This is a genomic window from Kineothrix sp. MSJ-39 (assembly GCF_018917935.1).
Taxonomy (GTDB): domain Bacteria; phylum Bacillota; class Clostridia; order Lachnospirales; family Lachnospiraceae; genus CAG-194.
Map to the genome: position 1 here is coordinate 1 of NZ_JAHLPN010000006.1, position 57,671 is coordinate 57,671.

The 57,671-nt window shown below is 44.1% G+C and carries 57 protein-coding genes and 1 other RNA gene (1 of these 58 running past the window's edge); 7 read left to right on the forward strand and 51 right to left on the reverse strand.

The features are described from left to right. Positions 1-378 precede the first annotated feature (378 nt). The 14 genes from KQI22_RS05360 to gap all read right to left on the reverse strand — a co-directional run bounded on the left by KQI22_RS05360 (position 379) and on the right by gap (position 15,768). Positions 379-1,077, reverse strand: a complete 699-nt coding sequence (locus tag KQI22_RS05360; RefSeq protein ID WP_216551048.1) for a hypothetical protein — start codon at positions 1,075-1,077, stop codon at positions 379-381. Positions 1,078-1,168: 91 nt separating this feature from the next. Beyond that, the gene (locus tag KQI22_RS05365) at positions 1,169-2,647 is read right to left on the reverse strand and encodes a sensor histidine kinase (protein ID WP_216551049.1); all 1,479 of its coding nucleotides are present in this window, start codon (positions 2,645-2,647) and stop codon (positions 1,169-1,171) included. Between the two features lie 24 nt (positions 2,648-2,671). Continuing rightward, a complete protein-coding gene (locus tag KQI22_RS05370) occupies positions 2,672-3,358 on the reverse strand; it encodes a response regulator transcription factor (RefSeq protein ID WP_216551050.1) in 687 nt (228 codons plus the stop codon). 77 nt (positions 3,359-3,435) lie between these two features. Continuing rightward, positions 3,436-4,020, reverse strand: coding sequence for a hypothetical protein (locus KQI22_RS05375; RefSeq protein ID WP_216551051.1), 585 nt, complete (start codon positions 4,018-4,020; stop codon positions 3,436-3,438). Positions 4,021-4,109: 89 nt separating this feature from the next. Further along, positions 4,110-4,450, reverse strand: a transfer-messenger RNA (tmRNA) gene (gene ssrA, locus KQI22_RS05380). After that, entirely contained in the window at positions 4,451-4,915 is a 465-nt protein-coding gene (gene smpB / locus KQI22_RS05385) for an SsrA-binding protein SmpB (protein ID WP_022003342.1), read from the reverse strand. 44 nt (positions 4,916-4,959) lie between these two features. Continuing rightward, a complete protein-coding gene (rnr, locus tag KQI22_RS05390; RefSeq protein WP_216551052.1) occupies positions 4,960-7,086 on the reverse strand; it encodes a ribonuclease R in 2,127 nt (708 codons plus the stop codon). Positions 7,087-7,167: 81 nt separating this feature from the next. Continuing rightward, positions 7,168-7,407, reverse strand: a complete 240-nt coding sequence (gene secG / locus KQI22_RS05395) for a preprotein translocase subunit SecG (RefSeq protein WP_216551053.1) — start codon at positions 7,405-7,407, stop codon at positions 7,168-7,170. A gap of 70 nt (positions 7,408-7,477) precedes the next feature. Further along, a complete protein-coding gene (locus tag KQI22_RS05400) occupies positions 7,478-9,181 on the reverse strand; it encodes a methyl-accepting chemotaxis protein (RefSeq protein WP_216551054.1) in 1,704 nt (567 codons plus the stop codon). A 256-nt stretch (positions 9,182-9,437) separates the two neighbouring features. Beyond that, on the reverse strand, positions 9,438-10,982 hold the full coding sequence (gpmI, locus tag KQI22_RS05405) for a 2,3-bisphosphoglycerate-independent phosphoglycerate mutase (RefSeq protein WP_216551056.1): 1,545 nt from the start codon (positions 10,980-10,982) through the stop codon (positions 9,438-9,440). 132 nt (positions 10,983-11,114) lie between these two features. Further along, complete coding sequence (locus tag KQI22_RS05410; protein ID WP_216551058.1) at positions 11,115-12,374, reverse strand: fibronectin type III domain-containing protein; 1,260 nt, start codon at positions 12,372-12,374, stop codon at positions 11,115-11,117. Positions 12,375-12,614: 240 nt separating this feature from the next. Next, positions 12,615-13,361, reverse strand: a complete 747-nt coding sequence (gene tpiA / locus KQI22_RS05415) for a triose-phosphate isomerase (protein ID WP_022003336.1) — start codon at positions 13,359-13,361, stop codon at positions 12,615-12,617. 26 nt (positions 13,362-13,387) lie between these two features. Then, positions 13,388-14,623 carry a phosphoglycerate kinase gene (locus tag KQI22_RS05420; RefSeq protein ID WP_216551060.1) on the reverse strand — a complete coding sequence of 412 codons (1,236 nt, stop codon included), beginning with the start codon at positions 14,621-14,623 and terminating at the stop codon, positions 13,388-13,390. Between the two features lie 119 nt (positions 14,624-14,742). Continuing rightward, a complete protein-coding gene (gap, locus tag KQI22_RS05425) occupies positions 14,743-15,768 on the reverse strand; it encodes a type I glyceraldehyde-3-phosphate dehydrogenase (protein WP_216551062.1) in 1,026 nt (341 codons plus the stop codon). Between the two features lie 276 nt (positions 15,769-16,044). On the opposite strand from gap, the gene KQI22_RS05430 reads away from it, so the two are divergent. Then, positions 16,045-16,875 (forward strand): histidinol-phosphatase HisJ family protein, encoded by an 831-nt coding sequence (locus tag KQI22_RS05430; RefSeq protein ID WP_216551063.1) that lies wholly within the window; start codon positions 16,045-16,047, stop codon positions 16,873-16,875. Here the strand turns inward: KQI22_RS05430 and mnmA are convergent. From mnmA to nifS, 3 genes are all read right to left on the reverse strand, one after another. Further along, positions 16,853-17,944 (reverse strand): tRNA 2-thiouridine(34) synthase MnmA, encoded by a 1,092-nt coding sequence (mnmA, locus tag KQI22_RS05435; protein ID WP_216551064.1) that lies wholly within the window; start codon positions 17,942-17,944, stop codon positions 16,853-16,855. The two genes, KQI22_RS05430 and mnmA, sit on opposite strands and share 23 nt — an antisense overlap. 51 nt (positions 17,945-17,995) lie before the next feature. Then, the gene (gene nifU, locus KQI22_RS05440; protein WP_216551065.1) at positions 17,996-18,433 is read right to left on the reverse strand and encodes a Fe-S cluster assembly scaffold protein NifU; all 438 of its coding nucleotides are present in this window, start codon (positions 18,431-18,433) and stop codon (positions 17,996-17,998) included. 88 nt (positions 18,434-18,521) lie between these two features. Beyond that, entirely contained in the window at positions 18,522-19,703 is a 1,182-nt protein-coding gene (gene nifS, locus KQI22_RS05445) for a cysteine desulfurase NifS (protein ID WP_216551066.1), read from the reverse strand. A 91-nt stretch (positions 19,704-19,794) separates the two neighbouring features. Here nifS and KQI22_RS05450 point away from each other — a divergent pair, with 91 nt between their 5' ends. Both KQI22_RS05450 and KQI22_RS05455 read left to right on the forward strand, forming a co-directional pair. Continuing rightward, a complete protein-coding gene (locus tag KQI22_RS05450; protein ID WP_253293522.1) occupies positions 19,795-21,153 on the forward strand; it encodes a polysaccharide biosynthesis protein in 1,359 nt (452 codons plus the stop codon). A 72-nt stretch (positions 21,154-21,225) separates the two neighbouring features. After that, positions 21,226-22,257, forward strand: coding sequence for a 3-deoxy-7-phosphoheptulonate synthase (locus tag KQI22_RS05455; RefSeq protein ID WP_216551067.1), 1,032 nt, complete (start codon positions 21,226-21,228; stop codon positions 22,255-22,257). Between the two features lie 125 nt (positions 22,258-22,382). On the opposite strand, the gene KQI22_RS13945 is transcribed toward KQI22_RS05455, so the two are convergent. From KQI22_RS13945 to KQI22_RS05515, 13 genes are all read right to left on the reverse strand, one after another. Further along, positions 22,383-22,517 (reverse strand): hypothetical protein, encoded by a 135-nt coding sequence (locus KQI22_RS13945; RefSeq protein ID WP_256447406.1) that lies wholly within the window; start codon positions 22,515-22,517, stop codon positions 22,383-22,385. A 128-nt stretch (positions 22,518-22,645) separates the two neighbouring features. Then, a complete protein-coding gene (locus KQI22_RS05460; protein ID WP_216551068.1) occupies positions 22,646-22,816 on the reverse strand; it encodes a hypothetical protein in 171 nt (56 codons plus the stop codon). 26 nt (positions 22,817-22,842) lie between these two features. Continuing rightward, positions 22,843-24,015 (reverse strand): glycosyltransferase family protein, encoded by a 1,173-nt coding sequence (locus tag KQI22_RS05465; protein ID WP_216551070.1) that lies wholly within the window; start codon positions 24,013-24,015, stop codon positions 22,843-22,845. Position 24,016: 1 nt separating this feature from the next. After that, complete coding sequence (locus KQI22_RS05470) at positions 24,017-24,667, reverse strand: potassium channel family protein (protein ID WP_216551071.1); 651 nt, start codon at positions 24,665-24,667, stop codon at positions 24,017-24,019. A gap of 71 nt (positions 24,668-24,738) precedes the next feature. Beyond that, on the reverse strand, positions 24,739-25,947 hold the full coding sequence (coaBC, locus tag KQI22_RS05475; RefSeq protein ID WP_216551072.1) for a bifunctional phosphopantothenoylcysteine decarboxylase/phosphopantothenate--cysteine ligase CoaBC: 1,209 nt from the start codon (positions 25,945-25,947) through the stop codon (positions 24,739-24,741). A 3-nt stretch (positions 25,948-25,950) separates the two neighbouring features. Further along, entirely contained in the window at positions 25,951-28,074 is a 2,124-nt protein-coding gene (locus tag KQI22_RS05480; RefSeq protein WP_216551073.1) for a DUF6449 domain-containing protein, read from the reverse strand. Beyond that, complete coding sequence (locus KQI22_RS05485) at positions 28,046-28,951, reverse strand: ABC transporter ATP-binding protein (RefSeq protein ID WP_216551074.1); 906 nt, start codon at positions 28,949-28,951, stop codon at positions 28,046-28,048. The genes KQI22_RS05480 and KQI22_RS05485 overlap by 29 nt, the downstream gene beginning before the upstream one ends. Beyond that, on the reverse strand, positions 28,938-29,315 hold the full coding sequence (locus KQI22_RS05490) for a GntR family transcriptional regulator (protein ID WP_216551075.1): 378 nt from the start codon (positions 29,313-29,315) through the stop codon (positions 28,938-28,940). The genes KQI22_RS05485 and KQI22_RS05490 overlap by 14 nt, the downstream gene beginning before the upstream one ends. Positions 29,316-29,530: 215 nt before the next feature. After that, entirely contained in the window at positions 29,531-30,796 is a 1,266-nt protein-coding gene (gene argJ, locus KQI22_RS05495; RefSeq protein WP_330623270.1) for a bifunctional glutamate N-acetyltransferase/amino-acid acetyltransferase ArgJ, read from the reverse strand. Positions 30,797-30,824: 28 nt separating this feature from the next. After that, a complete protein-coding gene (locus tag KQI22_RS05500) occupies positions 30,825-32,765 on the reverse strand; it encodes an LTA synthase family protein (protein ID WP_216551077.1) in 1,941 nt (646 codons plus the stop codon). A gap of 256 nt (positions 32,766-33,021) precedes the next feature. Beyond that, positions 33,022-34,527 (reverse strand): S1C family serine protease, encoded by a 1,506-nt coding sequence (locus KQI22_RS05505; protein ID WP_253293523.1) that lies wholly within the window; start codon positions 34,525-34,527, stop codon positions 33,022-33,024. Between the two features lie 113 nt (positions 34,528-34,640). Then, positions 34,641-35,168, reverse strand: a complete 528-nt coding sequence (locus KQI22_RS05510; protein WP_216551080.1) for a phosphohydrolase — start codon at positions 35,166-35,168, stop codon at positions 34,641-34,643. Next, positions 35,165-35,905 carry a helix-turn-helix domain-containing protein gene (locus tag KQI22_RS05515; protein ID WP_216551082.1) on the reverse strand — a complete coding sequence of 247 codons (741 nt, stop codon included), beginning with the start codon at positions 35,903-35,905 and terminating at the stop codon, positions 35,165-35,167. Before KQI22_RS05515 ends, KQI22_RS05510 begins: the two co-directional genes overlap by 4 nt. Positions 35,906-36,065: 160 nt before the next feature. Between KQI22_RS05515 and KQI22_RS05520 the strand changes: the two genes are divergently transcribed. Then, on the forward strand, positions 36,066-38,270 hold the full coding sequence (locus tag KQI22_RS05520; protein ID WP_216551084.1) for a beta-glucosidase: 2,205 nt from the start codon (positions 36,066-36,068) through the stop codon (positions 38,268-38,270). 7 nt (positions 38,271-38,277) lie between these two features. Here KQI22_RS05520 and trpA read toward each other — a convergent pair whose 3' ends face one another. The 8 genes from trpA to KQI22_RS05560 form a co-directional block, all read right to left on the reverse strand. Then, positions 38,278-39,057 carry a tryptophan synthase subunit alpha gene (gene trpA, locus KQI22_RS05525; RefSeq protein WP_216551085.1) on the reverse strand — a complete coding sequence of 260 codons (780 nt, stop codon included), beginning with the start codon at positions 39,055-39,057 and terminating at the stop codon, positions 38,278-38,280. Next, complete coding sequence (trpB, locus tag KQI22_RS05530; protein WP_216551086.1) at positions 39,050-40,234, reverse strand: tryptophan synthase subunit beta; 1,185 nt, start codon at positions 40,232-40,234, stop codon at positions 39,050-39,052. The genes trpA and trpB overlap by 8 nt, the downstream gene beginning before the upstream one ends. After that, positions 40,231-40,878, reverse strand: a complete 648-nt coding sequence (locus tag KQI22_RS05535) for a phosphoribosylanthranilate isomerase (protein WP_216551087.1) — start codon at positions 40,876-40,878, stop codon at positions 40,231-40,233. Before KQI22_RS05535 ends, trpB begins: the two co-directional genes overlap by 4 nt. Continuing rightward, on the reverse strand, positions 40,875-41,654 hold the full coding sequence (gene trpC, locus KQI22_RS05540) for an indole-3-glycerol phosphate synthase TrpC (protein ID WP_216551088.1): 780 nt from the start codon (positions 41,652-41,654) through the stop codon (positions 40,875-40,877). The genes KQI22_RS05535 and trpC overlap by 4 nt, the downstream gene beginning before the upstream one ends. Positions 41,655-41,753: 99 nt before the next feature. Then, complete coding sequence (gene trpD, locus KQI22_RS05545) at positions 41,754-42,761, reverse strand: anthranilate phosphoribosyltransferase (RefSeq protein ID WP_216551089.1); 1,008 nt, start codon at positions 42,759-42,761, stop codon at positions 41,754-41,756. A gap of 126 nt (positions 42,762-42,887) precedes the next feature. After that, a complete protein-coding gene (locus tag KQI22_RS05550) occupies positions 42,888-43,472 on the reverse strand; it encodes an anthranilate synthase component II (protein WP_216551091.1) in 585 nt (194 codons plus the stop codon). A gap of 1 nt (position 43,473) precedes the next feature. Beyond that, positions 43,474-44,946, reverse strand: coding sequence for an anthranilate synthase component I (gene trpE / locus KQI22_RS05555; RefSeq protein WP_216551093.1), 1,473 nt, complete (start codon positions 44,944-44,946; stop codon positions 43,474-43,476). Positions 44,947-45,426: 480 nt separating this feature from the next. Next, a complete protein-coding gene (locus KQI22_RS05560) occupies positions 45,427-46,122 on the reverse strand; it encodes a CAP domain-containing protein (protein WP_216551095.1) in 696 nt (231 codons plus the stop codon). 148 nt (positions 46,123-46,270) lie between these two features. On the opposite strand from KQI22_RS05560, the gene sigG reads away from it, so the two are divergent. Then, the gene (gene sigG, locus KQI22_RS05565; protein WP_216551096.1) at positions 46,271-47,050 is read left to right on the forward strand and encodes an RNA polymerase sporulation sigma factor SigG; all 780 of its coding nucleotides are present in this window, start codon (positions 46,271-46,273) and stop codon (positions 47,048-47,050) included. 31 nt (positions 47,051-47,081) lie between these two features. Here sigG and truA read toward each other — a convergent pair whose 3' ends face one another. The 4 genes from truA to KQI22_RS05585 form a co-directional block, all read right to left on the reverse strand. Further along, positions 47,082-47,822 carry a tRNA pseudouridine(38-40) synthase TruA gene (gene truA / locus KQI22_RS05570; RefSeq protein ID WP_216551097.1) on the reverse strand — a complete coding sequence of 247 codons (741 nt, stop codon included), beginning with the start codon at positions 47,820-47,822 and terminating at the stop codon, positions 47,082-47,084. Positions 47,823-47,839: 17 nt separating this feature from the next. Beyond that, a complete protein-coding gene (locus KQI22_RS05575) occupies positions 47,840-48,649 on the reverse strand; it encodes a PD-(D/E)XK nuclease family transposase (RefSeq protein ID WP_216551098.1) in 810 nt (269 codons plus the stop codon). Between the two features lie 18 nt (positions 48,650-48,667). Then, positions 48,668-48,820 (reverse strand): hypothetical protein, encoded by a 153-nt coding sequence (locus KQI22_RS05580; RefSeq protein ID WP_216551099.1) that lies wholly within the window; start codon positions 48,818-48,820, stop codon positions 48,668-48,670. A gap of 199 nt (positions 48,821-49,019) precedes the next feature. Then, on the reverse strand, positions 49,020-49,307 hold the full coding sequence (locus KQI22_RS05585; RefSeq protein ID WP_216551101.1) for a hypothetical protein: 288 nt from the start codon (positions 49,305-49,307) through the stop codon (positions 49,020-49,022). Between the two features lie 282 nt (positions 49,308-49,589). On the opposite strand from KQI22_RS05585, the gene KQI22_RS05590 reads away from it, so the two are divergent. Together KQI22_RS05590 and KQI22_RS05595 are read left to right on the forward strand one after the other, a co-directional pair. After that, a complete protein-coding gene (locus tag KQI22_RS05590) occupies positions 49,590-50,933 on the forward strand; it encodes a DUF4317 domain-containing protein (RefSeq protein ID WP_216551103.1) in 1,344 nt (447 codons plus the stop codon). Positions 50,934-50,951: 18 nt separating this feature from the next. After that, positions 50,952-51,704 (forward strand): GDSL-type esterase/lipase family protein, encoded by a 753-nt coding sequence (locus KQI22_RS05595; protein ID WP_216551105.1) that lies wholly within the window; start codon positions 50,952-50,954, stop codon positions 51,702-51,704. A 112-nt stretch (positions 51,705-51,816) separates the two neighbouring features. Here KQI22_RS05595 and KQI22_RS05600 read toward each other — a convergent pair whose 3' ends face one another. From KQI22_RS05600 to sigE, 9 genes are all read right to left on the reverse strand, one after another. Beyond that, a complete protein-coding gene (locus tag KQI22_RS05600) occupies positions 51,817-52,233 on the reverse strand; it encodes a hypothetical protein (protein ID WP_216551107.1) in 417 nt (138 codons plus the stop codon). Next, positions 52,230-52,991 (reverse strand): YoaP domain-containing protein, encoded by a 762-nt coding sequence (locus tag KQI22_RS05605; RefSeq protein ID WP_216551109.1) that lies wholly within the window; start codon positions 52,989-52,991, stop codon positions 52,230-52,232. Before KQI22_RS05605 ends, KQI22_RS05600 begins: the two co-directional genes overlap by 4 nt. A 50-nt stretch (positions 52,992-53,041) precedes the next feature. Continuing rightward, complete coding sequence (locus KQI22_RS13805; RefSeq protein WP_253293524.1) at positions 53,042-53,356, reverse strand: hypothetical protein; 315 nt, start codon at positions 53,354-53,356, stop codon at positions 53,042-53,044. A 52-nt stretch (positions 53,357-53,408) separates the two neighbouring features. Further along, positions 53,409-54,020, reverse strand: coding sequence for a helix-turn-helix domain-containing protein (locus KQI22_RS05615; RefSeq protein WP_216551111.1), 612 nt, complete (start codon positions 54,018-54,020; stop codon positions 53,409-53,411). Positions 54,021-54,058: 38 nt separating this feature from the next. Beyond that, complete coding sequence (locus tag KQI22_RS05620) at positions 54,059-54,718, reverse strand: phosphatase PAP2 family protein (protein WP_216551114.1); 660 nt, start codon at positions 54,716-54,718, stop codon at positions 54,059-54,061. 167 nt (positions 54,719-54,885) lie between these two features. After that, a complete protein-coding gene (locus KQI22_RS05625; RefSeq protein ID WP_216551115.1) occupies positions 54,886-55,338 on the reverse strand; it encodes a hypothetical protein in 453 nt (150 codons plus the stop codon). Beyond that, positions 55,335-55,982: a TetR/AcrR family transcriptional regulator gene (locus KQI22_RS05630; RefSeq protein ID WP_216551117.1), complete on the reverse strand. Its 648-nt coding sequence runs from the start codon at positions 55,980-55,982 to the stop codon at positions 55,335-55,337. The genes KQI22_RS05625 and KQI22_RS05630 overlap by 4 nt, the downstream gene beginning before the upstream one ends. A gap of 319 nt (positions 55,983-56,301) precedes the next feature. Next, positions 56,302-57,132: a tetratricopeptide repeat protein gene (locus tag KQI22_RS05635; protein ID WP_216551119.1), complete on the reverse strand. Its 831-nt coding sequence runs from the start codon at positions 57,130-57,132 to the stop codon at positions 56,302-56,304. Positions 57,133-57,217: 85 nt separating this feature from the next. Continuing rightward, positions 57,218-57,671: the 3' portion of an RNA polymerase sporulation sigma factor SigE gene (gene sigE, locus KQI22_RS05640; protein WP_216551121.1), read on the reverse strand. 275 nt of this gene lie beyond the right edge of the window; only the last 454 of its 729 coding nucleotides appear in the window; its start codon lies beyond the right edge, outside the window — the gene reads right to left on this strand; it ends in the stop codon at positions 57,218-57,220.

Below are 57,671 nucleotides of genomic sequence, written 5' to 3' on the forward strand. Positions count from 1 at the left end.
ATCCTGAGCCAGGATCAAACTCTCATGTTTAAGTTTTGATCTTTGGTCAAAATTAACTCTAGCTAAGTTTAACCGTTAATTTACTTTGTTTAGGTTTTGTTCTCTGAACAATTCTTTTTTAGAATTTTCAGGGTTGCATTGCTGTTTATTTGTCAAGGTTCTGTGTTGTATCTCTCGACGCAACTCTGATATAATATCATGCGTTTTGCCGTTTGTCAACACCTTTTTTATTTTCTTTTGTCGTTTTTTGTGATTCACTGTCGTGTCTCACAAGCGACTTGCTTATAATAGCACCATGCCTCTGGCATGTCAACCTATTTTTTGGAATTTTTTTTACTTTTTTGTCGAATTATTTTTCCAAGCTTTTCCTACGTTTTTTCAAGGTGTAAGTGTCACTTCATCACTGTCTGACCGGATGACCAGATCAACACTTGTAATCTGCTGTGCTGTTTCTTCCGAAACCTCCGCCAGAAGAACCGTCTGCATTGTTTCGCCGGGATCGATCATGATATCCATAGCGGAAAAATCATTATCCAACATAGTAAGCATAACCTGATGCCTGTCTGTACCGTTCAGCATAACCCGGTATTTGATATTCTGCTTATGCAGGGTATCAAATTCCACCTGTTCCTGTCCCGGATTTGTAACAGCCACCTGCAGGACAAGTAACTTCTTGCCTGTTCCTGCCTCCATAGAGAAATACAGATCTTCCCCGCCCTGCTCCGGATAGCTGTCGCATATCTCATAACCGGTATACGCGACCGTGAGCGGCTCTATCTGCAATAACTGCGTCGCAGAGACCTGTGCAGTTTCTTTATTTTCCATACCGGACTCCGGCGCCGTATCTGCCTCCATATCATTATCAGACACGCCCAGTGTCGGTTCCGGCGTCACAGCTGCCGCATCTGCCAGTGTAGGCTCTTCCTTCGGCTTGGAAGTATCCACCAGCCTTGTCCCCGATTCATTTAAATGTTCCAGTAAAGTGCCTGCCGCATACTGTGCCACAAGCCCCTCCTGCTCCTGTGTCATATCCGGAATGCTGTTGCCGCACGCCGTCATACATAATGTACTTGCCAAAAGGCATAGTACGATCTTATTTTTCTTTTTCATGTTCCTACCCCGGCATTTAATCTCCTGAACTTACCGTTCCATGCCATTTATTGTAGCATCATTTGCACTCTAATTCAAACCAAAATTCCACGCCGTCCTCATGGTTGCGGACACCATAGCTCTGATGCAGAGACTCCATGATCGCCTTTACAATGGACAGACCTACCCCGCTTCCACCGTATGCTCTTGTTCTTGCCTTATCCACTTTATAGAATTTCTCCCAGATATGCGGCAGAGAATCCTCTGGGATCGGTATTCCCGTATTAAATACAGAAACCCTTGCGATCCCATTTTCATTTGTGAGCGTAATGCGGATCTGTTTTCTGTCATCTAAATGATTCAGGGCATTCGTAAAGTAATTCATGAATACTTCTTCTATTTTAAATTCATCGCCCCAGACAAAGACCGGTTCTTCCTGTTCAAAGGTGATCTGTGCCTCATTTTGCTGGATCAGAATCGATGCAGATTGGATATAATTCCGGATCAGTTCTACAATGTCAAACCGCTCCATCGTCACAACGTCATTCCCAAATTCCAGCTGATTGAGTGTCAGGAGTTTCTTTACCATCACATTCATCTTTTCCGCTTCGTCCATGATAACGTCACAGTAAAAATCGCGACTTTCCGGATCTTCATTGATATCTTCCTTCAATCCTTCTGCATAACCAAGGATCAGTGCGATCGGGGTCTTCAGCTCGTGGGAAACATTGGCCAGAAATTCCTTCCGCATTTCATCAATCTGTTCTTTTTTTGCAATATCCTTCTGCAGTTCGTTATTCGCCGTCTTTAATTCGGAGATCGTCTCTTCCAGCCGGTCGGACATCTGATTCATATTATTTCCCAAAAGCCCGATCTCGTTTTTGTCTTTTCCGGTATATTTTGCATTAAAATCAAGATCTGACATCCGTTTGGAAATAGAAGCAAGCTGCAGGATCGGATCTGTGATCTTTCTGCTGACCCACCAGATAATAAACCCGCTGAGGATAATAGAAAGCAGTCCTACATATGCCATAAACCGGTTAGAGATCTTAACACTGTCGTGAATGCCTTCCAGCGCCGAGCGGATGATAAAAGGATTGCCATTATCAAGGACGCCCCACATTTCAATATAATTGATGCCTGTCCGATAGTCCTTGCTGTTCTGTATGGTATAAGAATCTGTCTGCTGCAGGACTTCATCCTGCCCTGTTTCATCCTGATTGTTGACGCCAAAAATATGCTCCATCAGTTCATGTGTCAGTGCTGTTGTTTCATGTACAGAAGATGTTACAATATCAGAATCCGCATTTACGATCAAAATGCTGATATTGTAAATACCGCAAAGCTTCTGTACTTCAATCTTAAATGTATCCGAGTTGGTATTTCCCTTACTGGTCGCCTCATTGATATTATGGTAAGCCGTAAGCAGCACATGTTGTTTATTGTTTATATAATATCTTTCCAGCAAGGTACTGTTCAAAAACCAGCACAGCAAAATCGTTCCTGTCATAAGTGCAATAAAGATCATTGCAAATTGATTCTTAATCGAATGTTTCATACAAACCCGTTCTCTTTCTGCCTGTTATGCCTGCGTATCTACATCAAATTTATAACCCATGCCCCAGATTGTTTTAATATAATTGCCCTGTTCTCCCATTTTACTGCGCAATTTCTTCACATGGGTATCGATCGTACGGGCATCTCCAAAGTAATCATAATTCCATACGTGATTCAAGATCACTTCTCTGGACAGGGCAATTCCCCTGTTTTCCATAAAATATGCCAGAAGCTCAAATTCTTTATAGCTCAGTTCAACCGGATTACCTCCGATCGTCACAATGTGCGCAGCCTTATCCAGCACAATATCACCCACTGTCATCACATCATCCTTTGATGTCCCCTTTGTGCGTCTTAAAACAGCCTCCACGCGCGCAACGAGGATCTTCGGGCTGAACGGTTTTGCAATGTATTCATCCACACCAAGCTGGAATCCCTGCAATTCATCCCGTTCATCCGTTCTGGCAGTCAGCATGATGATCGGCACTTTGGAATATGCTCTGATCTCTTTACATACCTGCCAGCCATCCATCTTAGGCATCATGACATCCAGAATAATCAGCGCAATGGAATTGTCCGCAAAGAAAATATCCAAAGCCTTTTCCCCATCCTCTGCCTCTAATACTTCATAGTTACTTCTGACTAAAAAATCTTTTACAAGCTTTCGCATTCTGCTTTCATCGTCCACGACCAAAATCTTTATTTTTTCCATAGTCCCGTCCTCTTTTCCCATATTCTTATTTGTAGCCTACAACAACTTTATGACGAAAATGTGAATCTCTTCCTGATTTATTCCGCAATTCCAAGCTGCGCCTCTTTTTCTCTGACTACCGCTTCTCTTTCCTTCAGATCCTGCTCCCAGGAGGCATATTGATCTACGATCTTTGACCTGTAATTGATGATCGTCGGATTTTTCCCGGTCATACTGATCGCAAAGAGTGCGATTACCAAAACTGCAAGCATAACAACAATCCCTTTCAGCTTCCTGCAGCGCTGCTGCAATCCTGCTTCTTTTTCCCGCTGCACATCCAGCCTGCTTTTCCAGATTGCATCTCTTTTCTGCAATTTTTCTTCCAGCGGATCATCCTGCTTTTCCTGTATGCTCTGCAGCGGGCAGGCGATCTGTTTTTCCGCCGCCAGATCTTCATAGCCGTTTTTCTGCAGCAGCTCACGCAGTTTCAGCAGATATGCCATGCCAACAGGCGTCTGAAAAATATTGCCTTCTACCGCTTTCCGGTACATCACTGCAACATTTGCCATATTCTTTTCATCCAGTTTTTCCTGCAGCAGCTTGACCTTCTTCCACTCTTTTTCTGCCTGCATCGCCAGATCCCGGTCATAAAATACAATATTATCTACAATAAAGGTTTCCATCTGTTTTCTTCCTTTTGTATCTGTTTGCGGTTATTATAGCATAAAAATAACGACACCGTATATCACTTTAGTAACATACGGTGTCGTTTTGATGGAGACGACGGGAGTCGAACCCGTGTCCAAAAGCCTATTCCCTGTCCTTCTACTATCATAGTCAGTTATTTGGGATTCCCGCCATCTGCCGGGAACTGACACCTGACAGACTTTGGTAGCTTCATGATACGCCCATATACGCAAAGCTTAGTATATGTCGTTTCCTACATAGTCGATGCCTGGGTCTTAATGTGTAGGTGCACTAAGTCAGACAGCTGCCATTAGGCAGCAAATGCTAAATTATCTTCAGCGTTTAATTTTAGTTTTGCGATTTAACGCCATCGCCTTCGGATAGCTTCTCCAGCTGCAAGACCCCTGTCGAAACCATTACGTCCCCTTAGAGGTTTTTGATCTTGAACTGCCGCTCTGTTTCGCGGCGCAGATCCTTCTTGGCAATATCCTGTCTCTTATCATAGAGCTTCTTACCTCTGGCAACGCCAACTTCTACCTTGACTCTGCCATTTTTAAAGTAGACCTGAAGCGGCACAAGTGTATAGCCTTTTTCTGCCATTTTACCTGCCAGTTTTCCGATCTCAGCTTTATGAAGCAGCAGCTTTTTCACACGGAGCGGATCCTTGTTAAAAATATTGCCCTTTTCATACGGACTGACATTCATACCGTAAATAAACGCTTCGCCGTTTTCAATCCTGACAAATGCTTCTTTGATACTGCACTTGCCCATACGGAGCGACTTTACCTCTGTTCCGTGAAGAGCAATGCCCGCTTCATACTTCTCATCGATAAAAAAATCATGATATGCTTTTTTATTATTGGCAACTAATTTCATTGCCTCCTTTGACATGCTCTCACTTCCTCTCTGTCCGTTTTTAAAGTATAGCTCATTTTTCATTCTTTGTGAAGTCCAAAATCAATCGTCTTTTTCTGCAGATCCACATCTTTGACATAAACATGGATCCGGTCTCCCAGACGATAGGAGTTGCCCGTATGTCTGCCTACCATTTCGCAGGCAGTTTCATCATACACATAGTAATCGCCCGGTATATCCGCTGCCCTGATGAGCCCTTCTACCGTATTTTCCAGTTCCACATAAATACCATATGCCATAATGCCGGAAATAACACCGTCATATTCCTCTCCCATATGTGCTGTCATATATTCGGCTTTCTTGAGCTTATCGGTCTCCCGCTCCGCTTCATCTGCCCTTCTTTCCATTTCCGAAGCATGCTTGCATACCTGCGGCAAAATGTCCTTGTAATGCAGGATCCTCTCTTCCTTCAGCCTGCCCCGAAGGTACTCTTTGATGATACGATGGATCTGCAGATCCGGATACCGGCGGATCGGCGAAGTAAAATGGCAATAATATTTACATGCCAGTCCGAAATGTCCTGTGCAGACATCCTGGTACTGCGCCCGCTTCATACTGCGCAGGATCAGCCTGCTCAACATATCTTCTTCCTTGGTTCCTTCAATTCTTGTCAACAGTTTCTGCAGCTCTTTCGGATGGATTTCATCCCTTGTACCTTTCAGGGAATAACCGAAATTATTCAGAAATGTCGTCAGCTTCTGTATTTTCTCAGGGTCAGGTTTATCATGTGTCCGGTAAACAAAAGGCACTTCCAGCCAGAAAAAGTGCTGTGCCACCGTTTCATTTGCCAGCAGCATAAAATCCTCGATCAGCTTAGTTGCCACATTTCGTTCATGTGGCAGGATATCTACAGGATGCCCGCTTTCATCCAGTTTAATCTCACATTCCTGAAAATCAAAATCCACTGCACCGCGGTTTCTTCTTTTCCTGCGAACGATCTCCGACAGCTTCTGCATCTGCTCAAGCATTGGCACAAGTGCCTCACAGGCTTCGATCTCCTGCGCATCATGATCTTCCAGTATCTTTCTGACACCTGTATAGCTCAATCTCTTATCCACACAGATGACTGTTTCCGCGATCTTATAGTCTACTACAGTTCCGGTCTCATCGATTGTCATAAGGCAGCTCAGTGCCAGCCTGTCCTCTCCCGCATTTAAGGAACAGATGCCATTGGACAGGGTATGGGGCAGCATTGGGATCACTCTGTCAACGAGATATACACTTGTCCCTCTTTCCTTGGCTTCCCAGTCCAGTGCCGAATTTTCCTGCACATAATTGGTCACATCCGCAATATGCACACCCAGCCGGTACATTCCGTTTTCCATCGTCAGCGATACTGCATCATCCAGATCCTTGGCATCCTCTCCGTCGATCGTGACCATCTGTACATTTCTCAGATCCAGTCTGCCTGCACGGTCTGCTTCCGAAACCGGATTTGACACACGCTGTGCCTGATCCAGCACGCGTTTTTCAAACTCGGTCGGAATACCGAACGCCTTTACGATCGAAAGGATATCTACGCCCGGATCATCACGATGTCCAAGGATCTCGATGATCTTTCCTTCCGGATTTCTGCGTTCTCCGCCGTAATCACAGATTTCACAGACTACTTTATGACCGTCTACCGCGCCATGAATCGCGCCTGCCGGAATAAAAATATCTGTCGGGATCTTCGTATCATCCGGGATCACAAAGCCAAAACTTTTACTTTTTTCAAATGTACCTACCACCTGTGTGATCTCATGCTCCAGTACAGAAACGATCTCCGCCTCCTGTCTTCTGCCCCTTGAGGGTGGCAGTAACCTGAAGCTGACCTTGTCCTGATGAAAGGCTGAATGCACATATTCCTCCGGGACATAATAGTCTTCTTCCTGTCCTTCCACCTCAATAAAACCGAATCCTTTTTCATTGGCAATAAACCGTCCTTCCAGGATCGGATTTTCCGGTGCTTTATACTTTCCGCGTTTGGTGATCTCGATCGCATGCTCTTTTAAAAGTTCTTCCAGTGCCTGCTTTAGCTGCGGTCTGTCCTCAGGCTCCACCTGCAGAAAGATCGCCAGTTCCTTTTCCTTCATGGGCACATAAAGCGCATCGCGTACCAGATCGTATATGATCTTTTTTCTTTCTTCATAACTTTTTTTTGCCATTTTATTCCTCACTATTCAAAGCATCAGCTGATAAAAAAGAAAAGCACTCTTGAAAAGAGTGCTTTTGTAATCATAAACCTTTTAAAATTTGTTTATATTCAAAACAACTGCCAAAACCATGAACAATACTGCCATCACTCGCGTGATCTTCACAAGCGCACCTTCCATGGAACGACCTTTATTCTTACCCCAATAGCTTTCAGCAGCTCCGCTGATAGCTCCAAGACCTGCACTCTTTCCTTCCTGCATTAACACTATAATTGTTAAACCGATACAATCGATGATAAATAACACTGTTAAAATAATTCTGATAACGCTCATTTATAAACCTCCTACCGTCACAAACATTATTATCCTAGCATACCTATCATCAAATTACAAGCCTTTTCTTTTAAATTTGGAAAACAGACATGCTCTGTTCCATCGTATATGAAATATTCTTAAGGCTGACAGCCTCTTCTGACAGCTGATCAGAAATTGCTTTTACTTCTGTTACGGAAGCTGACGTTTCCTCTGTGGATGCTGCATTCTCCTGTGCGATCGCTGACAGATTCTGTACAATATCAATCACACCGCTTCTTTCCTTATCAAGCCGCTTTGTCTTATCGTCAATCGCTGACATACCGGCTATAGACTGCTCTACATTTTTCTGAATCTCATCAAATGCCTGTTTTGTATTATCTACATGCTCACTCTGCTTCTTAAAGATTTCTTTTACATCTTCCATAATGGAAACTGCTTTCTGGGAATCCTCCATCAGAACACGGATAATCTCGCTGATCTCTTTTGCAGATTCATTAGACTGTTCTGCCAGCTTCTGGATCTGTGCAGCTACCACTGCAAAGCCTCGTCCCTGTTCCCCTGCTCTGGCTGCTTCTATTGATGCGTTTAATGAAAGCAGATTCGTTTCCTCAGCGATCTCTGTGATCATACTTGCAGCCTCATGGATCTTGCCTGCAGATGCGTTTGTCGTATCTGTCTGTTCTGCAATTACATGAATATACTGCATCGCCTGATCATTTACCTGTTCCAGTTGTTCGAGTGCCTGCGTTGCACCTTGTCCGGACTGCTGCATACGCATTGCATATTTCATCAGATCATCTACCTGATCTGCCGTCTGCTCTACCATATCGCCCATATTGACAACTTTTTCTGTTGCAAGCTGTGTATCGCCCGCCTGGGAAGATGCACCATCTGCAATCTCTCCCACTGCACTGTCAAGCTGCTGCATCGTTGTTGCAGTCTCGGAAGCACTGTCATGCACATGATTAGATGCCTCCAGAAGAAGCTCGCTCTGCTCGCGCACCTCTCTGACTACACCTGCAACTTCAATCCGTAAATGTTCCAGCGCCCGGCTCATTGCACCGATTTCATCTTTTCTTGCAAAAAGCTTCTGCCCTGTCTCATGGTCAGAGAAATTCATAGAGGACAATCTGTTTGTAAAGTTTGTCATTCTGACAATTGGCTTTACAATTACGCCGGAAAAGATAATGCCAATGATCAGACCGATGATAACCGTTCCGGCTAAAGATATTGCTCCCATTCTGTTCATTTTTGTAACCGGTGCAAGTACTTCTTTTTCATTGGCGGAAACGATCAGCATGAACTTCTGATATGTACTGACATACAAAGCTGCATACTTGACTTCTCCTCTATAATCATAAGTCCGGACACCACTCTTAACATCTTTTCCATCCTTGACATCCTGTACCGCCTGTTTGACCACTTCATTTTCTACAGGCTTCCCAATCTTGCTGCCATCCGGATGATATACCATTGTGCCATTCTCATCTACTACATACACATAGCTGGATTCCACACCTTCAATGCCGACTCCATCTAACTTCTGCGACAATGCATCAGTCTTCAAAACATAGGTTGCATCTCCGTCTGCTTTCTTGACTTCTCCGTCCAGGACACCTCCATATGCCATAGCCAGATCTTCAATATAGTGTTGAGATAACTCGGTTAATTCCCTCTCCGCCGTTGGTGCATAGCTCCAAATCAAAAGTATCCCCGTTGCCAGTGTAATAATGAGGAAAGAGAGAACTAATCTAACCTTAATAGAATTCTGTGCTTTTACTTTTTGATTCATATTAACCACCCCTATTAAATTGTTTTATAAAATTTATTTTACCATTCCCATTTTCCGGCTTCAACCATCCTGACAGATCTTTCTTTTTTTATGTTCAAAAGTGGTTTATTTTTATGCATTTTCGGTCATTTTTGTCGTGATCTGTCACTTCTTTTCGCGTTGTTTTCCCTATAGAAAAACAGGTTCTGCCGCAGTTATGATCCGCAGACAGAACCTATCCTTTATTTGCTTATTTTATTTCCTGTTCCCGATACTATTATTTCTTGAGCAGTAAAGATTTTCCTGTCATTTCTGCCGGTTTTGTCATACCCATTGTCTCAATCAGAGTCGGTACGATATCAGCCAGACATCCACCTTCTCTCAAAGTATATGCAGGATCATAGTTTACCAGGATAAATGGTACCGGATTTGTTGTATGTGCTGTAAACGGTGCACCTGTCTCGTAGTCTACAAGCTGCTCGCAGTTACCGTGGTCTGCGCAGATAAACATAGTTCCGTTGACGCTCAGAAGTGCATCTACTGCTTTTCCTACACATTCATCTACAGTCTCTACAGCCTTAATTGCTGCTGCTTCCACGCCGGTATGTCCTACCATATCCGGGTTAGCAAAGTTGATGATAATCACATCATATTTTTCAGATTTAATTGCAGCACACAGCTTATCACATACTTCGTAGGCGCTCATTTCCGGCTTCAAGTCGTATGTTGCGACATCCTTAGGAGAATTTACCAAAATTCTGTCTTCTCCTTTATTTGGCTCTTCTACACCACCGTTAAAGAAGAAGGTAACATGTGCATATTTTTCTGTTTCAGCAATTCTTGCCTGCGTCATATCATTTGCAGCAAGCCATTCGCCGAATGTATTTGTCACTGCGATCTTGTGGAATGCAACATCTTTATTTGGGATTGTCGGATCATAGTCAGAGAAACATACATATGTCACATCCAGACGTTTTCCTCTCTCAAATCCCTTAAACTCATCATCACAGAAAGCATGTGTGATCTCTCTTGCACGGTCAGGTCTGAAGTTGATGAATACAATGCTGTCTTTATCCTGAATTGTTGCTACAGGTTTACCGTTTTCTACAACGACTGTCGGTTTTACAAATTCATCTGTCTCATCCCTGTCATAAGAAGCCTGAATGCCTGCTGTTGCGCTGTCTGCTGTCAAGCCCTCGCCCTTTGTAAGCGCTTTATAAGCCAGCTCTACTCTGTCATAGTTGTTATCTCTGTCCATTGCATAGTAACGTCCGCATACAGATGCGACCTTACCAACGCCAAGTTTCTTCATTTCTGCTTCAAGCTGCTCTACATAGCCTTTTCCTGATGCAGGCGGTGTATCACGTCCGTCTAGGAAGCAATGTACATAAACCTTTTTCAGATCAAATTTCTTTGCCATTTCCAGTACGCCATATAAGTGTGTAATATGGCTGTGTACGCCACCGTCTGATACCAGTCCGTAAATGTGCAATGCACTGTCATTTGCCTTGCAGTTTTCCATAGCTTTTACAAGCGCCGGATTTTCAAAGAACGTACCGTCCTGAATTTCTTTCGTAATTCTGGTCAGTTCCTGATATACAATACGTCCTGCGCCCATGTTCAGATGTCCGACTTCTGAGTTACCCATCTGACCTTCCGGCAGACCAACTGCCATTCCGGATGCATTACCTTTTACAAACGGATAGTCCTTCATCAGTCTGTCCATAACCGGTGTGTTTGCCTCAGCTACCGCATTATGGTCTTTTCTTTCATTTAAACCGTATCCGTCTAAGATCATCAATACTGTTGTTTTTTTGCTCATGATTTATCTCCTTTTTCTTTATTCCGTTTCCATCTTGCGAAATTAGTATACACGTTCCGCGCCTGTTTTTCAAGATTACAGAACGAAAAAGACAGGATATACAGCTGTATATCCTGCCTTCATTCATTTACATTAATCTGTTGTAACAGAATCACTATATTTCTGGATGTATACATAAATATCATTCTGCTCATCCAGTTTTGTGGAATTTCTCTTCTTTCCGCCAATGGAAATACTGTTGGCTTTTACATAGAAGTAATAATCTTTATATGTACTTAACTTCTTTACAGTGTAAGAGGCTTTCTTTGTTGTGGCAACTTTTTTGAATTTGCCGCCTTCTTTTGTTGCTCTGTATACTGTATAGTTCTTAGCGCCCGGTACCTTTGTCCAGCTCAGCTTTACTGCTGTATCAGAAACCTTGGTTGCAGAAACATTTGCCTGCGGGATGGCATATGCCAGATCAGACCATGCACCATACTGTTTCTCACCGTTCATAAATGTATAAGTACGGATACGATACTGGAATGGTGTATTCTTCACTGCTTTTAAGATAAATGTCTTGGATTTTGCGCGTCTGCCATAAATATTGTATATCTTTGCCAGCTTATTATCTGCTTTATAGATTTCAATCTGATAACCATTTTCATATTTTGCTGTATTGTTCCACTGAAGTGTCACAATATTGGATTTAACATCCCATGACGCAAGCTTCAGTCCCGTCACTGCAGGTGCTGTTGTCAGCACACGTGGATTTTCAACACAATTTTCAGAAGCGTAAAATGATGTTGTCACCTGTCTGATCGGGTATACTGCAAGATAATATGCAGAATCTGCTGTAAGGCCTGTCAGTTTTACAGAAGTTGTCTTAACAACCTGAATATCCTTTGCTGTTGCCTGTGTAGCACCAAAGCGGATCAGATATCCTGTTGCGCCCGTGCTTGCTGCCCATGAAATTGTTGCTGATGTGTTGTCTGCAGCAACCTGTGTCATTGTTGCCGGTGCTTTCGGTGCTGTTGCAACCGTCGCTACGACTGCCTCACTGTACTTTGTACCATCAAATGCTCTGATCTTGACATAATATGTACTTCCTGCCGTCCAGTTTGTGCCAGCAAGATTTACAAATGTATCCTTACCACCATTTCCTGTCAAAGATTCTCCTGTATATGTCTTATTATCTGATGAATAAGAATATACATATGCAGTTGCACCGGATACTGCTGACCACGCAACTCTTACTGCTGTTTCAGTAGAAACTGTCTGCTTTGCATCTTTCGGTGCTGCCAGAACTGTTACTGCCGCATCAGCCTTTACTGATGGAAACAGCATCAGTGACATCGCCAGAACAGCTGCAAATGCCACCATAGCTTTCTTGATTTTGATCATTTTGTTCATCTAAAATCCCTCCTTGTCTATTTGAACATTACATCCTGTCCATGTCTATATTTTACTCTAAAACAGCAAATATAAAAAGAGAATTTCGTCGAAAGATTCTTAATCTTTTCTTAAGCGGCTAATGCCCCATCTGATGTTTCAAACAACAGGAAAAGCTATCCGGGCTGCACATTGCAGACCAGATAGCCTTTCAGAATTTACATTATTTCAGTCACTTAATCATCTTATGAGCAGACGGGATTAAGCGTTTACAATCTTACCGAAATCCGGCTTTAATGCAGCGCCACCGATTAAGCCGCCATCAATGTCATCTTTGGAAAGAAGCTCAGCTGCGTTGCCTGCATTCATAGATCCGCCGTACTGGATACGAACAGCTTCTGCTGTATCTGTATCGTACATTTCAGCGATAACCTCACGAATCATCTTACATACTTCCTGTGCCTGATCAGCAGTAGCTGTTTCACCTGTACCGATAGCCCAGATTGGCTCGTAAGCGATAACCAGTTCTTTTACCTGATCTGCTGTTACGTCTGTCAGATCCCATTTGATCTGTCTTGCGATCCACTCTTTGTATGTGCCTGCTTTACGAAGTGCAAGAGACTCACCACAGCAAAGGATTGGCTTCAGACCTGCTGCGAAAGCTTTCTTTACTTTCTGGTTGATCAGGATATCGTTCTCACCGAAGATATCTCTTCTCTCGGAGTGACCGATGATGATGTATTCAACACCGGCATCTTTTAACATAGGAGCGGAAATTTCTCCTGTGAAAGCACCCTTGTCTTCGATGTAGAAGTTCTCAGCACCAAGTTTTACGTTGGAACCTTTGATAGCTTCTGCTACTGGTACGATATCAATTGCAGGTACACAGTAAACAACATCTACTGCATCGTTTACTACGAGATCCTTTAATGTGTTAACTAATTCTACTGCCTGGCTTGGAGTCATGTTCATTTTCCAGTTGCCGGCGATAATTCTTCTTCTTGCCATTTTTATATTCTCCTTAAATATTTTAATTATTCTTTGTCATCTGCAGCGTATACGCCCGGAAGCTCTTTACCCTCTAAGAATTCCAGAGAAGCTCCACCACCTGTTGAGATGTGGCTCATCTTATCTGCAAAGCCTAACTGATTTACTGCTGCTGCGGAATCACCACCACCGATGATTGTTGTAGCATCTGTTTCAGCTAATGCTTTAGCAACTGCGATTGTACCTTTTGCAAGTGTAGGGTTTTCGAATACACCCATCGGTCCGTTCCAAACAACTGTCTTAGCAGATTTTACTGCATCTGCATAAAGTTCTGCTGTCTTTGTACCGATATCAAGACCTTCCATATCAGCAGGGATCTTGTCAGCGTCTACAACCTGAACTTCGATCTCAGCATCGATTGGGTTAGGGAATTCTTTTGCTACTGTTGTATCGATAGGAAGAAGAAGCTTCTTACCAGCCTTCTCAGCCTTCTCCATCATTTCTTTACAATATTCGATCTTCTCATCATCTACTAATGATTTACCGATTTCATATCCTTTTGCTTTTAAGAATGTGAATGCCATACCACCACCGATGATCAGTGTGTCACACTTCTCGATCAGGTTGTTGATAACGTTCAGCTTATCTGCAACCTTAGCACCACCGAGGATTGCTACGAATGGTCTTACAGGATTTTCTACTGCATTGCCAAGGAAGTCGATTTCCTTCTGCATCAGATAACCAACTGCGTTTACGCCGCCTTTTTCAGAAATATACTTTGTAACAACTGCTACAGAAGCATGTGCTCTGTGTGCAGAACCGAATGCGTCACATACATAGATGTCAGCAAGATCAGCAAGTTCTTTTGCGAATGCTTCGCCGGCTTCCTGTGGCTTTGTTTCTTCTTTTCCACGGAAACGTGTATTCTGCAGAAGAACTACATCGCCATCCTGCATAGCTGCTACTGCATCTGTAGCTGCCTGTCCTGTTACATTGTAATCTGCTACGAATGTAACTTTCTTGCCAAGTTTTTCAGATAATCTTTCAGCAACCGGTGCTAAAGACTCGCCTTCGTTAGGACCGTTTTTTACTTTGCCAAGGTGAGAGCAAAGAATAACCTTTGCGCCATCATTGATCAGTTTGTTGATTGTAGGAAGAGCTGCTACGATACGTGTTTCATCTGTGATCTTTCCATCTTTTAAAGGTACATTGAAGTCACATCTTACGAGTACTCTTTTTCCTTTTGCGTCAATGTCATCGACTGTTTTTTTGTTTAATGCCATTTTTAATTGCCTCCCATTTTGATTTTACAGAAAATTCCGCAGAATCTTCTATGATATAAAAAAGGGTCCGGTCCATAAGACCGGACCCTTTAAGGTCTTTACTGCTCGTCCACTAAATCTTATAATTCAGCGAAGTATTTGATTGTACGAACCATCTGAGATGTGTAAGAGTTCTCATTGTCATACCAAGAAACAACTTCTACCTGAGTCTTTCCATCTGGTAATGGAGAAACCATTGTCTGAGTTGCATCGAATAAAGAACCAAATCTCATACCAACGATATCTGAAGAAACGATTTCTTCTTCGTTGTATCCGAATGACTCTGTAGCCTGAGCTTTCATAGCTGCGTTAACTTCTTCTTTTGTTACAGCCTTGTCAACTACTGCGAATAACAGTGTTGTAGATCCTGTAGGGGTAGGAACACGCTGAGCAGCGCCGATTAACTTACCGTTTAATTCAGGAATAACTAAGCCGATTGCTTTAGCAGCACCTGTTGAGTTAGGAACGATATTAACAGCACCTGCACGAGATCTTCTTAAATCGCCTTTTCTCTGTGGTCCGTCAAGAATCATCTGATCACCTGTGTAAGCATGGATTGTGCACATGATACCAGATTCGATCGGAGCTAAGTCGTTTAATGCTTTAGCCATAGGAGCTAAGCAGTTTGTTGTACAAGAAGCTGCAGAAATGATTGTATCTTCTTTTGTTAATGTTTCATGGTTTACATTGTAAACGATTGTAGGAAGGTCGTTTCCTGCTGGAGCAGAGATAACAACTTTCTTAGCACCCGCATTGATATGAGCCTGTGCTTTTGCTTTAGATGTATAGAAACCTGAGCACTCTAATACTACGTCTACTCCGATTTCACCCCAAGGGCAGTTATTTGCGTCTGGCTCTTTGTAGATCTTGATTGTCTTGCCTTTAACAGTGATTGTACCAGCTTCGTCATCAGCTGTAACCTGATCTTCTTCACCAAGAGCTACATATCTACCCTGTGAAGAGTCATATTTTAATAAGTGTGCTAACATCTTTGGAGATGTTAAGTCGTTGATTGCAACTACTTCATAACCTTCTGCACCAAACATCTGTCTGAATGCAAGACGACCGATACGGCCAAAACCATTGATTGCTACTTTTACTGCCATTTTAGATTCCTCCTAAAAATGAAATTTTTATATTATTCTATCAATTCCATGTATGAAATTGATAAAATTTTGTCAGCGAATTTATTGTAACCAATTTGTCCTTAAAATGCAAGTCAGATTTTGAAATTTATTTGGATTTGACTGTTTTTTTACCGTTTTTCAAAATTTTTACATAGTTAACCGCAATTATCAATTGCACTTCTTATGCGAAATCATTAAAATGGAACTGCAAAACGGAATAGAATAATGTTCTTATCATAAAGGAGGTTATACCCTATGGCAATTTACGCAGATATGCATGTCCATACGACTTTTTCCAGCGACGGGAAAGGCAGTATGGAGGAAATGATACAGAAAGCCCTCTCTCTGGGGCTCAGACACATCTGTTTTACAGAACACAATGACTTTGATTATCCGCGTCATGCGGGAGATCCCGAAAATATATTTCTTTTAAATGTGGATTCTTATTTATACGAACTTTTGACGAAACGTGAGAAGTACGGTGACAGGATCAAAATCCTGTTCGGGATCGAGCTTGGTGTCGACCCGGCGATCGTCCAGAAAAATAACGAACTCAGTCATGCGCATGATTTTGATTTTATCATTGCCTCTTCCCATGTATGCCACGGAAAAGATCCGTATTATCCTGATTTTTATGAAGGAAGAAGTGAAAAAGAGGCTTATCGGGAATATTTTGAATCAGAGCTTGAAAATGTACAGAAATTTTCCAATTTTGATGTGTACGGGCATCTGGATTACGTCGTTCGCTACGGTCCTACCCAAAACCAAAACTACCATTATGCAGATTACGCCGAGATCATCGATGAGATCTTACTGTTCCTGATCAAAAATGATAAAGGACTTGAGGTCAATACCGGCGGTTTCCGCTGTGGTATCGGCTCTACCAATCCCTGCATCGATATCATAAAAAGATATCATGAGCTGGGTGGCAAGGTCATTACGATCGGTTCCGACGCGCATGAGCCGAAATATCTGACCGATCAGTTTTCTGCCACCTGTCAGATGCTGCAGGAGATCGGATTTAAATATTATGCGGTTTACGAAAAAAGACAGCCGGAATATTTTAAACTGGACACGCTCCTATGATCGTTCCACCGCCAAGCACATATTCTCCGTCATAAAATACGACTGCCTGTCCCGGTGTGATCGCCCGGACAGGTTCGTCAAAGATGACGCGGATCTGATCTTCTCCGCTCTTTTCTATCGTGCAGGCTGCTCCCTGATGCGCATAGCGCACCTTGGCGGTGCAGCGGCGCGGCGCGGGCAGATCTTCCATGCCCATATAGTTGATCTTATTGCAAAGCAGCGCACGGGCAAACACATCTGTGCTTTCTCCTATGACTACTTCATTGGTATCGGGTCTGATCTCTGTCACAAAGATCGGATGTCCCATGGCAAGTCCCAGACCTTTTCTCTGTCCCACCGTATAATGTGTGATCCCCTTATGGGTTCCTAAAATCTTACCGTCTGTTGATACAAAATTACCCGGTCCCGGAATCTTATCCGGTACTTCCCGTTCCAGAAAGCTGCCATAATCTCCGTCCGGTACAAAACAGATATCCTGGCTGTCCGGCTTATTGGCGATCGGCAAATCCTGCTGTCTTGCGATCTCCCGGATCTGATCCTTCGTATAAGAGCCGACCGGCAGAAGTGTATGGGAAAGCTGCTCCTGTGTCAGATTATAAAGTGCGTAGGTCTGATCCTTTGTTGCCGTCACAGAGTTGCGGATGGCAAACCTGCCGTTCTCCAGCTTATCGATCCGCGCATAATGTCCTGTTGCTATGTAGTCTGCACCCAGACCGATACAGCGGTTTAACAGAGCTTCCCACTTTACATACCGGTTGCAGGCAATGCACGGGTTCGGCGTTCTGCCCGCCAGATATTCCGCTGTGAAGTAATCGATCACATCTTTCTGAAATTCCTGCTTGAAATTCAGCACATAATAAGGAATCCCTATTTTCTGCGCAACGCGTCTTGCATCATCAACCGCAGAAAGCCCGCAGCATCCGCCGTTTTCCGATACTGTTTCCGTATCTTCATCCTGCCAGATCTGCATCGTGACTCCCATCACATCATAGCCCTGTTCTTTTAACAAATATGCTGCCACGGAGGAATCAACACCTCCCGACATACCTACTACTACCTTTTTTCCCATATCTCTTCCTATAAAACCTGTGTCATTCTTTTCACACCGATAGACCGGCAATTAATATTCGTCTTCTTCCTCGCCCTCACTGATATCGTTCTTAGGCTTGGAAAGGCCTTCTATCTTGATATGATTTTTCTCTGCATAATCCCAGAGTGCTGCATGGATGGCTTCCTCTGCCAGCAGGGAACAGTGCACCTTTACAGGCGGCAGTCCGTCAAGCGCTTCCATAACGGCTTTGTTGGTCACTTCGAGTGCCTGCTGGATCGTCTTACCCTTTACAAGCTCTGTTGCCATGGAGCTCGTAGCCACTGCTGCACCACAGCCGAATGTCTTAAATTTACAATCCTGGATGATGCCATTGTCATCAATATCCAGATACATACGCATAATGTCGCCGCACTTTGCATTACCGACGGTTCCGACACCGCTTGCGTTTTCTATTTCTCCTACATTTCGTGGATTCTGAAAATGATCCATTACCTTTTCACTGTACATAGTATTCTCCTTGTAACTCTTCAATCTATATTTCTTTTTCTGTCTATATCTCTTTTCTCTGTATTCCTTTATATTAGTTAGCCAATGCTTACTTCTGTTTCTTCATGAAATCTTCGTAAAGCGGTGACATGCTGCGCAGTCTTTCCATAATGGCAACAAGCTGCTCTACTACATAGTCCATTTCTTCTTTTGTATTTTCTTCTGACAGTGTCAGTCTGAGTGAGCCATGTGCAATTTCATGTGGCAGTCCGATCGCCAGAAGGACATGGGACGGATCAAGCGAGCCTGATGTGCAGGCAGATCCACTGGATGCTGCAATTCCCTTATTGTCCAAAAGGATCAGCATGGATTCTCCTTCAATAAACTGAAAACTGAAATTCACATTGTTCGGCAGACGTTTCTTACGGTCTCCGTTTAAGCGGCAGTACGGGATCTCTGCTTCGATCCTGCTGATCAGATAATCACGGAGCTCGATCTCCTTCTGCATTTTTTCCTCCAGCATGGAGAAGGAACGCTTTGCTGCTGCAGCCAGTCCTACAATACCCGGAATATTTTCCGTACCGGCTCTTCTGCCACGCTCCTGCTGTCCGCCATGGACAAAGGAACGGATCTTGATGCCTTTTCTGATATAAAGGAAGCCGATTCCTTTCGGTCCGTTTAATTTATGTCCGCTTGCGGAAAGCATATCGATATGCATTTCATCTACATTGATCGGTACCTGTGCATATGCCTGTACTGCATCGGTATGGAATAAAATATCATGTTCCTTTGCGATCTCCCCGATCTCTTTGATCGGCTGGATCGTTCCGATCTCATTGTTTGCAAACATGACAGAGATCAGTATCGTATCCGGGCGGATCGCTGCCTTGAGCTCGTCTAATTTGATCACACCGTTTTCGTCCACGCCTACATAAGTCACTTCATAGCCGTGCTTTTCCAGATACTCGCATGTATGCAGTACCGCATGGTGCTCGATCGCAGATGTGATGATGTGTTTTCCTTTCTGGGCATAAGCATCTGCTGTTGCCTTGATCGCCCAGTTGTCAGACTCGGAACCGCCTGCTGTAAAATAAATCTCGTTCGCTTTTGCACCGAGCGTTCCGGCAATATATTCTCTCGACTCATCGAGTGCTTCCTTACTCTTTGCACCTAACTGATAGATGCTGCTTGCATTTCCGTAATACTCTTTAAAATAAGGCAGCATCGCATCCACTACAGAATCTGCTACCTTTGTTGTCGCTGCATTATCCAGATAAATCAACTTACTCATTTTCCCGTTTTTCCTTTCATATCTCAATAGTAGGAATTTTTATTTGCATCATAGCACCGCATATAGGTTCTGTCAAGAAACCGCAAAGCATATGCATAATAATAAACTTCTACAGGTAAGTATGCGCAATAAATATCCTTTTTTATCCGGTACGATCTTACTTACGCTGACCGGTTTTCTCACAAAGATCATTGGGTTCTTTTACCGTATTTTTCTGTCCCGCAGCATTGGCGAGGAGGGCATGGGGATCTACCAGCTTTTGGCTCCCATCATGGCACTTTCCTATGCTTTTACTTCTGCGGGCATCCAGACAGCCATTTCCAAATACACAGCTGCCTATCATGCGCAGGGCAGAAAGAGATCCGCCCTTGCAACATTATTGACAGGTTTTCTTCTCTCTATTCTGCTTTCTGTCATTGCTACAGTCTTTTTGTATCAAAATGCTGCCATGCTCGCAGCCCGCTTTCTGCTGGAGCCGCGCTGTGAACCTCTGATCCGCATTTTTGCCCTGTCCATTCCGTTTGCGAGCATCCACAGCTGCATCAACGGCTATTATTACGGGCTGAAGAAAACACTGCTGCCCTCCGCCAGCCTGCTTGTGGAACAGCTTACAAGAGTACTCAGCGTATACGCCATTTACACCTACGGCTATACGATCCACGCCCGCCCGACGATCGCAGTTGCCATGCTGGGTGTCCTCATCGGCGAAGTCTGCTCCACTCTTTTAAGTACGATCGTTTTATTTGTGCAGGAAAAAAAGTCATTTCATCTGCCTGCTTCCTTTTCCGTCAAAGCGGGCGGCAGATATACAAAGGAAATCATGCTGCTTGCGCTTCCGTTGATGGCAAACAGGCTTGTCCTGAACGGCCTGCAGAGCATCGAAGCAGTGTATATTCCAAACCGTCTGACCTTGTACGGGCTTTCCACTGCGGATTCCCTGCGCTGTTACGGCGTTCTGACCGGAATGGTACTGCCGCTTCTTCTATTCCCAAGTGCCATTACCTCTTCCGTCTCTGTGCTCCTTCTGCCCTACATTTCAGAAGCACAGGCGGTCGGGAACCACAAGAAAATCCGTCAGGCAGTCAAAAAATGTTTACTTGCCTGCTTGCTGCTTGGCAGCGTCTGCTGTGTGGTTCTGCTCATCTTTGGCACTTTTCTCGGAAAGCTGCTTTTTGACAGCACACTTGCCGGCGACTATATCCGCATGCTGAGCATTGTCTGCCCGATCCTGTATATGGGCAGCGTGTTAAACAGCATCCTGCACGGGCTCGGCCGCGCACTTTCCGCCTTTTTCTATAATGTGGTCAGCCTGCTGCTGCGTCTTGCTTTTGTTTTCTTCCTGATCCCGTCCATTGGTATGTACGGCTATCTGCTCGGTATCTTTTTCAGCCAGCTCCTGTTTACAGCCCTTATTCTTTTCTCACTTCGCCGTTATTTTCTTGCAAGATAGGCGTTTGTGGGCTATAATGGCATACGGACTGCGTTGTAGCCAAATATACCACAAAGAAAAGAGGGTACCCAGATGGGAATGGATTTTATACAAAAATTACCAACGCCAGCCGAGATCAGAGAACAGTACCCTGTTCCGCCGGCACTGGCTGCTTTAAAGAAACAGAGAGATAAAGAAATCGCAGATGTACTGACCGGACAAAGCGACAAGCTGCTTGTCATCATCGGTCCCTGCAGTGCAGACAATGAAGATGCTGTCTGCGATTATGTCGAAAGACTTGCAAAGGTCAATGAAAAGGTCAATGACAGATTACTTGTCATTCCGCGTATTTATACAAATAAGCCGCGTACAACCGGTGAAGGCTACAAGGGCATCGTCCATCAGCCGGATCCTTCCAAAAAGCCGGATCTTCTGCAGGGTATCGTAGCCATGCGTAAGATGCACATTCATGCCATGGACGTATCAGGGCTGACCGCTGCCGATGAAATGCTTTATCCGGAAAACTACCGCTATGTATTTGATTTTCTTTCCTACGTTGCCATCGGTGCACGTTCTGTAGAAGATCAGCTGCATCGTCTGACGGTCAGCGGTTTTGATGTGCCTGCAGGCATGAAAAACCCGACCTCCGGTGATCTGACGGTTATGATGAACAGCGTGTATGCTGCACAGCATCCGCATACCTTTACTTACCGTGGCTGGGAAGTGAAAACAACCGGAAATCCACTGGCACATACTGTACTGCGTGGTTCCGTCAATCCATACGGCAGAAGCCTTCCGAATTACCATTATGAAGATTTAAGCCGCTTAAACGATCTGTATCAGGAACGCGAACTGTTAAACCCTGCTGCGATCATCGATGCCAACCATAACAACTCCGGCAAGAAATTCGAGCAGCAGATCCGTATCGTCAAGGAGGTTATGCATTCCAGAAAGGTAAATCCTGATATCCACTCTCTTGTCAAGGGTGTCATGATCGAAAGCTACATTGAGGAAGGCAACCAGAAGATCGGGGAAGGCATTTACGGAAAATCCATCACAGATCCTTGTCTTGGCTGGGCAGACAGCGAAAAGCTGCTTTATGAACTGGCTGAGCTTAATGTATAGTTAATACTATCAATAAACATCTCTAAAAAATCCAGCCGGCGTCACATTTCATGTGACGCCGGCTATTTCATACACTTCTATTCTGCTGTTTCTATAAGATATACTTGTTTCTTATTCTGGATTATTTATTCAACATAAGGCTTCAATACCTCATATAATTCCTGCCTGAGTCCATCACTATTATTCACAACATAATAATAATTTCCGTAATTTCTGTATGCTTTGCCCTTATATATCTCTAAAAGCCACCATGCATCCATACGATCCTTTTTCTGCGCAAAATATGACAATGTGCATTCCCAATCTTCATCACCCTTTTGAGGATCAGCGCATAAATGACATGTGTATTTCTGTAAAATCATCCTTACTTTTTTCTGGTCTTCTACACTTATTCCCGTAATCCCTGTACATTTACCATCAGCAATTTAATTGTCACCGCATCAAGCTGAAGCACTGCACTCTTAGGCAGTAATCTTCGCGGCCAAAATATAAAAGCCGCTATTACCAATATGACAACTATGATACTTCCGCCGATCATCAGGATCTTTTTTCTGTTCATTCCTCATCCCCCTGTTCTTCCGTCTCTTACTGCCTCCTGAGCCACGGATCCAGCTGATCCATACGCTGTGCCCAGGTGTTCTGCAGACCTGTTTGAAGCCCTGCCTCTGCGATCTGTTCCATTTTGGCAGGATCGGCAAGAAGCGATCTGACAATATCCGGCAATTCTTCTTTCCGTGTCAGAGAAAAGAGCCGGCAATTTTCGCCATCCCGCAGGATCCCATCCAGATAAGGATTGGTATCGGTCAGGCAGACCGCACCATTTAACATCGTATTATAGATCCTGTCATGTGCCCCCAGCTTAAACCATGGAAGTACATTTAAAGAAATCCTGCTGTCTCTGATCTTTTCCAGACATTCCTCTGAAAAAAGAGAATCTCCGTTGATCAGATTTTCCGGTCTTTCGCAAGGAAGCTCATTCCATTTATCGCCAAATACATGCACCTTGATCCCTGCATCCACGAGCGTCTTTACGACCTCACCTCTTGTTTTATAGCGTACATACAGATCGATGAAGGTAATATTCTGCATCGTTTCCTTTAGCTGTTCTTCCGTCACATCCGGTATTTCCCTGCGTAGAAAACGTTCCACTACCTCTTCGACCGTCTGGGACGGATCCGCCAAAAGTGCATCTATCATCTCGTAATAAAATGCCGTATATTCGTCTCCCAGACGCGTGATGTACTTTTCAAACCGGGAAGGCGAGGCATAATTGCCGGTAAAGACAACATCCATGCTCCGCTCCGGCATTTTCTTTAATGTCGGATGGTCGATCTGGGTTCCTCCAAGCGGCAGAAACGGTCCCATTTCAATTTCCGGAAAGAAACGCCGCATAAACGCTTCATGATTTTTGTCTATGGACAACTGACAGTAGTTCCGCGGTCTTTGTGCCAGCAGCTTGTAATAGTAATACGGATGATCCGCCAGAATGTTACAGCACTTCACGTCCAGCGCATCCCAGATATACGTACCGTTTTCATCCAGAAACTGCGGTTCCTGACACATTCCATGAAAATTAAAGGAAAGCAGCATGGTATTTCCTTTTTCCAGAAAGCGCAGCATCTGCCCCGTGCTTTCCCACGGCTTCTTCAGATCATACAGATAGACTTCATACCCAAGCCGCAGAAGTTCTTTTTTCATCTGTCTGGAAAAATAGCCCTGTGTTTCAATATCCCCCTCAAATAAGATGATCTTTTTCATACTATAATTCCTTCAGCATGGCATTGACATCCTCTTTCCGTCCGAGGATCATGAGATGCTCTTTTCCGGTAAAGCAATATTCCGGCTTTGGCAGAAAATCTGTCTCTTCTTCTGTTTTAATGCCGAGCACATTGATCTGATAGGTTGCTCTGATATCAATATCTCGGATCGTGCGTCCGATCCAGTCCGGATGTACCGGTATTTCATAAATCGAATAGTCATCGGAAAGCTGGATATAGTCAAAAACGTGATTAGCAGAAAGTCTGACTGCCAGACGCTGTGCAATATCCCTGTTTGGATAAATAACTTCATCCGCACCGTTACGCAGCAGGAATTTTGCGTGGATATCCCGATTCGCCTTACTGATCACATATTTGGCACCCATTTCCTTTAACAGACTTGTGATCTCCAGACTGTTCTGGAAGTTACTGCCTATGCAGACGATACACATATCAAAAGAACCTACATCCAGGCTATTTAAAAACTTCTCGCTTGTACAGTCACCGATCCGGACGTTCATTACCTTTGAGACAAGCTCTTCCAGCACTTCTTCCCTTACATCTACCACCATCAGCTCATTGCCAAGCTTTGACATACTGTCGCAGAGATAGCGCCCGAATTTTCCCATTCCTATCATTAACACTCTTTTCATCTGTTGTTTCCTCACTTTTATCTATACCATATATCTATCAGCAAATGTGATCATTTTCAGTTACCCTGTGCTTACTGTCCGTTTTTCGGGCATCTGCGCTGTAGTATCTGTGTCAGGATCTCATTTGCCACTTCATCCTTACTCATCAGCGGGAGTTCTTTGATCTCTTCTTTTGTGATCAGTGTCACAACATTGGTATCTGTTGCAAAGCCTGCGCCTTTTACTTTCAGGTTGTTTGCCACGATCATATCCAGATTTTTCTTTTCCAGCTTCTTTTCGGAGTTTTCCAGCATATGCTCTGTTTCCATGGAAAAGCCGCATAAAAACTGTCCGTCCGGCTTATGTGCACCGAGATATGCCAGAATGTCCTGCGTTCTTTTGCAGGTGATCGCCATCGTATCATCGCTTTTCTTGATCTTATTGTCAGCTGTCTCAACCGGTGTGTAATCCGCAACCGCCGCTGCCTTTATAATGATATCTGCAGTCTTTGCTTCTTCCTTGCAGGCTTCAAACATGTCTGCTGCACTGCTCACGCGTCTGATATTCACGTAAAGCGGTTCCTCGGCACTTGTATGTGCTGCCACCACGGTAACTTCCGCGCCTCTCTGCATAGCGGTTTTTGCCAGTGCAAAGCCCATCTTGCCTGTGGAATGATTGGAAATAAAACGGACAGGATCGATTGCTTCCTGCGTTGCGCCTGCTGTCACAAGCACCTTTAAGCCCTGCATATCCTTTTCGTAGCGGATCTCCTTTAAGATCGCTGCCACCAGCACTTCCTCTGACGGCAGTTTGCCGCTTCCGACATCACCGCAAGCCAGTCTGCCGCTGTCGGGCATAATGATATCCATTCCGTAATGTCTGCACTTTTCCAGATTGTCCTGCAGGATCGGATTTTCAAACATCCGTGTATTCATTGCCGGTGCGATCAGCTTTTTACAAGGGCAAGCCATGACCGTTGTCGTCAGCATATCATCTGCGATCCCGTTTGCGATCTTGCCGATCACATTTGCGGAAGCCGGTGCGACCAGCACGATGTCCGCCTTCTTGGCAAGCGCCACATGTTCCACGCTGTATTGGAAATTCCGGTCAAAGGTATCGATCAGGCACTTATGCCCTACCAGTGTTTCAAACGTGATCGGATTGATAAACTGTGTCGCATTCTGCGTCATCAGCACATGCACCTCCGCATGCATTTTCACGAGCATGCTTGCTACATTTGCCATTTTATAAGCTGCAATGGAGCCTGTGACTCCCAGCAGCACTGTTTTTCCTTTTAACATAATCTAATATCCTTTCTCCTGCGTGCTTTCCTCATATTCCAGATCTTTTTGCACAAAATCAGGAAGTCCTTTTGCTTTTAAGACGCGGAATGACTGTATATTGCCGTCACCTGTATAGGTGCTGACATAAATATCCTCCATATAATCATTCTGTTCTTTCCACCAGATACCGAAATTTGACAGCTGGCAGTTCTTTATGATTTCTTCCATTTCCGCCCTGTCATCATAATTTTCCGTTTTCACATTCATATAATCATCGTCTACATAATAAGTGATCTCGACACGATTTACCTCATCAAGCAGAGAGCGGTCAGATTCATAGTACCCTTTCTTTTCCAGGTAAGCAAGCGTCTTTTTGCAGAACGGATAAACCGCATAGCTGTCGCTCATCTGATCTGTGTAGTTTTTATCGGATGCAGTAAACGAAATCTGTCCAATCTCCACTTCATCCCGCAGGTTTGTATAAGAATAAGAAACATAATCCTGCTTCAGACATTCTATCAGATCCGTGATCTCATCTTCCCGCAGAGACTTTGTCCCGAATACATCTTCAAAATAGCACTGCTTTCTGTCATATCCCGCCATATAATCTTCGTCATAGATACGGAAAACCGCTCTTTTATAATCATCATTATCCAGCAGGCGGTTCATCATGTCGCTCTGTGCTGCCATATCAATATAATAAGTGCGGTAATACTCTTTTCCGTTTTTCATACGATATAAAACAGTTGTGGCATCATACTGGTTATTGTAATCCAGCAGTTCATTGTCTCCCGTCTGATGGAAATAGTCAGCCGCAGCAAACTGCAGTGCAACCTCTGTATCCTTCAGATACATCCGTCTGACCATTACCTTGATAAAATCCCCATAATAGGAAGAGCTGTCATTCTGCTGTGCGGACAACGCAATTGCCACGGTATCAATATCCGACTCCTTCGGTACACGGTCATCAAAACGCGTCAGGTCAAAGGCAAAGACAGAAAATATCAGTCCGGAGATCGCAATCCCCAGTCCCAGCTGCCACAGGTGATGAAATACAGCAGACAATCTCTGTTCCAGTATAATACTGACAATACAATGGGCAAGCAAAACACCCATAAAAATACCGATCCCTACAATATAGATTGATTTTCCGGAAAGATCCGATAAGATCCAGCCGAGTGTCAGTCCTGCCAGTACCATTGCCGTTATTTTAACAAGTGGTTTTAAAAAGCCAAATGCCATAGAATGTCCTGCTGCTTCCGCCGGTCTGTTGCGATACGCCAGATAAGCAAGCACTAACGCTATTACCGATAACAATAACATACCGCTTACACTGCCTCCCATCTGTCGAAGCAGGGAAGCAGCTGTTTTCTCTCCATCTACGGCAAATTTTCGAAGTCCCTGTAAAAAGATGGTCGCCACGCTGAAAACAGGACTCATGATCTCGTCACGCGAATACGTCGAAAAAGTATGATAATATGCCAGACAATATCTGTACACCAGATTCCGGATCGCCCATTCGATCCCCAGAAATGCCAGAATACCGCAGACACCCGCAATATAATTACCGGTCAGGGCAACGGCCAGTATTGCCATATGATAAACTGCCAGGAAAAACAGCATGGCAAATATGGTTATCCCTGCAAAATAGCCGATCATTTTTCCCGTCACAAGATGATAATACCCACCGATCAGCACCGATAGCAGGACACTGCACAGGTAAGGCAGTGCAAAATTCTTAAATCCGTTCAGATAGATACTGAAAAAGCGCACACGGGAGCTGACAGGTTCGCTGTGGAATCTGTCTACCTTCCTGCGGTCATACAAATAAGAATATCCTTCCATGGCAGCAATCACAGCCGACAACACAATCAGCAGAAGTGTTGTGAAGGAACTGTACATGACAGAATAGGATGACAGGCTGGAGACATTTCCGAATCCGATATTTGACATAAGCAGATTTCTCGCGCTGTCTCTGAAAATATCCACCGCATTCGTTCCATAATCTCTTTGCAGGCTGCTGCACATAGCCAGAAAGCGGATTGGCATCCATATAAAGAAAGCAAAACTGTTGCCGATCCAGAGCCACCTTCTGCGTCTGGCATTTTCTTTTGTTCTAGCCCATAACGAGTTTCCGGATGTCATATCCTGCCACCTCCGTTTCACTGATAAAGATTTCCTCTAAAGATAACGGCAGTACTTCAAAAAAGACCGTACTGACCTGTGAAAAATGCGCTATGATCTCCGCTTTTTTGCCGCGTATCGTCAGTGTATACAAAGAACCTCTCTTTTCCTTCTGCACAATATCAAGATTCTGCATACCGATCAGAGCATCTGTTTCTGTCTGAAACACACACTGTACCTTCTGGATATTGCATTTCATATCCTGCAGATCTTTGGAAAGGAGCACACCTCCTCTATGCAAAAGACCGACATGATCGCAGATATCTTCCAGCTCACGCAGATTATGGGAGGCGATCACGCAGGTCAGCCCCCTCTCTTCCATCTGGCTTGCGATCATACTTTTTACACTCTGGCGCATGACCGGATCAAGCCCATCAAATGTTTCATCACAGATCAGGTATTTGGTCTGCGTACAGATAGACAATAACATGATCAGCTGCTTTTTCATTCCTTTTGAAAAAGTCGCGATCCTTCTTGTTTTTTCCAGACCAAATTTATCAAGCCACTCATAAAACTGTACCATTTCAAATGCCGGATAAATACTGGCATAATACTGTGCCATTATCGCAGGAGTGGCACTTGAAAAGAAGTACGGCTCATCCGGTATAAAAGTAATACGTTCCTTCCTGCCCACGTTATGGTAAATGGGTTCTTCATCTACCAGTGCTTCTCCCGCATCCGGTTTCATGACACCGGTCATAATACGCAGTGTCGTACTTTTTCCTGCTCCGTTTGTTCCGATCAGTCCGAAAACCTGACCTTCCTTTATCGTCACACTGACATCATCCACAGCCTTACAGCCGTCAAACGACTTCGTGATGTGCTTAATCTCTATCATTTTCTTCCTCCACGCACTGACGCAGCAGTTCTTTGATTTCTTCACTGGTCAGCCCCATCTGCTTTGCTTCCCGGATTATCTTCTGGCAACGCTCGGTAAACTGTTTCCGCTTCATCGTTGGAATTTCTTCATTGTGCGCCACAAAATTCCCTCTCCCCTTGACAACATACACGAGCTTTTCCTGCTCCAATAAACTGTATGCTCTCTGAATTGTATTTGGATTGATCGATAACTCCATGGCAAGCGAACGGACAGAAGGAAGCTGTTCTCCTTCTTTTAACGCCTCTGTCATGATCAACGTACGAATGCGCCTGTATACCTGTTCATAGATTGGGCTGGCATCCTGACTGTCAACTAAAATCATATAGTCTCCTCCAAATGCAAGTGTACTAATTCCACTAATACACTCAGCATAACATCTGCACTCCGGTGCGTCAATATATGAATCCCGGAATGTGCTGCCACATAAAAAACAGCTCCTGCATTCTGCTCTGCCACGCGCTGCCTATGCAGTGGATGACAGTAAACAGAATACAAGAGCTGATGTACGTTCTATAGCATAGATGTATGCTGCATATATCAGGAGCGGTAGTCGCCGTTGATCTTGACGTAATCATACGTCAGGTCACAGCCCCAGGCTGTTGCTTTTGCATCGCCGTCATGCAGATTGACCAGAATCCGGATCGTGTCCGCATGCAGTACTTCCTTGGCAAATTCCTCTGAAAACGGAATACCGGAACCGTTTCTGCAGACCGCAAGCACACCTTTTTCAGATGCCAGATCCACATCGACCTTCTCGATCGGGAAATCCGCTTTTGCATAACCGATCGCGCATAGCACACGTCCCCAGTTAGCATCCTCTCCGAACATCGCACATTTGAACAGCGGAGAACAGATCACACTCTTTGCTACGATGATGGCAGTATCCAGATCTTTTGCTTCAGAAACGGTACATTCCAGCAGCTTGCTCGCACCTTCGCCGTCTGCTGCCAGCATTCTCGTCATATTCATAAGAACCAGATACAGTGCTTCATAAAACTGCTGGTATGCTGCTCCTTCTTCTGTGAGCATGGCATTTCCTGCCTGTCCGTTCGCCAGCACACAGACCATATCATTGGTAGAAGTATCTCCGTCCACGCTCAGACAGTTATAGGTAACTTTCACGATCTCGGAAAGTGCTTTCTGCACAAGCTGCGGAGCAACATTTACATCCGTTGTGACAAAATTCAGTGTTGTCGCCATATTCGGATGGATCATACCGCTTCCCTTTGCCATACCGCCGACATGGCAGGTCTTTCCGTCTACTTCAAAAGAAACAGCAACTTCCTTTTTAACGGTGTCTGTTGTCATGATGGCTGTTGCTGCTTTTTCATTACCATCTGCAGTCAATCCTTTTGCAAGTTCCTCTATATGTGCCTCAATTGGCTCGATCGGCAGGATCTGTCCGATCACACCGGTAGATGCCACAATGACTTCCTCCGGTCTGATTCCAAGCTGCATAGCTGCGAGCTGACACATTTTTTCTGCTTTTTCTTCTCCGTCTGCGTTACAGGTATTGGCATTTTTGGAGTTAGCGATCACTGCCTTTGCCTTTCCACCTGTTTTTGCCAGATGCTCCTTTGTTACCAGGATGGGAGCACCCTTTACTTTGTTCTGCGTATAGACCGCTGCTGCGCTGCACTCCGTTTCGCTCATGATCAGACAGAGATCATTTTTATTCCGGTCACTGTTCAGTCCACAGTTCAGACCGTTTGCCAGAAACCCTTTTGCCGCACATACGCCGCCTTCCGTAAAAGTAAAACCTTCTTTTCCAATCAGTTCCATTTTTGTATCTTTCCTTTTCATTTCTATCATTTTATCTGACAGTTTTCTTTCAATCTCCGTAGGTAAACACCTCTGTACTGCTCAGCTGTGCACTGACATCGGTAAGCTGCGCCACATAGACCTCTTCGCCGCCTTCAAGCTCCTTATCTGATACCATCAGTGTATTCTCATTTAAAAATACCGTATCCTGCTTCTTTCCGTCAATAAAGACAAAGCTGCTTTCCGTAAAGTTTTTGCCCATGACATAGACAGAACCGCCGACAGAAGAAACATCTGTGATCTGGATCGGATCAAAGCCCATCTGCAGATCTGACGGTTCATATGGTGAAACACCGTCATAAACCTCTTTCTCTCCATACAGCATATCATATTGGAGTATTTTCAGATTTGGTTTGTAGTTGTCATAGTTATGGTACATCTGATGAAATTTCGTAAGCAGTCCGTTATTCATGCCAAGCAGCTTCAGCACATGGGCGGAAAGCTGATAGGCATACAGATTCTCATTTTTTCGGGACAGCTCATAATCTTCCTGCATTTTCTTATTGGACCAGATCACATATTCCGTCTGAAACAGGTTTCCGCTTGCCAGTTCATCTTCCGTAATATCCAGATTCGGCAGGTGATCACCGTACAAAACAAGCACAACCGGCTCCTCAAAGGCATTCAGTGTTGCGATCAGCGAACCGAGGAATGCATCCGTCTCATGACACTGGTTCACGTAGTAGGTAAATGCATTCTGCCGTTCTTCATCCTCCGGTGCAAAACCGCTTACTTTGATATGCTGTTCCTCCGTAAGCTCGGTTGGATATTTGCCATGATCCTGTACCGTGATCGTATAGATCAGATCCTGCTCAGGTGTCGTTTTCAATATATGCTGGATCTGTTCCGTCAAAACTTTATCCTTTGCCCATCCGATCGGATTGTAGGACAGATTTTTCATATACTCGGAAGAAACAAAGTAATCAAAACCCAGATTTGCAAATACCTTATTTCTGCTGTAAAAAGAGCCTGTATTGTTGTGGAGCACTCCGGTCCGGTAACCCAGCTCTTTCAGATTGTACGCCATGGATTCACACGTTTCATCCTGCAGAACCGTTTTATAGGGATATTCTCCGGCGCCGAAATAATCCATCGACATTCCGGTCAGTATCTCAAATTCTGTATTGGCTGTTCCGGCTCCGACACTCGGCACTTTTAAAAATCCGCCGGGACAGTTTTTCCGTAAGCTGCTGTAAACCGGTGTCGGTTCTTCCGAATACGTGACGCCCTGCATACGATTCAGATCCATAAAAGATTCCAGCTGTATAAAAATGATATTGGGCTTTTCTTCTACTTCATTGGTCTGCTGTTTTTTCATATCTTCTAAGATATTGTCCACAGTCTCTTCATTATAGGTATCCGGTTTGGAAATACCACGGTCAAACAGGCTTCTGGTAAAGCAATAGACAAATCCGTTATCCGCATACGCATCCGGCAGATTTGCGAACTCCGTCTGCAGCCAGCCCTTTGCATCCCCGATATGGATCATCAGAATGACCGCCAAAATAGAGATCACTGCATTACAGGCTGCAAAAAGCGGATGATATGCCTGCTTTTTCATACGGATCCCCAGATAAATAAGCCCCGCTATGACCACCAGCACTAAAAGTACCAGCAAAATGATCTGCCATACCGTCAGATAAATGCCCATGATCTCAAATACAGAAGTCAGAAGCGCAATATCTGTTGCTGCCAGCGGTGTGATACGGAAACAGAGTAAAATGGAATTGGTCACCGCCAATCCGATAATGATTACCGTAATACACAGCCATACAAAATTCCGCTTTGGCGCAAGCAGTGCCAGTGCATAAAAAGCAGTCAGCACAGCAGCACTGAACAAAGTCAGAAACGGATGGTTCCATACAAAACGGATCCCGTCTGTCAGAGAATGCCTTGCCAGCACTTCAATCACCAGGATCAGCAGAACCGAGATCAGATAATTATTTATCATGTAGCTTCTGATAGCCTTCAGAGTTTCTTTTGTCTTTTGCTTCATGTTGCACCTTCCGGATCATCTTCCCTATTTCTGTATTCATTATAACGATTTTACTCTATTTTGCAAGCTGATGCATGCTACATCATGCATCAAAGATGCATGACATTATAAAAAAAGGATTTCTTCCGTTTTCCCGGAAGAAATCCTTTTTCGCATTCCTATATTTCATTCCCTATTACAGGCTTCTTTCACATCTGCTCTGGTCTTTCCCTTAATTTCCAAAGAACTGATCAAAAAAGTCCTGCATTTTTCCGTAATACTGGCTCTCATCCTGCTGCTGATCTTCTGACTCATCTGCATTCGGATCCGGAACGGTCAGCCCGTCTTTTGGATTACCGCTCTGGCTGTTCTGGCTGTCTGTACTGTTTTTCTGCTGTGCATTCTGTTTTGCAGCTGCTTCACTCTTTGCCAGTGTAACACTTACCGTATGTTCTTCATATTCACCGTTATTGGCACGCATATAAACAACATCTACAGTCTCGCCTTCTTTGTAGTAGGCAATCGTGCTTTTCAGTTCGGATGCACTTGAAATGGAGAGTCCGTCAAATTTTGTAATGATATCGCCCTGTTTGATACCAGCCTTTGCTGCTGCACCGTTTTCCTCTACTGCTGCCAGATAAGCACCGGATGGAATTCCGTAGTAAGAAGACGCTTCCTCTGATACATCCTGTACAGATACGCCAAGATAACCTGCTTCATCTTCGGAAACAACCTCTCTTGTTTCTCTTGTCATCAGATTGTCCAGAATCGGCTGTGCGGTTGCTACCGGGATCGCATATCCCATACCTTCTACTTCTGCGGATGCATATTTAGCGGAGTTGATACCAATCAGTTCACCTTTCATATTTAATAAGGCGCCGCCACTGTTACCAGGGTTGATCGCTGCATCTGTCTGGATCAGCTTAGATGTCACATTATCGATCGTTACTTCTCTGTCCAAAGCGGAAACAATACCTGTTGTAACACTCTGTCCGTAACCAAGTGCGTTACCGATGGCTACTACCTGATCTCCTACCTGAACGGAAGAAGAATCACCGATCGTTGCGATCTTGATATTGGAAAGGATATCATCACTGATATCGGATAATGCTACGGATACGATCGCAAGGTCATTGGAAGAATCTGTTCCTTTTACCTTTGCCGCTACAACGGAATCCTCTGAATCATCAAAGCAGACGGAAACTTCTTCCGCACCGCTGACTACGTGGTTGTTGGTTGCAATAAGCAGCTCTGTATCATTCTTTCCTACAATAATACCGGAACCTGCGCCTTCACTTTCTCTCTGCTGTGTACCGAACATGCTTCTGACTTCTTCAATGCCCTTTGTGGTGATCGCTACGATGGAAGGCATACAGTTTTTGGCAATGTCGGATACGGAATAACCTGTACCTGCCTGTGAAACAGTCTGTGCTGTGCCTGTCGTTGTATTCGGGATATCTGTCTGGCTCTTATCTGCAGCAGCTTCTGTCGTTTCTTCTGTATCTGCTGTTGCACTTGCTACCGTTTCCTGCTGCGCCGGTTTTAAAAATGTTCTGTTACCGACTGCTACCACACCACAGAAGATCAGTGCTGCACAAAGCCCGAATACCAGACCGTTTAATGCACTTCTGCCGGTTCCTTTTCCCGGTTTCTTTTCTTTTTTATGTTTTTTCTTACCATTGTCATCCGGCATTGGGATTTCCGGATTTCTTTCTACATATGTTAAATCCTGATTCAAATCATTGTCATACATAATTCTTACCTCTCTTCCTCAAAGTTGTCTTTTTACAACTATCTGTGTTTTCCCTTTCTTTTGCATACAGGATATGGGAAATTTGTTATAGAAATTTGTCAACTTTGTGAAAAAAGTATGTACTTTTCTTCAATCTCAGAAAACGGTTTTTGCTCGAAAACAGGCGTAGAATAAAGCTTTGGCGGCTTTTTCTGTAATTGTTCTCCCATGTAATGATCAAATTCATAATATAAAAGTGTGTCGTCCACAGAGGAAATTGCGGTCTGTTCCGCTTCTGTCGGAACACGCCCCAGAAACTTTTCATAGATCGTATCCTGCAGCCGCTTTTCAATTTCCAGATAGCCGGGCAGAAACTGCTTCACCGGTCTTGTAATATCTGCCAGATATGCTTCACTCGCATCGTGCAAAAGACATGCCTGACAAAGGAACGGGCTGTATTTTCTGGCAACCGCTTCCTCATAACAATGGATACAATGCTGTCCCACAGAATAAAATTCCGGGAAATGCCCGTTTGCCCGCGTCATCAACGATAAGGCATGTGCGATATCGCGGATCACGATCTGTTCCGGATCCGGCGAAACCGGTGTAAAATGGATCTTACTGCTTGTTGTGATATAACTGCTCATTTTTCTTCTCCCCAGTTTGTTCTATAATAATGATCTCTGTACTGCCTCGGTGTCATATTCGTTTCTTCGCGGAACACATGCGTAAAATGGCTCTGTGAGGAAAACGCAAGTCCTGCTGCAATATCCGAATAAGAATACGAAGAGTATTTTAACATATTTTTTGCTGTGTCGATCTTACTCTTTCTGATATATTCGCTGATTGTCTGCCCCATTTCCTTTTTAAACAGGCGTGACAGGTAATTGACATGCAGCCCACAGTGATCTGCCAGCGTCTGTGCGGTAACACGTTCTCCGATATGCTGATATATATAATCAATGCACTGCACCACGTTTTTAGAATAGACTTTCTCTTTTTTCAGCTTCTGCATTCTTTTGGCATAATCCATACAAAGCTGCTTCAGCAGGCTGTTCAGTTCCGGGATCGAATGCGTTTCATCCACTGTCTGAATATACATATCGGAAAGGCCGTACGCAGTTTCCGGATCCATCCCGCCCTCAATGCAAAAGCGGGTGATCATGGCGATCGATATGATAATATGATAGGAAATATTACGTACGGGATTTTGGGATAATACACCCATACCGCCTTCCGATCCCATTCCTTCCGTCTCGTTTGCCCATTTCCGTATTTTCTCTACATCTCCCTGCTTAACCCATTCATAAAAGGATAATTCTCTCTCATAAGGAGCATGAACAACTTCCCGTTCCATGAATTTTTCATAATTCAGCTTTTTCATAACAGCCTTTCCTTTGCTTTCTATCGCATTATGTCATAATTTTATCATATTTATCACAGATTTGATATCATTTATTTTATTTTCTGCTAAAGTGGCTATATCAAATGAAGTCACACAAGTTACATATCATAAACTTTACAAATAACAGGAGGTATTATCTATGAACAAACAGGAACTGACACAGCTTTTAAATACGCTGACACTTGATGATAAGATCGCCATGATCCATGGTGCAACTCTGTTTCAGACAGGTGCGGTTGCAGAAAAAAACATTCCCGCCTTCACTTTCGATGACGGACCTATGGGGCCAAGAAAAGAATATCGGAAAGATATGTGGATCCCGGTTGGCGGAAACGATGATGCTACTTCCTATCTGCCGAGTAACAGTGCACTTGCTGCTACCTTTAACAGAGAGCGTGCGCTGGAAAGCGGTACTATTTTAGGACGTGAAGCCAGAGGGCGCGGCAAAGACATGATCCTTGCGCCGGGCATCAACATCCATCGTTCTCCGCTTGGCGGTCGTAACTTTGAATATATGAGCGAAGATCCTTATCTGACAGCAGAAATTGCAGTTCCTTTTGTAGAAGGTGTACAGCAAAATGATGTTTCTGCCTGTGTCAAGCATTATGCCCTCAACAACCAGGAAACAGATCGTACAGGCTACAACGCCGATGTCAGCGAACGTGCCCTGTGGGAGATCTATCTGCCTGCTTTCCGTGCCACAGTCAAAAAAGCACATACAATGGGTATGATGGGCTCTTATAACCGCTTCCATGAAGAATATCTCTGTCACAGTCAGGAAATGATCGACGGTATCCTGCGTCAGGAATGGGGCTTCGACGGCATTTATGTTTCTGACTGGAATGCGATCAAGGATACTGTAAAAGCCGGTAACTGTGAGATTGATGTGGATATGAGCGTCACCGATGATTTTGACAATTATAAAATGGCACAGCCGCTCAAGGAAGCTGTTTTGAACGGACAGGTCAAGGAAGCAGAGCTTGACAAAAAGGTAATGCACATCCTGCACGTCATGAATGAGCTTCATATGCTGGACGGCAAGCGGCAGAAAGGAAGCTACAACGACCCAACACACCCGGGTAAGCTGCTGCAGACCGCAGAAGAATCCATGATCCTTCTGAAAAACGAAAAGAAGCTGCTGCCCCTCAATCCTGATAAGCTGAAAAAGGTACTTGTGATCGGCGATAATGCAGACAGAACCCATGCAGCCGGCGGTGGCAGTGCGGAGATCAAAGCACTGTATGAGATCACACCGCTGATGGGCATTAAGATGTTCCTCGGCGGTAACTGTGAAGTCGTTTATGAGCCGGGCTATTATGCCTGCGTTACCGGAAATGCATGGAATGATATCACAGCCCAGAACTGTGTACTTCCGGTCAATGATTCTATATTCGGTCCACGCCAGGACAGACTTGTGAAAAAAGAAGAAATTGCTGCTTTAAATAAAACCTATGAAGAACGTGCGATCGCAGCCTGCAAGGACGCAGATGCAGTCATCTATGTCGGCGGTCTGAACCATGATTTTGATGTAGAGGACAGAGACAGATCCGATTATCATCTGCCATACGGACAGGATGCCCTGATCAAAAAGCTTTTGGCGGTCCGACCGGATATGATCGTTACAATGATCGCCGGCTCTCCGTTCTCCATGACAGAATGGATCGACCAGACAGATACGCTGCTGCTTTCCTACTATGCAGGCATGGAAACAGGACGTGCCTTTGCCAACCTGTTATTCGGCGAAGTATCTCCAAGTGGTAAGCTGCCTACAACGTATCCTAAGGAATTATCCGATTCTCCTGCACACAGCATCGGACAGTTCGGTACTTCCACAAATGTTTCCTATGCGGAAGATGTTTATGTTGGCTACCGCTACTTTGATACCTACCAGGTAAAACCACAGTTTGCGTTCGGACACGGTCTGTCCTATGCAGCATTTACCTACAGTGATCTGCAGGTAACAGCGCATCCGCAGGATACAACAGACAGTCTGCAGTCTCTTGATACGCTGCCTGTACTTTACACTGTTAAGTTAGCAGTAAGCAACGATTCTGATATTACAGCAAAAGAATCCGTACAGCTTTACATTGCGGCAAAAGACAGCAAGGTAAAACGCCCGTTCAAAGAGCTGCGCGGTTTTGATAAAAAAGAAATCGCAGCCCATGCAAAGGCTGATTACACCTTTGCACTGACTGCGGAAGCATTTTCTTATTATGAGGAAGAAAAGCATTGTTACATTGCACCTGCAGGCACTTATGAAATCCTGCTTGGCAGTGCAAGTGATGATATCCGTCTTTCCCAGACGGTAACTCTTTCTGCAGATATCATGATCAGCAGGAGCTAATCCCCCTTTACCGGGCAGCAAGTACTGCCTGTTTCATAGAGGCTACGTAGTCATACAGAGGCTGCGCAGCCTCTTCTTTGTATTCTGCCACGATCTTGACGATCGCGCTGCCCACGATCGCACCATCTGCAAGTGCAGCCATCTTCTCTGCCTGCTCCGGCGTGCTGATTCCGAAACCGATCGCACACGGTACATCCGTCACAGAACGGATCTTTTCTATGATCTTTGCCAGATCCGTATGGATCTCACTGCGGACACCTGTTACGCCCATGGAAGATACCACATAAATAAAGCCGGTTGCTTCTTTTGCAATTCTTGCAATACGTTCCTCGGAAGTCGGCGAGATCATGGAGATCACATCGACACCGTATTTCTTAGCGACTTCTTCCACTTCCTCTTTCTCCTCAAACGGAACATCCGGGGAAATAAAGCCGTTTACGGAAAGCTCCTGACATTTGGCAAAAAATGCCTCGTAGCCATAATGGAATACCGGATTGATATAGGTCATGAAAATAAGCGGGATATCGGTCTGGGTGCGGATCTGCTTTACCGCATCAAACAGCCCTTCCATCGTAAAGCCATTTGCAAGTGCGCGGATATTTGCATCCTGGATCACTACGCCCTCTGCGGTCGGGTCCGAAAACGGGATACCGATCTCAATGATATCCGCACCAGCTTTTGCCATCTGTACTACATATTCCACTGTTTTGGAAAGACATGGATCTCCTGCCGTAATAAACGGGATAAATGCCTTTGTATCCTTAAATGCGTCTGTAATCTTACTCATGTAAATCTACCCCCTTGTATCTGGCAATCGCTGCCACGTCTTTATCACCACGCCCTGACAGGCAGACGATAATACTGTCATCCTTTGACATACTGCCTGCGATCTTTTTCACGTGGGCAACTGCATGGGCACTTTCAATGGCACAGATGATACCTTCCGTACGTGCCAGATATTCAAATGCTTCCACTGCCTCATCATCTGTCACCGGTACATAGGTGGCACGTCCGCTGTCATGCAGATATGCATGCTCCGGTCCGATGCCCGGGTAGTCCAGTCCTGCAGAGATCGAATAAACCGGTGCGATCTGTCCCTGCTCGTCCTGGCAGAAATACGATTTCATACCATGGAAGATACCAACACTACCTCTTGCGATCGTTGCTGCATGCTTATCGGTATCTACGCCTTTTCCCGCTGCTTCACAGCCGATGAGCTGCACGCCTTCATCCGGGATAAAATTATAAAACATACCGATCGCATTGCTGCCACCACCGACGCAGGCAACTACAGCCTTTGGCAGTTTGCCTTCTTTTTCAAGGATCTGTGCTCTTGCTTCCTGACTGATCACACTCTGAAAATCTCTGACGATCATCGGGAACGGATGCGGACCCATAACGGAACCGAGCACATAATGCGTATCCGAAACTCTGGTAGACCATTCACGCATTGCCTCATTTACTGCATCCTTCAAAGTCATCGTACCGCTTGTGACCGCATGTACCTTTGCGCCTAACAGTTCCATTCTGTATACATTCAGAGCCTGTCTGTCCGTATCTTCTTTTCCCATGAAGATCTCACATTCCATACCGAATAAAGCTGCTGCCGTTGCAGTCGCAACACCATGCTGTCCTGCACCGGTTTCCGCGATCAGTCTGGTCTTTCCCATCTTCTTTGCCAACAGTGCCTGACCAAGTACGTTGTTGATCTTATGTGCCCCTGTGTGGTTCAGATCTTCTCTCTTTAAATAGATCTTTGCTCCGCCCAGATCCTTTGTCATCTTCTCTGCATAATACAAAAGCGACGGTCTGCCTGCATACTCTACCAAAAGTCTGTGCAGTTCTTCATTAAATGCCGGATCCTTTTTATAATATTCATACTGTTCTTCCAGATGGATCAGTTCATTCATCAATGTTTCCGAAATGTACTGCCCTCCGTATATGCCATATCTTCCTTTTTTCATTCTGTACCTCTTTTCCTGATCGTTTCCATCAGTTTCCTTATTTTTTCCGGGTCTTTCACCCCGTCTGTCTCCACGCTGCTGCTCAGATCAAGTGCATACGGTCTGAACGCTTCTGCCGCCTGTTCCATATTTTCAGGGCTGATCCCACCAGCCAGAAAAAACGGCTTTTTGCGGATCTTCTCCTGCAGTTCTTCCTGCGCAAGCTGCTGCAAAATGGCGTCCCACGGAAACGGCTTTCCGCTGCCCATTCCGTTATCTAACAGAATATAATCTGCATCGGTCTGATATGCTTCCTGCAGATTCGTTTCTTCCGTTACCTTTACCGCGCGGATCACCGGCTTTCCTGTCTGTTCCCGGATCTTCCTGAGCTGTTCTTCGCTCTCCTGCCCATGCAGCTGTGCGATATCAATGATATTTTGTTGCAGCAGTGCAATGATCTCATCGGGATCTGCATTGACAAAAACACCGACTGCCCGGATACGCGGATCCAGCTTTTCTTTCAGCTTCTGCGCCTGCTCTCCGGTTACACACCGTTTACTTTTTGGATAAAAGACAAACCCTATGTAATCCGGCAGGTAAGCATTGACACAACAGATATCTTCCTCCCTGCGCAGCCCGCAGATCTTTACTTTACAGTCTATCATATGCCTTTTAAATCCTCCAGCATTTTCTTTTTGTCAGGACTTCGCATAAAGGTTTCTCCGATCAGCACCGCATCTGTTTCATTGTCGCGCAGCCTTTTGATATCCTCCGGTGTTTTCATGCCACTCTCCGATACAAACACGATTTCCTTCGGGATCAGCTTACGCAATCTTATGGAATTTTGGATATCTACCGTAAAATCTTTCAGGTTGCGGTTATTGACACCGATGATCCTGGCACCTGCCGAAAGAGCCCGCTGCACTTCCGCTTCATCATGTGCCTCCACCAGTGCAGAAAGCCCCAGTGAATCTGCAAGCTGCAGGTAACTTTTTAACTGCTCATCCGTCAGGATGGCACAGATCAAAAGGATCGCACTTGCACCGATGACCTTTGCCTCATAGATCATGTAGGGATCGATCGTAAAATCCTTTCGCAGCAGCGGAATGGAAACATGCTCACTGATCTGCTGCAGATAACTGTCTGATCCCTGAAAGAAATAGGGCTCTGTCAGGACAGAGATCGCATTTGCTCCCGCCTTTTCATATTCCTCTGCGATCGCGACATAGGGAAAATCCGGTGCGATCAGTCCTTTGGATGGGGATGCTTTCTTGACCTCACAGATAAAGGAAAGTCCCTGCGCTTTCAATGCTTTTTCAAATGGAAAACCTGTGTCTGCTGACATGGCAAGTGCCTGCTTCTGCAGTTCTTCCGGCAGCAGTTTCTTTTTATTTTCTTCCAACCGCACTTTTGTTTTTGCTACAATTTCATCTAAGATCATATTTTTTCCTTTCGCTCATGTTGTTACCTCACCATATAAAGCTGTAAAAACCTGCCCATAATCGGTCTGTTTATTACGGATTTACATGTCCCTGAATCTTTACATATTTGAATATTTCACAAATTCTTCCAGCTTCTTTTCAGCCTTGCCGCTGTCGATCAGTTCTTCCGCAAGATGGACACCGGCTTCGATCGAGTCAGCCTTTCCTGCTACATAAAGTCCTGCGCCCGCATTTAATACAACCGCTGTTCTTCTGGCTCCCTGTTCGCCTGCTAAAACTGCCTTCGTGATCGCAGCATTCTCATCCGGTGTACCGCCTGTCAGTTCTTCCTTTTTGCATCTGGTCAGACCAAACTGCTCCGGACTGATCGTATAGCTTTTAAATGTACCATCCTTTACTTCACATACAGATGTCTCTGCACTTGCTGAAATCTCATCCAGTCTGTCCTGTCCATATACAACGAGTGCTCTTTTCACCCCAAGGTTGGATAATACTTTTGCAAGCGGCTCTACAAGGCTTTCATCATAAACACCCATTACCTGCAGATTTGCACTGGCAGGATTTGCAAGAGGTCCTAAAATATTGAAGATCGTGCGGATACCAAGCTCTTTACGGATCGATCCCACATATTTCATTGCTGTATGGTAACTCTGTGCAAACAGGAAGCAGATACCGATGTTCTGCAGCAGCTCTGCACTCTTCTGGGGTGAAATCGTGATATTGACACCAAGGCTTTCCAGCACATCCGCTGCACCTGATTTACTGCTGGCTGCACGGTTTCCATGTTTGGCAACCGGAACACCTGCGGAAGCGATAACAAGGGAAGACGTTGTGGAAATATTAAAGGAATCTGATTTGTCTCCGCCTGTTCCGACGATCTCCAGCACATCCCCTTCATGAGAAAGCTGCACTGCATGGTTTCTCATTTCTTCTGCAGAACCCGTGATCTCGTCGATCGTCTCTCCCTTCATGGTAAGTGCTGTCAGATAAGCACTTTTCTGTACATCCGAAGCCTCTCCGCTCATGATCTCATTCATAACGGCTTTTGCTTCCTCGTAGCTCAAATCCTCTTTGTTTGTCAGTTTGATAATTGCTTCTTTGATCATTTTGTTTCTTCCTTTCTATGTATATTTGCATTTTTTATAGTATTTCTATTTGTTTCCTATGAATTGTTCTGATATCGTTATTGCAGTTTTTCTTTCCTATTCCCTGTTTTAAATAAAGCAGGCGAATTATTTAGAAGCTTTCTTACTATACTGCAGAAGATTCTGTATCATCTTGCCGCCCTGTGGTGTCATAATGGATTCCGGGTGAAACTGGAGTCCGAAAAGCGGATACTTGACATGCTCCACTGCCATGATCTCTCCGTCTTCTGCTTTTGCCGCTATGGAGAGCTCCTTTGGAAGTGTTTCTTCCCTGACAGCCAGAGAATGATATCTGGCAACTGTTACCGGTTCTTTTAAGCCCTTCAATATCCGGCTTTCCGGTGAGATCTGTATCTCACTTGTCTTGCCGTGCATCATCTGTTTCGCATAGGTAACTGTCGCTCCAAAGGCTTCGCAGATCGCCTGATGCCCCAGACACACTCCAAGGATCGGATATTTGGTATATAGCTGCTTGACCACTTCCTCACAGATGCCTGCATCCGATGGTTTTCCCGGCCCCGGCGAAAGAATGATCGCATCCGGCTGTAACACGTCCAGCTCGTCAACCGTGATCTTATCATTTCTGTAAACATGGATATCAGCATCATATTTTCCGATCAACTGATACAGGTTGTAAGAAAAGCTGTCATAATTATCAATCAGTACGATCATCTTAAATTCCTCCATCCGCTTCTTTTAAGGCATTCATGACTGCCTTTGCCTTGTTGATACATTCCTCATATTCCTTTTCCGGGACACTGTCTGCCACAATGCCAGCACCGGATCTGACATATACTTTACCGTTCTTTGCAAATGCCAGTCTTATGGCAATACAGGTGTCCAGATTTCCGGTAAAATCCAGATAACCGATCGCACCACCGTAAATGCCACGTTTGTTGTCTTCCAGCTCATTGATGATCTCACACGCCCGCAGCTTTGGTGCCCCTGAAAGTGTTCCCGCCGGCAGAATGGCATCCACTGCATCTACCGCATCTTTATCTGCTCTGATCGTTCCTGTTACGGTCGATCCGATATGCATGACATGGGAGAATCTTTCGATCTCCATATATTTCACAACCTCGACCGATGCGATCTTGCTGATCTTTCCGATGTCATTTCTGCCCAGATCCACCAGCATATTATGTTCTGCTCTTTCTTTTTCATCGGCTAACAGTTCCTGTTCCAGTTTCTGGTCTTCCGCTTCTGTTTCTCCTCTTTTTCTTGTGCCTGCCAGCGGGAAGGTATAGAGCTTATCGTTTTCCAGCTTCACAAGTGTTTCGGGCGAAGCACCTGCGATCTCCACATCTTCACTGGAAAAGTAGAACATATACGGGGAAGGATTGCTTGTTCTGAGTACGCGGTAGGTATCCAGAAGACTTCCGTCCATATCTGCCTCCATACGGTTGGAAAGCACTACCTGGAAGATATCCCCTTCCTTTATGTAATCTTTTCCTTTCTGCACCATTTCGCAATAGGCGTCTTTGGAAAACAGTGGTCTGAATTCGGATTTTAAGTGGAGTGGCTTTTCTTCTGCCGCTTCTCCGTGTAAGATCAGATCTGCCATGTCGGATAACTGTCTTTGCGCCTGATGGTAATTCGTTTCCAGATTGTCCGTCTTGCAGTTTACAATGAGCTGGATCTTCTGTCTGTAATTATCAAAACAGATCACTTTATCAAACAGCATCAGATCCATATCTTTAAAATGCTCATCCTCTTTTGCATCTAATGTAAGCGACGGCTCACTGTACTTGATATAGTCATAGGAGAAGTAACCTACCAGCCCGCCTGTAAAAGGTGGCATCCCCTCCAGCTTCGGACTTTTATACTGCTCTAATATCTGACGCAGATATTTGCCCGGATGTGTAACCGTTTCCGTTATCGTCATACCGGAACGGATGCTGAGCTTGTGATCATGACAGGTGATCTCCAGTGTCGGCTCATATCCTAAGAAGGTATATCTGCCCCACTGCTTTTTGTCCTCTGCACTTTCCAGCATATAGCAGTGGCTGCTCACATGCTTCAGGATCCGAAGCACTTCGATCGGCGTCTTTCTGTCTGCATACAGCTCACAGCAGATCGGAACAACGCCGTACCGGCTTAGATCCGGCATTTCTTTCAGTTGTTGTAGGGTTGGGTAATAATACATGGGGATTCTCCTTTCGTTTTTCTTCTTATTTCAAGGTCGCAGACTCGAAAATCCTGCCGCTATCGCGCCAGTCGTGCTTCGCACTTTCTGATTTTCTCGTTGTACGTTCGGAAGAAAACAAATACATGCTTCGCATGTGCTTGTTTTCTTTCCTCACTACAAAAAAGCCCTTGACAGAATCTACTTCTGTCAAGGGCGAATCTACTTTCCGCGGTGCCACCTTGCTTCACGACAATATGCGTGCACTTTCAGGATACTAACATATCCCAGACAACTAACGTATGCCTCACGTCACAGAATACTCAGATATTTCCTTTCCCTGTGCCCTCCGTGGTCCATTTAACAGGCTGCGTTCTGTCCGGCTCTCACCTTTCCGGTCTCTCTGTAAGTGCACGATCTGTTTTTATCTCCACTTCATCGGTTTAAACTATTAACTTGATGATATAATACCACCATCTTTTTCAGATGGCAATAGTTTTTTTATTTTTTTCTTGCCACAATGACTGCATAATACAAGTAGCCGTCTTCGTCCAGATAAACCCCAACCCCGATCTCATTGTAACGCTTGCTGATGATCTTTGCTTTGGTAGATGCGCTGGACATCCATGCATTTACAACCTCTTTGGGATCTGTATAGTATCGTGCTGTCAGCTCAGATGCCTTTTCAAAATTATAACGCATACTGATCGCGGAAGCCCAGCTGTAACCATTCGGTCTTGCATGAGAAAATTTCTCCGCCAGCTCTTTGGCGCGCTTCTGCGCTGCCTGCTGTAAAAGCGAATTTTTATCATAGGAACTGAAGCCATAACGGCGTCTCTGTATATTGATCTGCTTCTGCAGAGTATCTATATAGGCACGCTGCTGTGTTACAACTGTGACCTTGCAGGCATACTTTTTCCCATTAACCTTCGCATAAATGATGGCTGTTCCCTTTTTCTTTGCTGTCACTTTTCCGTTTGAAACAGTTGCGATCTTTACGTTTGATGAAGACCATTTAACTTTAGCCGTCGTGCCCTTCACATACAGCCTGTAAGTATCTCCTCTCACGATCTGCACCTGTGTGCGGTTCAGCTTCACATTGGCTGCAGACACGGAATCATGCAGCAGCACTGTCATCATACATATGGCAAACAGCATGAAAAATATTGTCTTTATTTTATTCCCTTTTCGCTTCACCAAAATCCCTCCTGAATCATTTTTCGTAACTATTCAGCACCTCATTATATTTTATCATACCAATGCCCTCTTGTCTGCAAAATCACTGTATATTTTTTCCCATTTATGCACATTCTTCTAACAGAAGAAAAAACAGGAGGCATACAAAATGGCACAGGGAAAGGTTGAGATCTGCGGTGTCAATACTGCAAGGCTGCCCCTTTTAGGCAGTGCAGAACAGGAACTTTTACTGAAAGAGATAAAGGAAGGCAATGAAAATGCCCGGATCCAGTTTATAGAAGGGAATCTCAGACTTGTACTCAGTGTGATCAGACGCTTTTCTGCCAGCACGGAAAACATGGATGATCTGTTTCAAATTGGTTGTATCGGGCTTATCAAATCGATCGACAATTTTGACCTGTCACTCGGTGTAAAATTTTCTACCTATGCAGTTCCCATGATCATGGGCGAGATCCGGCGTTATCTGCGTGACAGCAACTCGATCCGCGTCAGCCGCTCCTTAAAGGATATTGCCTACAAAGCGATCTCGGCAAGAGAAGCCCTGACGAAACAGACACAGAAAGAACCGACGATTGATGAAATCGCCACTGAAATTGGCATTGCCAAAGAAGATATTGTTTATGCGCTCGATGCCATGCAAAGCCCCATGAGCCTGAACGAGCCGATCTACACGGACGGTGGCGACACCCTCTATGTCATGGATCAGATCAGCGACCGCAAAAATAAGGAAGATACCTGGATAGAAAGTCTTTCGCTTTCAGAAGCAATGCAGCGACTGAATGAAAGAGAACATGAGATCATTTCTCTCCGCTTTTTTGAGGGAAAGACACAGATGGAAGTTGCAAACAGCATCGGCATTTCACAGGCACAGGTCTCCCGCCTCGAAAAAAATGCGCTCCGTATTATGAAAAACTATCTTGCGGGATGATACTATGCTGTCATGCAGATTGTTGCCGGTATCACATATAATCTACTTCTATCAGACAAAGTCCCTTTGCCGGTGCTGTCGCACCGGCGAGCAGACGGTCTTTGGCTTCCAGCACAGCTTTCACCTGCTCCGGCATCATTTCTCCCTGTCCGACCGCTACCAGCGTTCCGGTCAGGATCCGCACCATATTTCGCAAAAAACCATTTCCGTGGAAAGTGAGTGTCACATAATCGCCTCTCCTGCGGATTTCGATCTTATCCACTGTGCGGACAGTCGATTTTTTCTTCTGTGGGTTTTTACAAAAACTCATAAAATCGTGTTCACCGATCAGATATTCTGCTGCCTTCTGCATCCGCTCTATATTGACCGGCTTCTCCAACTGCCATACATATTTCCGGTCAAATAATGGCTTTGTTCTGCCATCAAATACTGTATAACAGTAGGTCTTTCCGATTGCATTGTATCTGGCGTGAAACCGCATGGAGGCTTCCCGTACTTCCTGCACGATAATATCATCCGGCAGATACCTGTTCATGTAGTCCCGCAGCTCCTCCGCTGTCATATCAATCGATAGCACGACATTCGCAACCATTGCACGGGCGTGCACGCCCGCATCCGTCCTGCCTGCTCCTATAATCAGGACAGGCTCCTCTGCCAGATGGTTTAAAACATCCTCCAACTTTCCCTGAATCGTGTCCTTGCCCGGCTGATGCTCCCAGCCAAAATATCTTGTTCCGTCATATCCGATGATTAATTTATAATTCTTTTCCATATGTTTCCCTGTCTGTGTTATTTCAGTTTCTGATAGGCTTCTAGGCTGATGCCGATTTGTTTGCAGGCTTCTGCCTCTGAAATGTGAAGTTTTTCAGCAAGCAGTTTTACAGATTTTTTTAATAGTGCTTTATCTTTTTTCGAATTCTTTTTTTGATTTTCCAACAATTCTTTCTGCGCTGCTATTACAGCCTTGCTTTCCTCAAGCGCAATCCTTGCTTCTTCCAACCTCTTCTGGGTGCCACGTTCATGATTGTAGTAGTCTTGCCTTGCACGGCATTGCTGTTTTACTATTTCATCCTGATTGTAAACATATAATGCCTCAGTGGCTTCCTGTAATTCCTGATTTCTTTCTGCCATCTGCCTCAGTTCCTCCCACGTTTTCGCTTTGAATACCTGCGTCCAGTAGACCAGCCCCGTATCTACATCTTCTTGTGTTGCCAGTTTTATTTGTGTTAAGTCTACCACATACAGGTTAAATTTTGTAGTATATACATGGTGATTTTTGATATTCATCATCTGATATCTGGCAAAAAATTCCGGGGATTCCGGGAAAAGCGTATAGTTTAAAAATCCGATATGATATACCGGTTTGACACTGATATATTCATCTCCTTTTGCTACGTTATCATAGCTTCTGGCAAGATAAGACAAAGACCTTTCCGGCCAGTCTTTCAGATCCAGTACCTGCATCTCCAGATTGATGATCGTATTATTGTTGAGAAGTACATTGATATCCAGAATAAATGTTTTATCATCAATCGCTTCTCCAAGCTCAATCGGATTTTGCACAACAATATCCTGCACATCTCCCACTTCCAATTTCAAGCAGGCGCACACAATGGATCACAATACATTCTTATGCTTCTGTAAGATCACCCGAAACATGTAATCATTTAAAAACGTATACGGAATTATACCCGTTGCTTTTTTCAGTGCCTCCGTTACCCCTTCCATCTTCAATGCATCTGAAATAACTGCCTTTTCTTTTTGTGACATACTTTGTCCTCCTTGTATGATTGATAGAATAATAATTGAAAATTCGGGCGAAATGCCCTTTTGAAATGAGCCTGTAAACTCATGAGATACTGCATAATGCAGTCATTGAATGATGCTATGATAGCAATGTATATTGGAAATGTCAAACAAAAAAAGAAACCATAAGATCAACATCATCTTCTGGTTTCTTTTCTATTCTCTATGATTCAAGCATACCCTGCAGCCTTTTTACCTCTGCTTCCAGCCTATCTGCCCTTTGCCGTTCTTTTTCTGTATTTTGTCTCTCCATCTCTATTCCATCCTGCTTTCCAGCATTATATTCCGTAATCAGGCATCTTTCATAATCCTCTCTTGCTTCACACTGCATACGGATTTTTTCATCTTCACTTAGTTGCTTCATAGTTACTACCATATTCTCAAGTACCTCCTCTCCACTTGCTAACTGTTCCAGCTCTTCCAGCGTTTCTGCTTTAAGGTACTTCGCCATAAATTTCGGACGATCTTCAAACAAGGTAAAATCTAAAATTCCGATGTATTGCTAAAAGATTTCTTAGCACCTCTTCGTTCTTTTGCAGGACTACGTGGAACATATAGTCGTTTTTTGGAAGTAGTATAGCATGCTTCCAAAGCACTCTCAATGTTTTTCGAATATATTTTACACACTCGTATTTACCTATTAAACTTGTTCCGCATCCCCGATTTCCCTGTGACAAATCCTTCTCTTCTATGCTATACTGATTCCATAAGTCAAATGAAAGGAAGCACGAAAATGCAACGCAAAGATTTACTGGAAATAAAAAAACGCTTTAAGAAAAATGAATGTACTTTCACCCGCATGACCGGATGTTATGTGAATGCAACAAAGGAAAAGGTGACAAGCTTTAGCAACGTTTTTCTGAATCTGCCGGACGAGGAATATTATAAATATCTGGAGATTGCCAAAAAGACTTTATCGGGAACGATCGGTAATCAGCTTCTGGAACTGTCCTTCCCAATGGAAGAGGAATCCGGTGCCATGAGCAAGCAGCAGTTTTTTATGGGACTGAAGGCAAGTGCCCTGAAGGATGAGGGACTGCTGGAACGATTCTACGACCTGGTGATCGACAGCTATGATTATACAGGCAATTACCTGATCCTGCTCTTCCATGACGCATATGACGTCATCACAAAGACAGAGGATAATTTAAAACTGGATGAATCCGAGGAAGTGTATGAATATATCCTCTGCTCGCTCTGTCCAGTTACCCTTTCCAAACCGGGACTTGGTTATCTGGAAGAAGAAAATAAGATTGGTGTCCGTCTGCGTGACTGGATCGTGGCACCACCGGAAAACGGCTTTTTATTCCCGGCTTTTACTGACAGAAGCAGTGATATCCACTCTCTTCTTTACTTTACAAAGAATACAAAAGAGCCACATGAAGCCTTTATGGAAAATGGTCTTGGCTGCCCGGCCAAGCGTACCAGCATGCAGCAGAAAAAGGCTTTTGAAAATGTCGTAAAACAGGCAGTCGGTGATGACGAAGCAACGGAAGAAGTTTTCTTAAAGCTGCAGGACAGCCTCTGCACCATGCTTGACAGACAGGAAGAAGCAGGTAAAGAGGATACTCCGATCGAGCTGAATCAGGATGTATTCCATGATGTCATCACGGACAGTGACATTTCCGAGTCACTGGCACCAAAGATTGAAAAAGCATTTGCCGCAGAGTTTACAGATGCTCTGCCTACTGCCGATGCCCTGCTTGACAACAAAGCAGTCGCAAAAAACGAACAGCGCAAGGTACAAAAGGCTCTGATCACAGAGGTTGCTACTTTAAAAGAAGCACTCTCCAAGGCACAGATCGATTCGGATCAGTTAGCAGAAAACAACTATATGGATGACGTATCAGATGCTGTCAGCGAAAATATAGGTGATATATCTGGTGATGCAGCTTCTGAAACAGATCTTACCGGAAACAATGATATAAAGACGCAGTCCGAACTCTGTGATGTATTCCTGCGTATGAAACCGGAACGTGCCAGCCTTGTTACAGAGCAGATGATCGATGGGCAGAAATGTCTTGTCATTCCTGTAGAAGATGACGATGATATCGACTTAAACGGCATTAAACTGTAAGAGAAAGGAAATGGTACTGTGAAGGCTCCTAAGACAAAGGAAGAAAACAAGAATAAATCAGTTCGCAGCGGCTATCGCACAATCAGTTACCTCCTGCTTGCAAGTACACTTCTGCTGTTTTTAGCAGTCCTGTTTTTGTTAAAACGCGGTAACTATTTCTCCATGCTGCAGGATGCTATGAGCGATCATACTTTTCAGTATACGGACAATGCCTCTTACATACAAAGAAAGACGCAGTTTGAGCTGATGCCTGAGCGAAATACAGATATTGTTTTTCTGGGCGATTCCATCACAGCCAGATTTGAATGGCAGGAATATTTCTCTGATCTTGTGGTCGCAAACCGCGGTATTGATTCTGATGTGACGGAAGGTGTCTTAAACCGTCTGGATACGGTCAAAAACCAGCATCCGCAAAAGATCTTTTTGATGATCGGCATTAATGACATCATGCACAAACTGCCTCTGGATACAAGCATGCGAAACTACAAAAAAATACTGACACAACTTTCGGATTCACTTCCGGGCTGTAAGATCTACGTCCAAAGCGTCCTTCCGGTCAATACCTCTACCGGTATCGACAACAGCGATGTGTCAGCTTTTAATACAGAGCTCAGACAGCTTTGCCGTGATCTGGCTCTGCCCTATATTGATCTGTATTCTTTGATGGTAACAGAAGATAACAATTTCACCTATACGGTAGATGGTGTACATCCGACCGGCGAAGGCTATGCGATCTGGATGGGTGGTATTGCGGAATATGTATATGAATAAAATTGCGAAATGCAACCGCTGTTTTGTGGTTGCATTTCTATTTTACCTCTTTGTTCCATTCCACTCCCGATTCATCCGTCCTTGTGTCTTTAGAATTTTCATGAAAACACTCCTAAAACCTCTGTATCATTCTTGCAATCTCCATAACTACAATCTTCAGCATCACTCCGCCGGACATCACATAAAACCATATCTCACGCATATGCTGTGATTTTGCAATCGGCGTTGCTATTGCTGCGATAATTATGATTGCAGCTCCAACGCATCCAACGATGTTTGGAACGCTCACAAGTGAAAATATTCCGGGATTACAGCTTCCATCTATCGTATACTGAATTGTTTTATCCAGTCCATCCCTTGCGGCCGCAAAGCAACATATAATCAGACCATATATTAAAACAAACAGACTTCTTCTGCCCCAGAAATTTATGCTATTCCTGTTACTGATCGTATATCCAGCAAATCCAACCATCGATAAAATCATAAGTGTAGTAACTGTTGTTACCATATTTCCAAAATAAAGCTTCATCTGTTTTTCCTCCCGTCCCGAATGCCCGCCAGTGCCAGAAATTTCTTGTCTGACTGAATGCCCTGGGTCAGAAATTCACCGTCCCGGAACAATGCATAGGTAGTGACCGGCGCAGGGACATTCCGAGCGCTCTCTTTGTCCATGATATGAATGACCTTGAATGGGATGCCGTGTTCCTGTGCCGCTTGCTGCACCTTCGGCACCCAATAGCAGGTATATGGACACTGGTCGGTATAATAAAGCACAAAGCCGTCTCCGTCCACCCTGGGATGCTTGGCGCATTCTCTGAATTTCGGCGGCTGTGCAGTCGGTTCAAGGGGCAGATACATGAGATTGATACCACAGTCGGATATGTCTGCGGTCTTGAACCCCTTGTAGATCAGGAACTTCGGATCAGCGAGAAATTCCCGCTTCCGTCCTTCCGCACACAAAATACAAAGCCCTTTTCGCCCCTGCGCCTTTGCATCCCGGATACATTCCTTCAGCAGGTCATTAGAATACCCATGTCCCTTCATAGAACCGGAAACCCACAGACAGTTGATATAGAGCCAGCCTTCTGCCTCAATGGGCACCCATGCATTTTCCCCCGGAATATATTCGATAAAGCATTTGCCACGCTCTTCACTGCGGTAAAAAACAAGCCCCTCGTCAAAACGCCGCTTCATCCATTCCTTCTTGGCAAGACTTTGCTTGCCTGACATGGCACAGCAAATATGTTCTTTGTCAATGTTTTCTTTTGCGATCCGAATGTAATTCATAAATTATTCCTCCTGTAAGAAGTGATCCATATGCTCTTCCAAAAGCTTGATTACCCGGCTCTTGTCATCTGCCCCATCATATATACTATAAAGCCAAAAATAGGTCCATAAAAATCGAGTGCTATCGTTACATCATCGCCTTTATATACTGACTGATCATCTTCATTATATATTTGTACGGAAATTTTACCGGATTTCCTGATAATCTTTACCTTAATACTTTCACCGACATCCATGTCTATATTATGAGAATGTGTCGAGTTCATCTGTTCAAACTCTACATCGTAAAAATCTGTATCCGCTATCTCATTTCCCACAAATGCGGATTTATTGTATAATCCGCAGGCAGCAAAGACTAATATCATATTAAAAAGTATTCCGGATAATATAATTTTCCCTTTGGTTGCCTTTTTCACTTCAACAATATCTTCCTTTCATGCATAAACCTGCTTTCAACACAAAAAGCAGAAATACCAGTGCCGTTGCATATGTCTCCCCTGTCAAAGCCAGAAACAGCACCGTTGCGATGCTTAATACCATAGAAAATACAATTATCATCCTGTATACCTTCTCAATTTTTAACTGCGTAACTATAACCTCTGTAACTCCGGTTCCCATGAATAAAAAGAGCAATCCCCAATAAACTATCCTGTTAAACGCTGATGTCTCTGTATAACCGAACAGGTTTACGGATACTATATATTCTTTCATTGCTTTTGGATACAGAGGCAGCACAATCAGCAGAAAATGGAACAAATCAATAGCTCCGATCAGAATTCTGCACAGATTCTGCATATTGGATTTATTTTCTTTCTCGGCTATCGAAAGTAATTTTTCTCCGGACAACAGTTCATCAATTGTCACAGAGAAAAATGTCGAAATTTCTTTTAGAGAATCAATGCTCGGATATCCTTTTCCTGATTCCCATTTTGAAATTGCCGTTCGTGAAACAAACAGAGCTTCTGCCAGTTCTTCCTGCGTTAATCCGCTGCTGTTTCTTAGCTCTTTCAGTTTTTCATTAAATTCCATGGCAGAACCTCCATACTTGAATATCAGCGCATACATAATTACTTATCATAACAAAATAACAGAACCATTGCTTTGTACAAGCAATACAGTCCTGCACTCAGAATCACAGCACCAACGATATCCGTAAACCAATGCACTCCGGCGACCAGTCTTCCAAGCACCATAAATAATGAAAATACGATTGACATCGTACACACAAATTTTCTGAATCGTAGATTTGTGCTTCTTCGATTCACCTGATATACCAAAGTCGGCATAACACTTAGTACAAGCAGCGTTGTAGAGGATGGATAAGATGCCTCAAGTATCCCATCAATCAGAATTGGTCTGTAATTAATCGGAATCATCTCAAAAATCAGATATCCCAAAATAACAACTACATAATAAATTCCAAGGAAAATCAGATCTCTATCAACCTTAAAAAGACTTTTCCTTTTTATCAGTTGTATGAAACCAACTTCACCAAATGCTATACATACAAATATCGGCACAAGACCTAACCAGTCTGTAATCGTATAAATTGCCATGTGTACTCCGATAATTCTGTGAAACCAGCAGTTAAATGTTGCGAATCCGATCTCTGTGCCCTTCTGCCCTGCTGACTGTACATCCACATATTGTATCAACCATGTCCAGATTGCAAACATTACAAGTAACGCAGTTCCTAAAATGAATAGCATCTTTCCGTTTTCCTTCATTTTGCTTTACCTTCCTTTCGAACATCCGCCCATTGCAATTCGCCTTCTTGCCTGTCGGCTGATTGGAAGGTAACATACACTACGAAAAATAGAAAGAATCGCTCCGTCACCTGAGCGACACCAATCGTGTCATCCGCTAAAACAAATGAATTTCATCATTATAATTTTCATCTTCTTCCTATTAAAATCACATTCATATAGCTTATCAGAATATGACACGGTGCAAAGATGACCGCAAAGATCAATAGCAAAATATTGCCGCTTATAATGCCGCTTTCGATAAACAGCAAAGAAGGAATGATTGATAAATACAAGGACTTGCGTATAGAATTCTCTTTCCAGAATACAATCCAACCCAAACAATACAATAGTACAAGTATCATTCCTAAAACCATATAAACTGTTTTTCCCTGTTTAAACCAATATCCCCTGCTCATAAAAGGGATAATAAGAAACATATTAAAAAAACATCCAAATCGCCCAATCTGCTCAAGAATTTCAACTAATTTGTTCTGATAACGATTTTCGAATCCATCTTTACATGTCACTGCAAACACAATATTAGGGATCAAAATCACAATAACCAAAATCAATCCCCAGTAGTTCAAGTACTTATTCATAATACACTATATGATCCTTTACTACTGCTTTCATCTGACCTGTCACACCCTGATATAGCCTGTAAAGTCCTATCCTTTACCCCTAAACCTTTTAAATATGTTATACCGGTATTGTGAAGCATACGATACATATTTTCTTTTGTATCCTTGACGATTCCTGCTGCGATCAGGGTTCCCATCCCCTGTGTATATACCATCATTGTCATAGCAAAATCCATTACCTGCTTCGATGTAATTCCAAGCAGTTCTGCCATTTTCCGATACACATTTGCAACCTCCGGATTATCCGTCTGCAACTTGAAGCCTGTACTTAGAAGTTGACTTCTCTCTCCCATGTAAAGAAAACGGAACAGATTGGGATTTTCTAATGCTAAATCAATAGTTCCTTTTCCTTTCTGCTCAAATGTGGCAAATTCGTTTTCATCCCGACCATAATAATGCTCTTCCACATACTGCTCCGCAAAAGGAATCAATTCCTCACGCAATCCATCCATTCCACCAAACTGCCATGAAATAGGTGCTGTGGAGCATCCCAGTTCCCTGGCTACAGCTTTTATGGTAAGAGCGGCATATCCATCCCTGGCAACAAGCTCCAGTGCTGTCTGCAACATATCTTCTTTTTTTATTTTTGGACTACTTGGCATATAAAAACTCCAATACTATAAATCAGTTTATTATAAATTTGTTTATAGTATATCACATGATACATATATGTCAATTACAAGTATAAACTTTTCACTTTCATATTGCCTTCTCTTCACAAAACCACTTCAGATAATCGTCCAAAAGCTTCTGACCTGTTGCCTCCCTGCATACGCCATTCCTCTGATCCAATTCGTAATCCATCAGTCCAGATATACAGTAAAAAACAAGGCGGAAAGCTTATTCTCAAGCTTTCCGCCATTCATTATCATAAATATCTATATATTTACAAAGTTTTCTTCACTCATTAAAAATCTGAACTTATTCGTTTTTATCTGCCCATTCCAGTGCAAGCGGATTGACGCCCTGCTCCTGGGTCATCTTAAATTCATAAATATATTCTTTGAGGCTCTCTACATCCCAGTCTGCATAGCGGTTTTCCCGGATCTGGCGGAATGCTTCGCATTCCATGTGTATGAGAGCTTCTATCAGTTCTTTCTTTTCTGTAGACGCCTCCTGTCTGTCGAACTGCTCCTGCTGTTGTTTCCGGATCACTGCAAGCAGCCTGTCGATCTGCTGGCGTATCACCATAGTCTGCTTCTGGAATTCCGGTTTTCCCTGTATAACTGCAAGTGCCTTTTCCAGACATTCCACTGCCCGCTCATACTCCTGCGTCTCCTGAAATAAAAGTCCCAGATTTTTATACAGACTTGCATAGTAGTTATCATCCGGTGCAAAATGTTTTTCAAATACCGGAAATGCTTCCATATATAATTGGTAAGCTTCAGGTAACTTTCCTGCTTCCCGACAGGCATTTGCCACATTCAAAAGTGTCGTACCGAAAACAGCTGTCTTTGTCATACCAAGCTGTTTCATAAGTTCGATCGCCTGTGCGCCGTAAGCCACTGCTTTATCCGGTTTACCGGTTTCCTTCTGATAACCGGTCATTTCATTTAACAGCGCGATCAGGCTGTTATAATCGCCCTCCTGCTGTGCCTGTTTGAGGGCAGCGATCAGAAAATCCTCTGTTTCTTCTATTCTGCCCATTTGAAGCAGCTCATCCAGTTGTCTATAAACAAGATCCATATTCATTCGTATCATTCCTTTTTGATGTGCAATATCTGTGTCCATTTCGCGTACATACTTATCCATCCGCGCATCGTGCTCTATATCTATTTTCGTGGCACGGATATCTGTCTGCACATAAGTGTACCATATGTAGCGGGAATCTTCAAATCTACACCATCTCCTTTTTCAGTCGTTTCATGATCTTTTTCTCCAGTCTTGATATATAAGACTGTGATATCCCCAGAAGATCAGCCACCTCCTTTTGCGTCATTGCCTCTTCTTCGCGGTTGTTCAGCCCAAACCGCAGACTGATGATCAGCTTTTCCCGGTCGGAAAGCTTGGAGAGTGCTTTTTTCAGCATTTTCTGTTCGGCTTCGTTTTCCATATCTTTATAAATAATGTCCTCATCCGTCCCCAAAATGTCCGAAAGAAGCAGCTCATTACCATCCCAGTCCACATTCAGCGGTTCGTCAATGCTGACTTCCATTCTGACTTTGTTATTCCGCCTTAAATACATCAGGATTTCATTTTCAATACATCTGCTTGCATAAGTCGCCAGCTTGATATTTTTATCCGGGTTATAGGTATTGATCGCCTTGATCAGTCCGATCGTTCCGATGGAG

Bases quoted from the DNA above. Each gene is read 5' to 3' on its own strand.
- trpC (WP_216551088.1), bottom strand. From the start codon at position 41,654: ATGATCTTAGATGAAATTGTAGCAAAAACAAAAGTGCGGTTGGAAGAA.
- trpE (WP_216551093.1), bottom strand. From the start codon at position 44,946: ATGTATTATTACCCAACCCTACAACAACTGAAAGAAATGCCGGATCTA.
- KQI22_RS05480 (WP_216551073.1), bottom strand. From the start codon at position 28,074: ATGACATCCGGAAACTCGTTATGGGCTAGAACAAAAGAAAATGCCAGA.
- KQI22_RS05470 (WP_216551071.1), bottom strand. From the start codon at position 24,667: ATGAAAAGAGTGTTAATGATAGGAATGGGAAAATTCGGGCGCTATCTC.
- KQI22_RS05455 (WP_216551067.1), top strand. From the start codon at position 21,226: ATGGGAATGGATTTTATACAAAAATTACCAACGCCAGCCGAGATCAGA.
- trpA (WP_216551085.1), bottom strand. From the start codon at position 39,057: ATGAGTAAGATTACAGACGCATTTAAGGATACAAAGGCATTTATCCCG.
- KQI22_RS05410 (WP_216551058.1), bottom strand. From the start codon at position 12,374: ATGAACAAAATGATCAAAATCAAGAAAGCTATGGTGGCATTTGCAGCT.
- KQI22_RS05510 (WP_216551080.1), bottom strand. From the start codon at position 35,168: ATGAGCAGTTATATCACAACAAGCAGTAAGATCCATTTTACACCGGTT.
- KQI22_RS05515 (WP_216551082.1), bottom strand. From the start codon at position 35,905: ATGAAAAAGCTGAATTATGAAAAATTCATGGAACGGGAAGTTGTTCAT.
- secG (WP_216551053.1), bottom strand. From the start codon at position 7,407: ATGAGCGTTATCAGAATTATTTTAACAGTGTTATTTATCATCGATTGT.
- KQI22_RS05420 (WP_216551060.1), bottom strand. From the start codon at position 14,623: ATGGCATTAAACAAAAAAACAGTCGATGACATTGACGCAAAAGGAAAA.
- smpB (WP_022003342.1), bottom strand. From the start codon at position 4,915: ATGTCAAAGGAGGCAATGAAATTAGTTGCCAATAATAAAAAAGCATAT.
- KQI22_RS05465 (WP_216551070.1), bottom strand. From the start codon at position 24,015: ATGAAAAAGATCATCTTATTTGAGGGGGATATTGAAACACAGGGCTAT.
- KQI22_RS05615 (WP_216551111.1), bottom strand. From the start codon at position 54,020: ATGGAATTTAATGAAAAACTGAAAGAGCTAAGAAACAGCAGCGGATTA.
- KQI22_RS05585 (WP_216551101.1), bottom strand. From the start codon at position 49,307: ATGGCGAAGTACCTTAAAGCAGAAACGCTGGAAGAGCTGGAACAGTTA.
- KQI22_RS05620 (WP_216551114.1), bottom strand. From the start codon at position 54,718: ATGAAGGAAAACGGAAAGATGCTATTCATTTTAGGAACTGCGTTACTT.
- KQI22_RS05430 (WP_216551063.1), top strand. From the start codon at position 16,045: ATGGCAATTTACGCAGATATGCATGTCCATACGACTTTTTCCAGCGAC.
- KQI22_RS05375 (WP_216551051.1), bottom strand. From the start codon at position 4,020: ATGGAAACCTTTATTGTAGATAATATTGTATTTTATGACCGGGATCTG.
- KQI22_RS05520 (WP_216551084.1), top strand. From the start codon at position 36,066: ATGAACAAACAGGAACTGACACAGCTTTTAAATACGCTGACACTTGAT.
- trpD (WP_216551089.1), bottom strand. From the start codon at position 42,761: ATGATCAAAGAAGCAATTATCAAACTGACAAACAAAGAGGATTTGAGC.
- KQI22_RS13805 (WP_253293524.1), bottom strand. From the start codon at position 53,356: ATGATATTAGTCTTTGCTGCCTGCGGATTATACAATAAATCCGCATTT.
- KQI22_RS05590 (WP_216551103.1), top strand. From the start codon at position 49,590: ATGCAACGCAAAGATTTACTGGAAATAAAAAAACGCTTTAAGAAAAAT.
- gap (WP_216551062.1), bottom strand. From the start codon at position 15,768: ATGGCAGTAAAAGTAGCAATCAATGGTTTTGGCCGTATCGGTCGTCTT.
- KQI22_RS05630 (WP_216551117.1), bottom strand. From the start codon at position 55,982: ATGCCAAGTAGTCCAAAAATAAAAAAAGAAGATATGTTGCAGACAGCA.
- KQI22_RS05605 (WP_216551109.1), bottom strand. From the start codon at position 52,991: ATGAATTACATTCGGATCGCAAAAGAAAACATTGACAAAGAACATATT.
- KQI22_RS13945 (WP_256447406.1), bottom strand. From the start codon at position 22,517: ATGGATGCATGGTGGCTTTTAGAGATATATAAGGGCAAAGCATACAGA.
- rnr (WP_216551052.1), bottom strand. From the start codon at position 7,086: ATGGCAAAAAAAAGTTATGAAGAAAGAAAAAAGATCATATACGATCTG.
- coaBC (WP_216551072.1), bottom strand. From the start codon at position 25,947: ATGTTAAAAGGAAAAACAGTGCTGCTGGGAGTCACAGGCTCCATTGCA.
- KQI22_RS05490 (WP_216551075.1), bottom strand. From the start codon at position 29,315: ATGATTTTAGTTGACAGTCAGGATGCCAGCCCAATCTATGAACAGGTA.
- KQI22_RS05550 (WP_216551091.1), bottom strand. From the start codon at position 43,472: ATGATCGTACTGATTGATAATTATGACAGCTTTTCTTACAACCTGTAT.
- truA (WP_216551097.1), bottom strand. From the start codon at position 47,822: ATGGAAAAGAATTATAAATTAATCATCGGATATGACGGAACAAGATAT.
- tpiA (WP_022003336.1), bottom strand. From the start codon at position 13,361: ATGGCAAGAAGAAGAATTATCGCCGGCAACTGGAAAATGAACATGACT.
- KQI22_RS05535 (WP_216551087.1), bottom strand. From the start codon at position 40,878: ATGATAGACTGTAAAGTAAAGATCTGCGGGCTGCGCAGGGAGGAAGAT.
- KQI22_RS05500 (WP_216551077.1), bottom strand. From the start codon at position 32,765: ATGATAAATAATTATCTGATCTCGGTTCTGCTGATCCTGGTGATTGAA.
- nifS (WP_216551066.1), bottom strand. From the start codon at position 19,703: ATGAGTAAGTTGATTTATCTGGATAATGCAGCGACAACAAAGGTAGCA.
- sigG (WP_216551096.1), top strand. From the start codon at position 46,271: ATGGCACAGGGAAAGGTTGAGATCTGCGGTGTCAATACTGCAAGGCTG.
- KQI22_RS05365 (WP_216551049.1), bottom strand. From the start codon at position 2,647: ATGAAACATTCGATTAAGAATCAATTTGCAATGATCTTTATTGCACTT.
- KQI22_RS05580 (WP_216551099.1), bottom strand. From the start codon at position 48,820: ATGTCACAAAAAGAAAAGGCAGTTATTTCAGATGCATTGAAGATGGAA.
- mnmA (WP_216551064.1), bottom strand. From the start codon at position 17,944: ATGGGAAAAAAGGTAGTAGTAGGTATGTCGGGAGGTGTTGATTCCTCC.
- KQI22_RS05400 (WP_216551054.1), bottom strand. From the start codon at position 9,181: ATGAATCAAAAAGTAAAAGCACAGAATTCTATTAAGGTTAGATTAGTT.
- KQI22_RS05450 (WP_253293522.1), top strand. From the start codon at position 19,795: ATGCATAATAATAAACTTCTACAGGTAAGTATGCGCAATAAATATCCT.
- KQI22_RS05600 (WP_216551107.1), bottom strand. From the start codon at position 52,233: ATGAAGCTTTATTTTGGAAATATGGTAACAACAGTTACTACACTTATG.
- argJ (WP_330623270.1), bottom strand. From the start codon at position 30,796: ATGAAAAGGAAAGATACAAAAATGGAACTGATTGGAAAAGAAGGTTTT.
- KQI22_RS05625 (WP_216551115.1), bottom strand. From the start codon at position 55,338: ATGAATAAGTACTTGAACTACTGGGGATTGATTTTGGTTATTGTGATT.
- KQI22_RS05485 (WP_216551074.1), bottom strand. From the start codon at position 28,951: ATGATAGAGATTAAGCACATCACGAAGTCGTTTGACGGCTGTAAGGCT.
- gpmI (WP_216551056.1), bottom strand. From the start codon at position 10,982: ATGAGCAAAAAAACAACAGTATTGATGATCTTAGACGGATACGGTTTA.
- KQI22_RS05460 (WP_216551068.1), bottom strand. From the start codon at position 22,816: ATGAACAGAAAAAAGATCCTGATGATCGGCGGAAGTATCATAGTTGTC.
- KQI22_RS05370 (WP_216551050.1), bottom strand. From the start codon at position 3,358: ATGGAAAAAATAAAGATTTTGGTCGTGGACGATGAAAGCAGAATGCGA.
- trpB (WP_216551086.1), bottom strand. From the start codon at position 40,234: ATGAAAAAAGGAAGATATGGCATATACGGAGGGCAGTACATTTCGGAA.
- nifU (WP_216551065.1), bottom strand. From the start codon at position 18,433: ATGTACAGTGAAAAGGTAATGGATCATTTTCAGAATCCACGAAATGTA.
- KQI22_RS05635 (WP_216551119.1), bottom strand. From the start codon at position 57,132: ATGGATAAGTATGTACGCGAAATGGACACAGATATTGCACATCAAAAA.